This is a genomic window from Serratia sp. UGAL515B_01 (assembly GCF_033095805.1).
Lineage (GTDB): Bacteria > Pseudomonadota > Gammaproteobacteria > Enterobacterales > Enterobacteriaceae > Chania.
In genome coordinates this window covers 632,828-690,498 of record NZ_CP109901.1, presented here as the reverse complement: position 1 = coordinate 690,498, position 57,671 = coordinate 632,828, and the positions used below count along the sequence as shown (strand labels likewise).

At 46.7% G+C, this 57,671-nt stretch carries 39 protein-coding genes, 1 tRNA gene and 7 pseudogenes (2 of these 47 running past the window's edge); 24 read left to right on the top strand and 23 right to left on the bottom strand.

From position 1 onward, the window contains the following. Positions 1-4,939, bottom strand: partial view of a phosphodiester glycosidase family protein gene (locus OK023_RS03255; protein WP_317694762.1) — the 5' portion only. Its footprint begins 83 nt before the window's first position; 4,939 of the gene's 5,022 nt are visible here — the first part of the coding sequence; it begins with the start codon at positions 4,937-4,939; its stop codon lies beyond the left edge, outside the window. 641 nt (positions 4,940-5,580) lie between these two features. Here OK023_RS03255 and OK023_RS03250 point away from each other — a divergent pair. The 7 genes from OK023_RS03250 to OK023_RS03220 all read left to right on the top strand — a co-directional run bounded on the left by OK023_RS03250 (position 5,581) and on the right by OK023_RS03220 (position 14,795). Next, positions 5,581-7,737, top strand: a complete 2,157-nt coding sequence (locus OK023_RS03250; RefSeq protein WP_317694760.1) for an FAD-dependent oxidoreductase — start codon at positions 5,581-5,583, stop codon at positions 7,735-7,737. Further along, on the top strand, positions 7,737-8,822 hold the full coding sequence (locus tag OK023_RS03245) for an FAD-dependent oxidoreductase (protein ID WP_317694758.1): 1,086 nt from the start codon (positions 7,737-7,739) through the stop codon (positions 8,820-8,822). The genes OK023_RS03250 and OK023_RS03245 overlap by 1 nt, the downstream gene beginning before the upstream one ends. 28 nt (positions 8,823-8,850) lie before the next feature. Beyond that, positions 8,851-10,041 carry an ABC transporter substrate-binding protein gene (locus OK023_RS03240; protein WP_411569383.1) on the top strand — a complete coding sequence of 397 codons (1,191 nt, stop codon included), beginning with the start codon at positions 8,851-8,853 and terminating at the stop codon, positions 10,039-10,041. Further along, on the top strand, positions 10,014-11,654 hold the full coding sequence (locus tag OK023_RS03235) for an ABC transporter permease (protein ID WP_317694756.1): 1,641 nt from the start codon (positions 10,014-10,016) through the stop codon (positions 11,652-11,654). Before OK023_RS03240 ends, OK023_RS03235 begins: the two co-directional genes overlap by 28 nt. Before the next feature lies 1 nt (position 11,655). Next, positions 11,656-12,297, top strand: a complete 642-nt coding sequence (locus OK023_RS03230) for an ATP-binding cassette domain-containing protein (protein WP_317694754.1) — start codon at positions 11,656-11,658, stop codon at positions 12,295-12,297. Beyond that, positions 12,290-12,907 (top strand): CDP-alcohol phosphatidyltransferase family protein, encoded by a 618-nt coding sequence (locus OK023_RS03225; RefSeq protein WP_317694752.1) that lies wholly within the window; start codon positions 12,290-12,292, stop codon positions 12,905-12,907. The genes OK023_RS03230 and OK023_RS03225 overlap by 8 nt, the downstream gene beginning before the upstream one ends. 514 nt (positions 12,908-13,421) lie before the next feature. Then, positions 13,422-14,795 (top strand): DUF1343 domain-containing protein, encoded by a 1,374-nt coding sequence (locus OK023_RS03220; RefSeq protein WP_317694750.1) that lies wholly within the window; start codon positions 13,422-13,424, stop codon positions 14,793-14,795. 227 nt (positions 14,796-15,022) lie between these two features. Here OK023_RS03220 and OK023_RS03215 read toward each other — a convergent pair whose 3' ends face one another. From OK023_RS03215 to OK023_RS03200, 4 genes are all read right to left on the bottom strand, one after another. Further along, positions 15,023-17,743: an ImpA family metalloprotease gene (locus OK023_RS03215; protein WP_317694748.1), complete on the bottom strand. Its 2,721-nt coding sequence runs from the start codon at positions 17,741-17,743 to the stop codon at positions 15,023-15,025. Positions 17,744-18,216: 473 nt separating this feature from the next. Beyond that, a complete protein-coding gene (locus OK023_RS03210; RefSeq protein ID WP_317694746.1) occupies positions 18,217-18,912 on the bottom strand; it encodes an IS6 family transposase in 696 nt (231 codons plus the stop codon). 79 nt (positions 18,913-18,991) lie between these two features. After that, the gene (locus OK023_RS03205; protein ID WP_317694744.1) at positions 18,992-19,714 is read right to left on the bottom strand and encodes an SDR family oxidoreductase; all 723 of its coding nucleotides are present in this window, start codon (positions 19,712-19,714) and stop codon (positions 18,992-18,994) included. Further along, positions 19,711-20,718, bottom strand: a complete 1,008-nt coding sequence (locus OK023_RS03200) for an isopenicillin N synthase family dioxygenase (protein WP_317694742.1) — start codon at positions 20,716-20,718, stop codon at positions 19,711-19,713. Before OK023_RS03200 ends, OK023_RS03205 begins: the two co-directional genes overlap by 4 nt. A gap of 1,424 nt (positions 20,719-22,142) precedes the next feature. Between OK023_RS03200 and OK023_RS03190 the strand changes: the two genes are divergently transcribed. The 6 genes from OK023_RS03190 to OK023_RS03165 all read left to right on the top strand — a co-directional run bounded on the left by OK023_RS03190 (position 22,143) and on the right by OK023_RS03165 (position 29,998). Continuing rightward, a complete protein-coding gene (locus tag OK023_RS03190) occupies positions 22,143-23,036 on the top strand; it encodes a LysR family transcriptional regulator (RefSeq protein ID WP_317694741.1) in 894 nt (297 codons plus the stop codon). 730 nt (positions 23,037-23,766) lie between these two features. Continuing rightward, positions 23,767-24,471 (top strand): pirin family protein, encoded by a 705-nt coding sequence (locus OK023_RS03185; RefSeq protein ID WP_317694740.1) that lies wholly within the window; start codon positions 23,767-23,769, stop codon positions 24,469-24,471. 126 nt (positions 24,472-24,597) lie between these two features. Further along, positions 24,598-25,290 (top strand): hydrolase, encoded by a 693-nt coding sequence (locus OK023_RS03180; protein ID WP_317694739.1) that lies wholly within the window; start codon positions 24,598-24,600, stop codon positions 25,288-25,290. Positions 25,291-25,668: 378 nt separating this feature from the next. After that, on the top strand, positions 25,669-25,941 hold the full coding sequence (locus OK023_RS03175) for a XapX domain-containing protein (RefSeq protein ID WP_317694738.1): 273 nt from the start codon (positions 25,669-25,671) through the stop codon (positions 25,939-25,941). A 201-nt stretch (positions 25,942-26,142) separates the two neighbouring features. Beyond that, positions 26,143-28,038 (top strand): amidohydrolase, encoded by a 1,896-nt coding sequence (locus tag OK023_RS03170; protein ID WP_317697460.1) that lies wholly within the window; start codon positions 26,143-26,145, stop codon positions 28,036-28,038. Between the two features lie 340 nt (positions 28,039-28,378). Beyond that, positions 28,379-29,998 (top strand): MFS transporter, encoded by a 1,620-nt coding sequence (locus OK023_RS03165; protein WP_317694737.1) that lies wholly within the window; start codon positions 28,379-28,381, stop codon positions 29,996-29,998. Positions 29,999-30,142: 144 nt separating this feature from the next. On the opposite strand, the pseudogene OK023_RS03160 reads toward OK023_RS03165, so the two are convergent. Then, positions 30,143-30,832 (bottom strand): annotated as a pseudogene (locus tag OK023_RS03160) (IS6 family transposase). Between the two features lie 83 nt (positions 30,833-30,915). Between OK023_RS03160 and OK023_RS03155 the strand changes: the two are divergent. After that, a pseudogene (locus tag OK023_RS03155) lies at positions 30,916-31,089 on the top strand (transposase); the annotation flags it as partial. 351 nt (positions 31,090-31,440) lie between these two features. Here the strand turns inward: OK023_RS03155 and OK023_RS03150 are convergent. From OK023_RS03150 to OK023_RS03140, 3 genes and pseudogenes are all read right to left on the bottom strand, one after another. Further along, on the bottom strand, positions 31,441-33,345 hold the full coding sequence (locus OK023_RS03150; protein ID WP_317694736.1) for an exotoxin A binding domain-containing protein: 1,905 nt from the start codon (positions 33,343-33,345) through the stop codon (positions 31,441-31,443). Further along, on the bottom strand, positions 33,335-33,514 hold the full coding sequence (locus OK023_RS03145; protein ID WP_317694735.1) for a hypothetical protein: 180 nt from the start codon (positions 33,512-33,514) through the stop codon (positions 33,335-33,337). Before OK023_RS03145 ends, OK023_RS03150 begins: the two co-directional genes overlap by 11 nt. Before the next feature lie 837 nt (positions 33,515-34,351). Next, positions 34,352-35,041 (bottom strand): annotated as a pseudogene (locus tag OK023_RS03140) (IS6 family transposase). Between the two features lie 324 nt (positions 35,042-35,365). On the opposite strand from OK023_RS03140, the gene OK023_RS03135 reads away from it, so the two are divergent. The 4 genes from OK023_RS03135 to OK023_RS03120 all read left to right on the top strand — a co-directional run bounded on the left by OK023_RS03135 (position 35,366) and on the right by OK023_RS03120 (position 39,204). Continuing rightward, positions 35,366-36,202, top strand: a complete 837-nt coding sequence (locus tag OK023_RS03135; RefSeq protein ID WP_317694734.1) for an alpha/beta hydrolase — start codon at positions 35,366-35,368, stop codon at positions 36,200-36,202. Between the two features lie 234 nt (positions 36,203-36,436). Next, positions 36,437-37,222 (top strand): ABC transporter ATP-binding protein, encoded by a 786-nt coding sequence (locus tag OK023_RS03130; protein ID WP_317694733.1) that lies wholly within the window; start codon positions 36,437-36,439, stop codon positions 37,220-37,222. Positions 37,223-37,240: 18 nt separating this feature from the next. Continuing rightward, on the top strand, positions 37,241-38,197 hold the full coding sequence (locus OK023_RS03125) for an ABC transporter substrate-binding protein (protein WP_317694732.1): 957 nt from the start codon (positions 37,241-37,243) through the stop codon (positions 38,195-38,197). Beyond that, positions 38,194-39,204: an iron ABC transporter permease gene (locus tag OK023_RS03120; RefSeq protein WP_317694731.1), complete on the top strand. Its 1,011-nt coding sequence runs from the start codon at positions 38,194-38,196 to the stop codon at positions 39,202-39,204. Before OK023_RS03125 ends, OK023_RS03120 begins: the two co-directional genes overlap by 4 nt. A 362-nt stretch (positions 39,205-39,566) precedes the next feature. Here OK023_RS03120 and OK023_RS03115 read toward each other — a convergent pair whose 3' ends face one another. Next, a complete protein-coding gene (locus OK023_RS03115; RefSeq protein ID WP_317694730.1) occupies positions 39,567-41,612 on the bottom strand; it encodes a M60 family metallopeptidase in 2,046 nt (681 codons plus the stop codon). 245 nt (positions 41,613-41,857) lie between these two features. On the opposite strand from OK023_RS03115, the pseudogene OK023_RS03110 reads away from it, so the two are divergent. After that, positions 41,858-42,109 (top strand): annotated as a pseudogene (locus OK023_RS03110) (IS1 family transposase); the annotation flags it as partial. A gap of 1,082 nt (positions 42,110-43,191) precedes the next feature. Continuing rightward, positions 43,192-43,524 (top strand): annotated as a pseudogene (locus tag OK023_RS03105) (IS1 family transposase); the annotation flags it as partial. 321 nt (positions 43,525-43,845) lie between these two features. Here the strand turns inward: OK023_RS03105 and OK023_RS03100 are convergent. The 9 genes and pseudogenes from OK023_RS03100 to OK023_RS03060 all read right to left on the bottom strand — a co-directional run bounded on the left by OK023_RS03100 (position 43,846) and on the right by OK023_RS03060 (position 50,675). Continuing rightward, positions 43,846-44,265: a hypothetical protein gene (locus OK023_RS03100; protein ID WP_317694729.1), complete on the bottom strand. Its 420-nt coding sequence runs from the start codon at positions 44,263-44,265 to the stop codon at positions 43,846-43,848. 7 nt (positions 44,266-44,272) lie between these two features. After that, a pseudogene (locus tag OK023_RS03095) lies at positions 44,273-44,428 on the bottom strand (hypothetical protein); the annotation flags it as partial. Between the two features lie 102 nt (positions 44,429-44,530). Continuing rightward, a pseudogene (locus tag OK023_RS03090) lies at positions 44,531-44,713 on the bottom strand (Arm DNA-binding domain-containing protein); the annotation flags it as partial. A 143-nt stretch (positions 44,714-44,856) separates the two neighbouring features. After that, positions 44,857-44,927, bottom strand: a tRNA-Thr gene (locus OK023_RS03085). Positions 44,928-45,097: 170 nt separating this feature from the next. Beyond that, positions 45,098-46,351, bottom strand: a complete 1,254-nt coding sequence (proA, locus tag OK023_RS03080; protein ID WP_317694728.1) for a glutamate-5-semialdehyde dehydrogenase — start codon at positions 46,349-46,351, stop codon at positions 45,098-45,100. 14 nt (positions 46,352-46,365) lie between these two features. Further along, on the bottom strand, positions 46,366-47,469 hold the full coding sequence (gene proB / locus OK023_RS03075) for a glutamate 5-kinase (RefSeq protein ID WP_317694727.1): 1,104 nt from the start codon (positions 47,467-47,469) through the stop codon (positions 46,366-46,368). A gap of 114 nt (positions 47,470-47,583) precedes the next feature. Next, entirely contained in the window at positions 47,584-47,985 is a 402-nt protein-coding gene (gene crl / locus OK023_RS03070) for a sigma factor-binding protein Crl (protein WP_317694726.1), read from the bottom strand. A 99-nt stretch (positions 47,986-48,084) separates the two neighbouring features. Further along, positions 48,085-49,335 (bottom strand): esterase FrsA, encoded by a 1,251-nt coding sequence (gene frsA, locus OK023_RS03065; RefSeq protein WP_317694725.1) that lies wholly within the window; start codon positions 49,333-49,335, stop codon positions 48,085-48,087. Positions 49,336-49,631: 296 nt separating this feature from the next. Beyond that, positions 49,632-50,675 carry a GMP reductase gene (locus OK023_RS03060; RefSeq protein ID WP_317694724.1) on the bottom strand — a complete coding sequence of 348 codons (1,044 nt, stop codon included), beginning with the start codon at positions 50,673-50,675 and terminating at the stop codon, positions 49,632-49,634. Positions 50,676-51,132: 457 nt separating this feature from the next. Between OK023_RS03060 and coaE the strand changes: the two genes are divergently transcribed. The 3 genes from coaE to yacG all read left to right on the top strand — a co-directional run bounded on the left by coaE (position 51,133) and on the right by yacG (position 52,885). Beyond that, positions 51,133-51,747: a dephospho-CoA kinase gene (gene coaE, locus OK023_RS03055; RefSeq protein ID WP_317694723.1), complete on the top strand. Its 615-nt coding sequence runs from the start codon at positions 51,133-51,135 to the stop codon at positions 51,745-51,747. A 6-nt stretch (positions 51,748-51,753) separates the two neighbouring features. Beyond that, the gene (zapD, locus tag OK023_RS03050) at positions 51,754-52,506 is read left to right on the top strand and encodes a cell division protein ZapD (RefSeq protein ID WP_317694722.1); all 753 of its coding nucleotides are present in this window, start codon (positions 51,754-51,756) and stop codon (positions 52,504-52,506) included. A 187-nt stretch (positions 52,507-52,693) separates the two neighbouring features. Continuing rightward, positions 52,694-52,885: a DNA gyrase inhibitor YacG gene (gene yacG, locus OK023_RS03045; RefSeq protein WP_317694721.1), complete on the top strand. Its 192-nt coding sequence runs from the start codon at positions 52,694-52,696 to the stop codon at positions 52,883-52,885. A gap of 36 nt (positions 52,886-52,921) precedes the next feature. Here yacG and mutT read toward each other — a convergent pair whose 3' ends face one another. From mutT to secM, 3 genes are all read right to left on the bottom strand, one after another. Continuing rightward, a complete protein-coding gene (gene mutT / locus OK023_RS03040; protein ID WP_317694720.1) occupies positions 52,922-53,326 on the bottom strand; it encodes an 8-oxo-dGTP diphosphatase MutT in 405 nt (134 codons plus the stop codon). 76 nt (positions 53,327-53,402) lie between these two features. Continuing rightward, complete coding sequence (gene secA / locus OK023_RS03035) at positions 53,403-56,114, bottom strand: preprotein translocase subunit SecA (RefSeq protein WP_317694719.1); 2,712 nt, start codon at positions 56,112-56,114, stop codon at positions 53,403-53,405. An 83-nt stretch (positions 56,115-56,197) separates the two neighbouring features. Beyond that, positions 56,198-56,731 (bottom strand): secA translation cis-regulator SecM, encoded by a 534-nt coding sequence (gene secM / locus OK023_RS03030; protein WP_317694718.1) that lies wholly within the window; start codon positions 56,729-56,731, stop codon positions 56,198-56,200. Positions 56,732-56,757: 26 nt separating this feature from the next. Between secM and OK023_RS03025 the strand changes: the two genes are divergently transcribed. Then, a complete protein-coding gene (locus OK023_RS03025) occupies positions 56,758-57,273 on the top strand; it encodes a DUF721 domain-containing protein (RefSeq protein WP_317694717.1) in 516 nt (171 codons plus the stop codon). Between the two features lie 16 nt (positions 57,274-57,289). Here OK023_RS03025 and lpxC read toward each other — a convergent pair whose 3' ends face one another. Then, on the bottom strand, positions 57,290-57,671 hold the 3' portion of the coding sequence (lpxC, locus tag OK023_RS03020; RefSeq protein WP_317694716.1) for a UDP-3-O-acyl-N-acetylglucosamine deacetylase. It continues 536 nt past the right edge of the window; only the last 382 of its 918 coding nucleotides appear in the window; its start codon lies beyond the right edge, outside the window; it ends in the stop codon at positions 57,290-57,292.

The following is a 57,671-nucleotide window of genomic DNA, read 5'->3' as shown; positions in this document are numbered from 1 at the left end:
CTTTAATATGTAACGTAGTGAAAACTTGGATATTAGTATCAAACAGCACATCAGCAAAGGGAACAATCCCTGCCAAACCAGCATCGTAGAATTTTGCCGAATCCGATCCGGCAATAAGATAAGTCGCTCCAGCAGGATCAAGTTGCCCCTGTTTTAAAGGAACGCTACGACTATAGATATGATCATGCCCGGACAAGACCAGGTCGACTCCTGTTTCATCTACAACAGGAGGTAGATACTTTTTCACTAATCCGTTACCTGAAACAGGATTTGCCTCATAAGGGGGACGGTGTGATATTAAAATTTTCCACTGCTTGTTACTGGCTTTCATATCCTCACGTAACCAGGCCATCATCTCTTGCCACACCTTGTCAGTGCTTACCTCTGCGGTGATCACTGCAATGTGTGCATTGTTGTAATCAAAGGAGTACACCGCTTTTGAAACAGGAAACGGTAAACTGTGAGCATAGGGGTAGGAAAACATAGAAGCATATTTAGTCGCGCCATCATTGATCACTTCATGGTTGCCTTGGGCAATCACCAGTGGCACTGACGACGCTTTATCTTGTCCTTCTACTTGCTCAAGAAATCTACGTACCAATTGGTATAGGCTTATATCATCTGTAAAATCCCCCACATGCAGGATTAAATCCTGCTTCGGCAGTTGACTTTCCATTTTAGCCAGAAGCTCCCCCACTAACGGAGAACCATTGTTGATATTATCGCTATCTTGAGTTTGGGTATCGCCAAATAAATGGATACGGACTTCATCACTGTTGTCTGCTGTAGTGAATTGATAAATATCGCTTTTATCCGCTCCTTCACCAATTTGATAAAGATACTGGCTACCCGCAGCCAAACCATTAAGGGTAGCATGATGTACGCGTACCAAACCCGCCTCTGGGCCATACAGGAAGGGGATAACCTCACTGCTTCCCTGAGTTTTGTGCACCAGACTCCCTTCACCAAACATGACCGTTGAGTCTGAGTTCGCGGTGTTGGTGTACCAGGTCAGGTTTATGCTATCTGTGCGTTTACCCGGTGTCAGGTAGATGTAACGTGGCTGCGATTTCAGGTTTTCTGGTAGTGCTGAAATGCTAAGGATCAGTGAGCTTCCCTTACTGTCGAAAATACGGAACGTATGGGTGGTGGAACAGTCGCCTGGCTCAGCGTGGTGACAGTCCAAGGGGTATGATAACCGGCCATTGCTGTCGGTCACACCCAACATTTCAATACCAGAAACGGTGTCCGTTGCAGAGTTGTAGTCCACCTTTTCAATTTTTACGCCTGAAACAACCTGCCCATTTCTATCCACCACAATCAGTTCATTGGTGCCTTCTTTCTCAATCCAACGATTGAACAGGCGATACAAACTGGAGATCTCTTTTTTGATCACCGGATAATAGAACGGTTTGCCATCAAGGGTGCCAGAGACAGTCAGTGCGGCATCGCCGCGGCTGATGTAATCATGTAGCGTTATTTCGATAGTGGCGATCGTTTGCGTTTCTTGGGAAAAACCACTGAACTCAGCGGACCAGCTATTCGACGTGAGATTGAGGTTGGAACCTTTCAGGTGGTTATCGACAACCTTGAGCGAATATTTGGTGCTGTCAAAACCCAATGTCAAATTGAGCTTGGTGAAGGTATCGCCACCGATAACCCTGATGGGTAGGCGGAAGGTAGTACCGGGATAAAATGACTCAGCCTGACTGTCATCAACATAAATACGGGGAGCACTGGTCACAATATTAAACAGGTAATCCCCCGTAGTGACGTTACCGTAATTATCCCCAAGACTATAGTCCACTTTGTGCCAGCCGTCTTTTAAGTCGCGGGTCTGGTGGGTAAAGGTATCTATGCCATCAAACTGCGTTGCGGCGGAAACCTCCTTGCCATCCAGTTTTAGTCGCACAGTTTCAGGATTTATCCCCGAAGCGTCAGCGGCTTTCAATGCTAATGCGGGTGAATTTGTCGATAAGGTGTCGCCCTTGGCTGGTGTGATTTCAATATTTGGCCCATGCAGATCGGTACTTTCACTATAAACAGAAATAAAATCATCAAGATAAATGGATGAATCTATACGTTCAGCTGTGCTGGTGACTAAAAAACGGAAAGGCTGATCGAAAAAGAACGGGGGCTCAAAACCTTCAGGGATCTTGGCATCCACATAATGCCAACCGGCTGCCGGCAGTGGATCAGAAGACTGATTGTAATCAATGGTGACGCTTTTACCTTTATTGTCTCTTAGCAAACCACGCATCCACCAGTTCTTTTCCGCCAACTCCTCTGGAATATAGATAGTGACGCCCAAACGTTTAGGGTAGCCTTCTATTTTGGTTAATTTGACAGGGTCGGTTAAATAAGCCCCAAAAGTACCGGGCTGAGCAGGATCGGCTTGCCACTGCAATTTAGCGGATTTTTTACCAGAGTAAAAAGTATCTGTGCTTTCATCCAAAGAAAGCTTAAGAGCTCTTGCACCTTTTGCAGTGTAGTGTTTTATCCCCTCTTCGAAGTCTTCAATCAGCATTGGTGGTACACCCACTTTAATCAAAATCGATGCCGATTGGTCACCGTAGCTCATCGTAACTCTGGTTTCTCCCCCTTGCACCTTTGCTGCGCTAAAAATGCCAGTTTCGTAATCGATGGTGCCGTTTTCCAACGTATCGAGGTGATAGATAAGCTGGGAAGGATTATAAAAAACAGGTTCACCATTTTTACGTAAAATAGGCTGTATGCTTCGTGATTCACCTGCTTCAAGAACCAAAGTGTCAACAGCAAAGCTTAGGCTATCTATCTCTGTCACCACACTGAGCTTAGAACCGGATGTTTGTTCACCTGACTGTATCAAAAGATAACCGTTTGCGGCCTGCAGCCCCGCCGTGAAGGCGAGATCGCTTTTGTGTACCCGCCCAAGCTTGTCATCAGATGTGCCTAATATGAGAGCCTCAGAGAGAGAATCAAATTTGCCATCATAACCAATCGCCAGTAAATCTCGGTATTCTGACCCAGCCAATACGGTCAGTGATTTTGGGAATAGCTGAAGCTGATTAGCATAGTTACCGCTGCCGGTCAGCATTAATGCCCATTTTGTTGCCACTGGGCGCTCACTGCCATCCGATGGGCTATTTAGCAGACTGGCCTCTTGGCTACCTGGCATACGGTAGGCCATGGTTGTAGAACCGCCACCATCAAGCTCAATAGCGGTTTTAGCTCCATAAGCCAACATGATCTGGCCGAGTTTTTTCAACGTAATGCCATCAGAAGGTGACAGCATCGGTTTATCCACCGCAAGAAAGAAAGCGCTACCGTCTTCTCTGACTCCCAAAGCGGTTCTGGAACTGATGGCTGATTCATTCTGAGCCCCTAGGGATAGAGAACCATTTTCCACTAAGAGGCCATTCATAAATCCTCCCCCTAATGCATGCTTAACGTCACGCCAGGCGGGATCATCCGTTTCATAACGAATATCTAGGCTATCACCTATGTTTACGTTAGAAAGTACATTGTTGTCGGCCACAATCAGGGCGTGGCCAGAAGGGATCACCAGAGATCTTTGGGAAACAATTTTGACCACTTTGCTGCTAAATGGCGGGTATTGGACGCGATTGGAACCCTCTTTATTGGCAATAACGGTCACTTCATTTGCTTCCGGTCTTACTAATACGGCACTTTTATTGTCTAAATTAACGATGGAACGGTAGTTATCACCACTGTAAACGCTGATGGACTTATCGCTTTGATCGGCAGAGAATTTAAATTTATTCTCATTTTTCTCTTTATCAAAATGATAAATCGTCCTGGCTCCCCCCATAGCTTGTCCATTGTGATACCAATTCATGGTGAAAAGCGGCAGCCGTTCTTTCCCCCAAATCTCAATGGTGTCATCATTTTTTACAATAACTGCACTCTCAGTAAAGTCTCTGGAAGTATGTGAAGTATTGGCACCTGAATAGTTAACCCCGTTGAGGGTTGTAATACCCACGTTCCAGCCATTAAACATGTTATAAGGGTCCGCATTGATCGCGCCGATAATGTTAACCCCTTTAGCGAGGGCACTTTCCATGCTTTTAGTGGTTGATTCCATACTCCATTGACCCGTTGAACGTTCTAACGGATGTAAAGCAATCCCCGTTCCCGTTTTGAACTCCATCGAGAGAATTTTTTCATTTTTAGTGTGATTCAAGCGCCCCATGGTGATGGCAAAATCATCGTTAACTTGATAACGATTGAAAGCTGTAATTTCTGTCTCTTGTTTTTCATTCTGATGGCTAGTGCCCCCTATCACCTTAGGGGGTATCGCTACAGAGAAACGCGCATCAATATTGTCTGCCGGTTCAATAACCCGAGTTATCCAATCTTCTTGTTTTCGAAAGTTAGCTGTGAGAGACAGATTTTTATCCACATGGATCTGTAGCGGGTTTTTATCACTGGTAATATCCCCAACCCAACCGATGAATTCATAGCCTCCTTCTGCTATTTGTGCGGTTAATGTCACTAAGGAACCTGACGCATATTCGCTTTTCACTGGGCTGATGGTGACCTTTCCCCCCTCTTTTGGAGCTACATCTAGTGATACTTTATAATTAATAGGTACTGGGTTAACCGTTGCACTGAATTGTGCGGTGATATCCATATTATTCTGGACGCGAATAGTGATAGGATTTTCACTGCCGGTTAAGCTATTGTCCCAATGGGTAAAATGATAATTCTCACTGCTAGGTATCGCGGTTAAAGTTACTTCACTCCCTTGTGGATATTCACTTTTTTCCGGTGAAATAGTGATATGTCCCCCCTCTGATGGACTAGCATCCAAGGTTACTTTATAACGAGATACTGGTTCTATGCTTTCTCCTGCAGGGGGTGATGCATTATCACATGCCATCAAGGCCATCCCTGCCAAAATCAGACAAGCCTGCCGAATATACATATCTCTCATCATTAACATCCTATGTGCTTGATTTTAAATTTGATAATAACGAAAATTTGTTACAGATTTATTTGATTGTGGTTGATGAATATTAAACAATTCGAGTTCAGCTTAGGCCATCATCAGCACGGTCATTTCGGAATGGGTTACCTTGATTGATGGCTCATGCTCTTTGAAACCCTTGCCATTCAGTTGTTCACGACCGTCAAACCTCATCAGTATTGACTTGAAAACATTCCAGATATTCAGAAGGATGAAACGCTACGTGAAGGCTAAAGGCTATCCCTCAATTGCCCGAGGTGCCGTGGCAGACCCAAAGCCCATTTTCTGTGTTGTTGAGCTTGAACCAAGGGCCAATCTATCCTTCCTCCGCCTGATGACGCGCTTTTGGGGCGCGACCCTACGGGCTGGGGCCATTTGCGCGCATTGCTGCGTTGTTCGCCGCTTATTTGGCCCACCAAACCTCACGGCTCACGCCTTGCTCTGCGCGTAAATGATCGCCAGCGGCTCTCGCGTACAGTTAAGGGGCATAGCCTACTGGTAAATTGCCGGAGCAAAGTATTAAGCTTGAAAAGCTAACGCTACATAAGCAACGAAAGCGTACGAGACTGAGGTATTCAAAATCGCCAGAAATTATAGATAGGATGTTGAAAATGATAAAAGATAAGAAAAAAAGTATTTTACTGGCGATAGTTCTGCTGATAATCGTTATTTTCATCGTATTCCCACCAGCAGAGTATTTGAATCTGGCGGTACTGAAAAGCAATCTAGAGACACTGAATACTTGGAGAGCTGAGAAACCCTGGCTCGCTGGCAGCATTTTTTTCTTGTTGTATGCCTTGGTCACCGCTTTATCTGTGCCTGGAGCCATACTACTGACGTTGCTTTCCGGTGCCTTGTTTGGCTTGGCACTCGGTTCGGTATTGACTTCATTTGCCTCTACCTTAGGCGCCACATTAGCCATGTTGATCAGCCGCTTTTTGCTTTATGACTGGGTACAACAGCGTTTTCAGCAACAACTGGGAACCATTGATAGAGGAATTAAGCAGGATGGAGCCTTTTATCTATTCGCATTACGACTCATTCCGATATTTCCCTTCTTCCTGATCAACCTGGCAGTGGGGATAACTCGCTTGCCTGTGCGCACTTTCTGGTGGGTTAGCCAACTTGGCATGTTGCCTAGTACGCTGCTGTATGTAAACGCGGGTCGTGAACTGGCACAGATCACGTCTTTGGCTGGAATTTTCACACCAGGTCTGATAGGGGCATTTGCACTACTCGGCCTGTTACCCCTCATCTCCCATAAAGCATTGAGTACTTTTAAACGCCGTAAGTTGTTGGAAGGTTGGCATAAACCGACACACTTTGATCGGAATCTGGTGGTTATCGGTGCTGGTTCTGGCGGCCTGGTCTCTGCTTATGTTGCTGCAGCCGCTAAGGCAAAAGTGACACTGATTGAAAAAGGCGATATGGGCGGTGACTGCTTGAATACTGGGTGTGTCCCTTCAAAAGCATTGATCCGTGCAGCACGTTTGGCAAATGACCTGAAACATGCTGAGCAATTGGGTTTCCGTCATGTCTGCGGACAGGTCGATTTTTCCGCAGTGATGGAAAGGGTCCAGCAGGTTATCCAGCGTATTGAGCCTCATGATTCTGTTGAACGTTATTCTCAGCTTGGCGTAGAGGTGATCCAGGGAAAAGCGACGGTGACATCCCCCTGGAGTGTTGAGGTCAACGGACAGCATCTGAGCACTCGTTCGATGATTATTGCAACCGGTTCAAGACCTGTCATCCCGGATATTCCTGGTCTGGAACAGGTTGATGCATTGACGACAGACACGATTTGGACACTGCGTGAACAACCCCAACGGTTACTGATCCTGGGAGGAGGCCCTATCGGATGCGAACTGGCCCAGGCGTTCCAGCGCCTGGGGTGCGCAGTCACTCTGGTTGAGCGAGGAGCTCAGGTTCTGAAGCGCGAGGACCGCGAGGCCAGCGAAACGGTCATGCATGCACTAAGAGCAGATGGAGTGGATGTGCGTCTACAGCACCGAGCGATTCGTTTTGATACGGACGCAGGTAAACATCAACTCATCTGCCATCACCAGTCTGATAACCAGGAAGTCTCTCTGCCCTTTGATCGCGTTCTGCTGGCATTGGGTCGCGTGGCCAATGTGAGCGGTTTTGGCCTAGAGATGCTCTCTCTAGCCGTCAGGGAGAATGGAACCTTAGAAACCGATGAGTATTTGGCTACCCGATTTCCGCACATTTTTGCCGTAGGGGATGTCACAGGACCCTATCAATTTACACATGCTTCAGCGCATCAGGCCTGGTATGCCGCCATCAATGGCCTGTTTGGACAGATCAAACGTTTTAAAGTGGATTATCGAGTCATGCCGTGGGCGACCTTTACCGATCCCGAAGTCGCTCGGGTTGGATTAAATGAACAGGAGGCCGGACAACAAGGTATCGCTTATGAGATTAGCCGGTTTGAGCTGGGTGAGCTTGATCGAGCGATCACTGAAAACGCTGCACATGGCTATATACAGGTTTTAACCGAGCCCGGCCGTGATCGCATTCTGGGGGTGACTGTGGTGGGAGAACAGGCCAGTGAAGTGATCACGGAATATGTCACCGCCATCAAGCAGGGTTACGGGTTAAACAAGATCTTGGGGACGATCCATATTTACCCTACTTTAAGTGAGGCCAATAAATACGTTGCTGGCGTCTGGAGAAAAGCGCACACGCCGCAGTGGTTAATGCGAGGATTAGCACGTTTCCATCACTGGCGTTTGGGGGGCAAAGCCTGATGACATCAAAGTTCGACATCCTGTTGGTCGGTGCGGGCCATGCACATGTCGTTGTCTTGCGAAAGTGGGCAACGCGTACTATCAAAATGAGGCGTATAGCCTTACTTTCCCCTTCTCCCTATGCGTGGTACTCCGGTATGTTGCCGGGGTTGTTAGCCGGGCACTACCGGCCAGAACAATGCCGTATCCATTTGCCCCCTATCTGCCAAGCCGCAGGCGTTGAATTTATCCAGGGAACACTGGATATGCTGGATGCAGACAGAAAAAAGGTCCGACTGACAGACGATACTTGGCTACAAGGAGAGTGGTTATCACTGAATACCGGTTCGGTTCCCAGATTACCGGAACGTCAGCAATCGTCCATCGACATTTGTCCGGTAAAACCCTTTGCCGACTTTTTGGCGAAAGTGGAACGTTGGCAGCAAGATCCCAAACCCGTAGCAATCGTAGGGGGTGGGGCTGCTGGCTTAGAGTTGGCACTGGCACTGCCTCATCAGGTCCCTTCTCTAGCTCTTTTTTGTGGCGGTAAGCTGCTTCGTGGCCATCCTCCCGCTCTACGAACAAGGGCGTTGCGTCATCTACGCCAAAAGCGCATCCAGGTAGATGAGCACTGTGCTATTGATACTATTGCCGGAGATAGGTTGATGGCGGGGCAACGGGTCGTATGGCAGGGAAATAGAGTGATCATGGCAACCGGGCCGGCACCATTGGACTGGTGGCAGAATTCGGGGCTGCGGTGTGACCAGCTAGGGTTTATTCAGAGTTCTGAAACCTTGCAAAGCCCTTCTCATCCCCATGTTTTTGTCACAGGAGATTGCGCCGCTATCACCAATACACCTAAAAGCGGTGTGTATGCAGTACGCCAAGGGGAAGTCTTAGCCAATAACCTGACACATCTGTTCACTCAACAACCCCTTGGCCATTTTAAACCTGTAGCCTCAGCGCTGGCGCTACTGGCAGACGGACAAGGCGGCGCGCTGATGAGTTGGGGGCGGCTGACCGCCGAAGGGCGTTGGGCTGGGCGGTGGAAAGACTTTCTCGACAGGCGTTTTATCAAGCGTCACAGCTTCGACGAATTGACATGAGGAGACAGCGTAAAATGAGGTTTATAAAATGAGGTTTTTCAGACGACTGCAGAGCGCAATCGTGATGTTGATGTTGTGTCTGACCTATCAGGCCATGGCTGACATCTCCCACTGGGAACGGCTTAAACAGCAGGCACAGGGACAAACGGTCTATTTTAATGCCTGGGGCGGTGATGCTGCTGCCAACGCTTATTTACGCTGGGTAGCGACAGAAATGCAACGGCAGTACGCCATCACCGTCAAGCTGGTTTCTTTATCTGATACCGCGGATGCAGTGCGACGCATACAGGCAGAGGCTGCTGCTGGTCGGCGCGAAAAAGGTTCTGTCGACCTGCTCTGGCTGAATGGCGAGAATTTCAAGACGTTAAAAATGGAGGGATTATTGTCTACCGGCTGGGCGGAGCAATTGCCTAACTGGCAGTATGTCGATACCACTCAACCCGTACGAGAAGATTTTTCCATCCCCACAGAGGGGGCCGAGTCGCCCTGGGGGCGAGCACAACTGATGTTGATTGCCGATCGTGAGCGTGTGCCTAATCCCCCTAGCGATCCTGCAAGTCTGCTGGCTTTTATACAACGGCATCCCGGGCAACTGACGTACCCTCGCCCACCGGATTTTATCGGGACGGCGTTTCTAAAACAGTTGTTGCTGTCTCTGACATCAACACCCGAAGCATTCAGTATACCTCCCCAGCCAGAACAATTTGCTACACTCACTGCCCCTTTGTGGCAGTATCTTGACCAGCTTCATCCGTTACTGTGGCGTCAAGGCAGAGACTTCCCGGCATCCGCTGCGCGTATTGATCGCCTGTTGGGAGATGGTGTAGTCATGTTCTCTCTGACCTTTAATCCAGCACACGTTGCCAACCTGATTGCAGGTGGACAACTTCCCGCTAGCGCTTATGCCTTTGGTTTTCAGCAAGGGATGCTAGGCAACGTCCATTTTGTGGCAATACCTTTTAATTCTGATGCTAAAGCTGGCGCTCAGGTTGTGGCCAACTTTCTTCTCTCCCCACAGGCACAACTCCGCAAAGCCGATCCTAAGGTTTGGGGCGACCCGACGATACTTGATCGCCATAAACTTCCCCAGTACTGGCAAGCCGAACTAGAAAGAAACATTCCCGGCACTCAAGCACCGCTTCCCGTTTTGGCTGAACCCAATTCAGCCTGGATCCCGGCTTTGGAGGCTGAATGGTTGAAACGGTACGGTGTACGTTGAGTATTGGACGTACATTGAGCGGAAAAGTATTGGCCTGGGGTGGGGTAGGATTAGTGTTTTTTCCTGTCTTGCCAGGGCTAGGATTTATGCTGCAGCCCATCCTCAGTGGACAAAATTGGGCATTTTTCTGGCATGATGACCAGTGGTTGCCAGCCATGCTGGCAACTCTGGTCTCTTCTGTTATTGGAAGCCTGGGAGCCCTTCTACTTTGCCTGTTGGTTGTGTTGGGGTTATATCCAGGAACTAAATGGCGGCGATATCAGCGAAAATTGCCAGCGTTACTGGCGCTGCCGCATGTGGCATTCGCTGCGGGAAGCTTGCTGCTTTTCACTTCTACCGGATGGCTAGTTCGACTGATGACAGCAACCGGTTTATTTACGATGGCAAGAGGAGTCGAAGGCACGCACGATCCTTATGGCGTAGGTCTTGGGCTGACTCTGGCTCTTAAGGAGAGCTGGTTTTTGCTGTGGGTGGCCGGTGCTCAGTTGAAACGGACTGACTTACAGCCTCAATTACTGGTTATGCGCAGTCTCGGATATGGCCGCTTGCAAAGTAGTTGGCTAGTGTTGATCCCACAATTATTGCCCTCCTTGGGCTGGGCGATAGTGGCTGTGCTGGCCTACAACATTTCTGTGGTGGATGTGGCAATTATCTTAGGGCCAGGTAATCCCCCAACATTAGCCGTGCTAAGCTGGCAATGGCTCACTGGATCTACGCCGCAGATCCAGGCAAAAGGCATGATTGCTGCATTTCTGCTGATTGTCTTGCTTGCTGTTCTGGCGCTGGCGGGGTATCTCATGTGGCAGGGGTTGTCTCGCTGCCTGTTTCCTCATTCTGGTCGGCGTTATCTTGCTGCTTGCACTAGGCCGCTTTCCTGGCTAGCAGGAATAATGACCGTGATTGGCCTGATGGTATTGTTAATGCTGTTAGTATGGTCACTGGCCGGCATCTGGTTCTACCCTGCGCTGTTGCCACAAGGCTGGTCATTGACTGCCTGGCAGACAGCAGATCTGGCTCCGCTCTCAACAACACTGTTACTGGCGCTTGCAGCCAGTCTCTGTGGAATAGCGATCGTGGTTGTCTGGCTCGAGTGGGGCCCCCCACGCGGCGCTCTCTTTCTGTGGTTACCTCTCTTGCTGCCAGCATTACCTCTGGTAATAGGCCAATACGGTTTGTTATTACGAGCGGGCGTGGATGGTACGTTCAGTGCCGTGGTGTGGAGCCATTTACTCTGGGTGATCCCCTACATGTTATTGATCCTTGCCCCCGCATATCGGCAGGTCGATGGCCGTCTGATATTGTCTGCGCGTTCACTGGGGCTGGCTCGCTGGCAGGTTTTGCTGTATGTAAAATGGCCATCACTATTACGCCCAATTCTGTCTGCATGGGCTATCGGTTTCTCCGTCAGCATTGCTCAATATTTATCCACGCTATACGCTGGCGCGGGTCGTTTTGCCACAGTGACGACCGAATCCGTCGCTTTAAGCAGTGGTGGTGATCCACAAATCCTGGCTGTTCAAGCCTTACTGCAATTCTTCTTACCCGGAATGGTTTTTCTGATTGTTGTCTTATCCGGCTTGTTAGTCGGTCACTATCGACAAGGATTACGCTAATATGCTTTCTGTTCGCGGCGTTACGCTCACCCGCTCAACACATCTTTTGTTGCAAAAGATAACTTTCGATGTTCCCGCTGGTAGTATTGTGATCCTGATGGGGCCTTCTGGAACAGGAAAGTCAACGTTGCTTAACTGGATGATTGGCGAACTCGACCCAACTTTCAAGGGGCAAGGCGAGTTATGGTTGAATGGCGTACGGCGGGATTTGTCCCCTACCGAACAACGTCGTATCGGCATTCTCTTTCAGGACGACTTATTGTTTCCGCATTTAAGTGTTGGGCAAAACCTGGCCCTGGCGCTGCCCGCGACTATGACAGGCAAAGTTCAACGCAGGCAACATATTGAACGTCAACTGGATGAGGCTGAGTTGACAGGATTTTATACCCGAGACCCAGCAACGCTATCTGGCGGGCAACGTGCTCGTGTTAGCCTGTTACGTGCTTTGTTGGCTGAACCGGAGGCATTGTTGCTGGATGAACCGTTCAGCCGCTTGGATATACACCTGCGGGCTCGATTTCGTCAGTTTGTTTTTGATCATATTGCACATAGAGGCATCCCCGCGGTTTTAGTGACCCATGATGCGCAAGATATCCCTCCAGATGGGCGGATCATTATGTTGGGAGAGGATCATCATGCTTGATCGTTACCTGCTGGAAAAGAGTAAAAAGGTACGCGAAGTTGTCGCTGGCAAATTCCAACAGATGGGACTCAAGGCAGACCAGGTCACCTGGTTGGGATTTATGCTTGGCATGTGTGCCCTTCTGTTGATTGTTTCACACGCTTATTATTGGGCGCTGCTCTTTATCATACTGAATCGCCTTGCCGATACGCTTGATGGCGCACTGGCGAGATTAAATGGTCCAACCGATCGTGGCGCATTTCTGGATATTACCCTGGATTTTTTATTTTATTCATCCGTTCCACTGGGTTTTGCCATTGCCGACCCGGTTAATAATGCACTCCCGGCCACCGTGTTGATCTACAGTTTTATTGGCACCGGTTGCAGTTTTCTTGCGTTTGCTGTGATTGCTGAAAAACGCGGTATCGCTAGCAGTACTTATCCCAGTAAAGGGTTTTATTATCTGGGAGGATTGACTGAAAGCAGTGAGACTGTGCTGTTATTCTTACTGATGTGCCTGTTCCCGGAGCAATTTTTCTGGCTAGCCTATGGTTTTGCAGCCTTGTGTGTTATCACCACGATGACGAGGATATCAGCAGGTATCACCCTGTTTTCATCCCAGAGTAAGTAGGGATAAATCAGGTGCCTTAAACGCACACGAGCGCCGCTGGCGTTAATAGCGCAGGGATGCGCGATACCAGCCCTAGAGAGGGTTCACGGCGTGTCGGCGTTCCTCATCATTCCCACCTGCCAGAAGCGTGATGTGTCGCGGTATTAAGAACACCTATACTCAAAATAATTCGAGTTGCTTGTAGGCGGCAACTGAGCGAAGCCCCAAGAGCTTACTCAGGTAAGTGACTGGGGTGAACGAAGGCAGTCAACACCCAAGCAACTTGAAGTATGACGAGTATATTTAGAAAGGGTTCACGAAACGCTTGATATCACTAAGTCCTAAAACCTCCTCAAAAACTGGGCCGGTTCTATATTCCCCCTTTCCGAATTAACGCTAGCGATTAGAGGCTGAAAAACTGCATTTTTAGGTGTCTTGTATCTATATTCAGTAAGACGTAATCTCTTCTGTCCTAACGTCATTTTCAACGCTGCTACATAAGCGTAATAAAAATAGGGTTATTGGTTTATATTTTATGAAAAAGATATTATTTTTTTTATTTATGTCGTTTTTCTTACTAAACGGATGTAATGATTCACAGGTACTGACCACTCCGCAGGAAAGCAAGACGCTCGTCTTGGGTATTGATCAACCCGAGGTTTATGGCCCATTGTTATCGGGTAAACGGATAGGATTGATGGTGAATCAAAGTTCTATTGATTCATCAGGGCAGCATGCGATTGAGAAATTAATCGCGCTACAGGATAAATATAATTTTACCGTCACCACACTTTTCTCGGTGGAACATGGGTTACGAGGTAATGAAGAGGCTGGATTTGGCGATAAAGATTATATCGACCCTTCGACGGGGTTGCAGGTCTGGTCGCTGTATGGCAGCGATACTAATGGTAAACGCTTAGCACACCCTTCCGAAGAAAAATTAGCTAACGTCGATGTGGTTATTTTTGATCTGCAGGATGTTGGGGTACGCTTTTTTACCTACACCATCTCAATGCAATGGATGATGGAAAGTGTCCAAGCTTATGGCAAAGAGTTTATGGTGTTTGATCGCCCAAACCCTAATGGAGATACTATTTATGGCCCATTGCTGGAACAGGATAATGTCTCTGGCATCGGTATCGCACCGGTTCCTATGGCTCATGGGTTAACCTCCGGTGAATTCGCTCGGATGATTGTCGGTGAGGGCTGGCTGAATGGCGTTAACAATGCCGACAACCGTTGGGATTTGTTTGGGCTACCAGAATATCGTCTTCCTGCCGACCAGTTACACGTGATTGCCATGAAGAATTATACCCATGCCACGCCCTACTCGTTGCCTAAACCTCCATCACCTAATTTAAGAACCGACATGGCTATCCGCATGTATCCTTCATTAGCGCTGTTTGAATCCACCAGCGTAAACATGGGACGTGGTTCTGACTATCCGCATGAGCAAACTGGGTATCCCGATAACCAATTTTATATCAATGCCGAGTATCAGATTGATCCAGGGCTGACAGCATTTGGCTGGCCGCAGGGTGGACAATATGCTTGGGGGCAGAGTTATCGCCAAGAAACAACAGGGATTTCTCCTCAACAGAGAAAGCCCTCAATCCAGCCTTTTGTGCAATGGTGGTTCAACATGGAGAAATATGGCTACAAAACCTATGTGAGCTATGAACAAGAGAGCCAATATCTGCAAAATGCGGATCGTTACTATGTAATACGTCCAGCATGGTTAGCAAAATTGGTGGGGAGCAAATCATTCCTAGAGGCGTTAAAAGCCGCCAGTGAGAATAACCTTTCGGAAGAAGAGACTATCCAGCAAATAGAAGCTGGCTGGCAACCCGCTTTACTGACATACAAGGCAATGCGTCAGAAATATACTCTATATCAAGATGAAATTTAATTTTTGATCATTGGCCTGCTGTTTAATGTGCCCACCACTGTTATAGGGGCGGCTTTAGCCCCTTTTCAGTAGCGCAGTTACCCGCCCCTAGTCAATACGGCCTTCGTTGGACGCTTACGATGCATACTTGGCTTAAGGTGGAATGATATTACTTCAGACAATTGTAGGAGGTGCTGGGTTTCCCCAGCTATGCCCCCGTTATTCAGATAATCGCGTCGTTCACGTTCTTAAGGAAATGGCCATGCTGGAGTTCCATTGCTCATATCTAAGCGTTGAACCTTGTTGTAATCGTTGGTGCGGTCGATAGCATAAAAGAATGCGGGTTGTATGGCGAAACCATAGGCGACAACTTGCTCCTTAGCTGCTGCCGATATACGTATACCCCAGAGGTCGAACGTCGGCCGCTGGTCACGCTGAGTCAGCCAAGACAGGGCGATAAGAAGATTATCGTTACCATCGGTGCTATTGGCATCACCACTGGATCCAGGGCGCACAGCGTAGGTGCTGTAACCAAGACGGTCTTTATATGTTGCCCAATCTGATGCATTAACCTGACGTTGGTGCAGATAGAGTAGGGTCCAGATATCCCATCCACGCATAGGGTCGGATTTCAGGTCTGCCCAATAATGAACCCATTGGGTATAAAACGTCATCCGTTCACCGTTTTGTGAGTATGTACCGGAGGCTTCCCATATACGCTTATAGACACCTTCAATAGGATCGACTGCGTTGTGCCCAGCAGCAATGAGATTGTAAGCGTTTCGATAGCTGGCCCAAGAGTTGAAGTCTTGCTTGTGACCATATTCACGAAACAACCGCCATCCTTTATGCAATGGAAAGATTTGGTTAGACACTTCGGAAGAACGCACACCATACACTTTGAGCCGATTAACCTGCAGATTGTGCCCTAATTCGTGGCTCTCCCCCCATCCTCGAGGATTAAGCCCCCAGTTCTGGTCATAAGGATTGCCACTGCAACCCGCTCCACACTGAGCGTAAGCATCCACATTAATATGTTGAGTATCTGGGTTTTTGTGAAGCGTTTTGTCTTCGCAGTCCCAACTGCGAGCCTGACATTCTTTATAAATGGCTTGATGAAGTGGCTGACCGGGAACGTCAAAACCGGCCAGAGTATAAGCATCACCAATGAATAAGTTATCCAGCTCACGGATATAACGCTCAACATCACCGCCGTATATATTTCTGATAATGCTGCTAATTTTATCAGCCTGAGCATGAACTTCGACATTATTGATCCTCATCTCTAGCCAGTCAGCAGTATTATCCTCAAGTGCACTCATGAAGTTTGTAATGGTCAGGCTATTGGCTGTGTCTTCACCAATATCAAGAAAGGGGTGTTTGGCTGCCCCTATCACCTTCACCGTTACCGTCTGCTTAGGTGTAGCTCCGCTATATATGAGTTGCAGGAGGCCGCCATAAGGAGAGACCAAGGTAACCTGCTGGCCAGGTGTCAACGCGATGTCAGGGCTTTTAAGAAAACGCGGTCGATCGTACTGTTGTGGATTCCACAGGCGCGTAGAGCCCTTGTGCTGTGTATTAAACCCCACCGCAATGGTAGCCCCTGCAGAATTATGAACACTGATCGTCACGCGTTTACCAGGAACAGCCATACGTCCTATCGCCGTACTCCCTTTAATTGCAGGCAGAGTTAATGTGATCGTTTCCTCCTCACTTTCTGATACCGGCATCGATAGGTGACGCTCCCCAGCATAGCTGCCTAGATCCCTCTGAGCTGCACGGCTTGTATTTACGTAACCAACAATGGAATCCGCAACGAAGGCCTCCTGGAACCTTGCAGGATCAGCAACTTTATCCATGGGGTAATAAATTGTCTGACGCACAGCATCTGCCCAGAGTAGCCACATGCGTAACGTAGTGGTGTCTGGTATCGCAAATACGTTCAAGCCTTTCTGGTCATATGAGTCTATGATCTTCTTGATTGTATCAACTTCTTGGATAAAACTACTCAGTTCAGGGACCTTGTCACATGTCACGCTCCCGACATATTCGGTACATTTCGACCAGTCGTAATCGGTGCGCCAACTACCATCAGCTATCTGATCCACCAGCTTCCGATGCAAATTTTTTTCGACAACCAGTTCCATCGAATACTCCGGGGTACGATTGGCGGGTACTGAATCATTTTCCCAGTAGTTACCTCCGTAAGGCCCTAACTGTAAGCCAAGTCCATTCAGTATCTGTTCTGAAATGACATTTTTGGTCCAGCTGTTGCTATGTACAAAGATAACCGGCATGCCAGCCCGCATAGATGCCCGTACTTTCTCAGTAAGCTTGTCGCTATCGCTGAAGTTATTTCCTAACGCCAGAAGCTGAGTAGCGCTAGCGCAACTGCTGTCAGTCAGGGCGTTGCATTTCGCGTCAACCGGATTCAGACCAGCACTCTTAATGCTGTTCAGAACGGTCGTGACATTCACTCCTACAATACTGACCCTGAAGTTATTCGGCACAGTACCCTGTGGGTCACCGCTAATCAGCCATTGCACCACTCGCTTGAACAAGGGGGCATGTGCGGTATTTTTTTTGTTCAACTGTTCAAAAATATCCGCCCCATAAGCCACTCCCCGACCACCGTTTTCAAAGCTCAGACTAGCCAATATACGATTCTTATCGCCAATCAGGAAAGGCAGCGTAGAATCAGGATTTACCATTAACGGTAAAACCCACTGGCTGGCTGTACCAGGCGTATACGCCTGACTAACATTGTAGTAAAAACTACTGAGAAGTGACGTACGTGCCTGGCTTACCTTATTAACCTGTCGTTGCAAATTCAGCGCAGCTTCATGGCTGTCGGCTAACTGTGGAGTGGCGTTGTAGTCTATCTGTGGGGCTGCCTGGGCAGTGAGGAAAACCGAAAGACCGAAACCGAGAATGAATACACGATAGGATGAAACTGACGAAAGATTCATGTGGTATCCTTAAACTATCTTTGCAAGGCTTAAAATTAACTTGCAACGGCAGGATCCTGAATTGAGTCTTTCCTTCGACAGCTTGCTCCGAGCCCCCTTCTGAGAATGTCCGAAATAAAGTCATGCTGTCTGGCATTTGCACAATGCCGCATGAATTAAATACCTCAGAGGGTTGTGTAAGCCGTTTTCATCGATTTGAAGCGTTGATTACCCTTTTTCAGTGTAGCGTAATTGCATCATACGCTAAATAATTCGAGTTGCAGGAAGGCGGCAACGCAGTGACAAATCGGTCAAAGACCGATTTGAACAGCGCCTGCGCTGGCCCGTAGGGTGAGTCTCATTAATGAGACTCATAATCCCAAGGAGCTTACTCAAGTAAGTGACTGGGGTGAGTGACAAATCTGCCTGGAGCAGATTTGAAGGTTCTGTCGCATTAGCGTAGTGAAGTTATCAACCGTTGCGCTGCCGGTTATTTAGGCAGCCAACAGATAAAATTGTTCAGCGGGTGACAATCCCTCACTTTGCAGGTGTTGATATTGCCCTTTTCGTATCATGTGGATCAGTTCGATACCGGCCAGGAGCGTCTGTGCCCGTCGAAACGATTTGAATCCCAGTATGGGCCGTATCCGTCGTTTGATATTGCGGTGATCCTGCTCAACCAGGTTGTTCAGATATTTGCTTTGTCTGAGGGGGATCGTTTCCTCCTCACGTTTGTCGGCGTTGAGCGTAGCCAAAGCAGCGGTGTTGGCGCCACTTTTATCGATAGTAACCATCCCGGGTTTGTCGTGATGACGAATAGCCTTGCGGAAAAAACGCAGTGCTGCCGCTGCATCCCGTTTAGCCGTCAGCAAAAAATCAATGGTCTGGCCCGCTGTATCGACTGCCCGGTACAAATATTTCCACTGGCCTTTGATTTTTATGTAGGTTTCATCCATTCGCCATTGATGTCCTACAGAACGTTTATGCCTACGAAAGGCCTTATCCAGTAGCGGCACCAGGCGAATAACCCAACGGTGAAGCGTGGAATGGTCAGCGATAATGCCGCGCTCTGCCATTATTTCTTCGAGATTGCGCAGGCTGAGGGCATAAGCCAGATACCAGCGAACACATTGCGCGATAATGTCGACAGGATAATGTAAACGTTTAAAGGCTTTTCGGATCAGAGGCATCAGCAGGTAACATCGAAAAAAAAGTAGTACGTTACCTGACGCCGCTTTAATGCGACAGAACCCTATTATGCGCAGCTATTTAGTTTTGCTGTTTAGTTGGCGCGATTTTAAGATCTCGAACACATACAGACTGAGGTAGTTCATAAGCGAATATAATACTATCAGCGACATCTTTCGCAGAAATAACACCACCAATACTATTTTTCCAATCAATATAATCGTTTCTTACTAAATCATTACTAATATGGCTGATCAATTCAGTTTCTGCTGCACCTGGGGAAATAGTTATAACTCTAACGTTATCTGGGGCAACTTCCCAACGGACACTATCTGACAAACCATGAACTGCAAATTTTGTTGCACAATATGCAGCATGATATTGATAAGTCTTTTGACCAGCTAAAGATGATATATTAATTATAGTTCCCGTTTTCCTTTTCCTCATCGAGGGCAGTACAGCCTGCATTCCATTTATAACGCCTTTAATATTTGTATCAATCATCCTGTCCCATTCATCAGGATTTTGGCAATCTAACTCCCCCAGCAACATAATACCTGCATTATTGATAATGCAATCCACATCACCAAATTTTTCCTCAGCTTGGCGTATAGCATTAAATACTTGCTCACGGCAAGTTACATCAACTTCAAAAACGAGGGCATTATCAAGATTCATTGCAGTGAGCTTATCTATTCGGCGAGCTAACAGAGCAACGTAATACCCCTTATTACTCAATATTTTCGCTACTTCAGCACCAAATCCGGAACTCGCCCCAGTGATAACAACTAATTTTTTTTTCATACAAGATTGCTCCATTTCCCATAGAACTTTTTGGCAACGTCCGGATGAGAGCGAAGCCTGCCTTTCATATAATTAAGCCCTACCTCTCTAAGCAAGGGGTTATTTGGATCTGTTTTTATAAATGAATTACTTAAAGTTAACTCTGTAGACAAGTCAAAAACAGGCACAACAGAATCAAGGCTTGCACCTAAAAAATAGGCAATAGAAAGCCTATCATTTGGCCCTTCTGGAGGTACAACTCTATGAACAGTTGCCCTGAGATAACCATTAGTTGCCAACTCTAATAATTCACCAAGATTAACGACAAACGAACCATCAACTGGGGCAACATCTACCCATTGGTTATCGCTAACTTCAACCTGTAAGCCTTTATTCTCATCCTGCAAAATTAACGTCAATAGCCCAGAGTCCTTGTGAGCACCAACACCTTGGCTTTCTGCTGTTAAATTACCACAAGGATATTTAATTAATTTAATATGCTCATTTGGCATATCGCCGTATATATTATCAAATGAGTTTTCTGGCAGTTTTAGACCTAAAGCTAAAGCTCTTAATAACTTTAATGAAATATTAGTAAGCACTTCATTATAAGTGAGCATAACATTTTTCAGCTCTGGCAATGATGTAGGCCATTGATTATAACCATGCAATCCTAGCCAAATAGGATCGTTATCCGTTAATTTTCGAGGCTCACGTTCAGCACCTATATCGAATTGCTCTCTCCAATCCGCCTTTCCATTCGTTCTTTCATTACCAGCTTTGTTGTACCCCCTGAAGTGAGGAGAGTTAATCATAGCAATGGCTAGTTTTTCTTTTTCTGGCAAAAGAAAAAAACTCTTCGTTAACTCGTATACTTTTGATAAAAAAGATGGGGATACACCATGGTCAGTGAGATAAAAAAAGCCAACATCGTGTGCTGCTGCTTTTAATAAAGATATAAACTGCTCTTTCTCATCCCCCTCTGCATCTAACATGGATAACTTTAATACAGGTATAGTAGCCATTCCCCCTCCAGCAAACAGTGGGTTTTTATCATATTATTGTTGCCTTTTTTAACGATTGAGGCGTTTGGGAAACCAACCCTCGTAGATACGCTAAAATGTGACGCATAACTAAGACGGATAGAATTCTTATGACCCATAAAGCTACATTGTATCAGCGATTATAACAACATAATCCCTTAACAAATTTCGCGACAAACATCACACAATTTATTAAGCTCATGCTTGCAACCCTTTAAAGAAAATAGAAAAATTTAATTCATTCAATAAGTTAATATCACATCAATCGTAATACTTGCGTTCGATGAAAGTGCCGGTGATCCTGCAGTGCATTTCGGGAGATGTGAATACCCCGGCGTTTTACGATTGAGGCGTTTCAGTCAGTTACGCAACGTCAGATTTTCATGCTCAATACGCTGTGTATGCAGCTTGCCAACAAGATGGCTCCTGGGCATCAATAGCGGCAGCGCTCTGCGGTACAACAGATAAGAGCATATTTGCTGACACTAGCGCGGCGGGCGGCAGTAGTTGTTATTCATCCCTGTAACCTTTAATAATTTTTAACAATCCATATCAATTCTTGAACCCTATTCGAAAAAATGCACATTAGGGTGGCAACGATAAAACAAACCGCCAATAAACTGTAACGATCTGTTATTTTCAATAAAAAACCAACACTCTGGAGTTATGGGCTGAAAATGTGCGAATAATACCCAAAAAATGGGTGGTGACAAATATTTACAAGTGTAATTATTTAATTAATTTAAACTATTTATACTGAGTCACCTGAATACGATTCAGGTAAATTCGTAGATAACAATAAAGTTTGATAATCCGCGAACCGCTTTTCGGGTACTGGCAGTGCTTAGCGGTGTCCCTTAACTGTACGCGAGCGCCGCTGGCGGTCATTTGCGCGCAGAGCAAGGCGTGAGCCGCGAGGTTGGGTGGACCCAATAAGCGGCGAACAACGCAGCAATGCACGCCAATGGCGTCAGCCCGTAGGGTCACTCCCCAAAAGCCCATTCTCTGTGTTGTCGGGCTTGAACAGAGCGCCACTCTGCCCTTCCCCCTCCGCCTTGATAATGGGCTTTTGGGGCTGCGACGGCACCACGGACAGTTAAGGGACACAGCCTAGGTTGGCGATAACTGACCTGACTGAAACTTACGGGAAACTCTGTTCCGTGTTCTTTAATTGCCGAGGTACTGTTATAGCCCATCAAGTTTTGGCAACGAAGGTTAGAGACTGTGATTTACGGGATTTATTTTTATTGCTGCTGTGTCATAAGCCTTCTCTATAGAAGAGTTTATGTACTTTAACACCCTGTACCCGTGCAGGATAAAGTCAGAACGGCATTAGCGAACGTTTGTCGATAATATTTTTTCAGACTACTGTGGGTAGTATTTGCTGAATTTATGGGATGTCACTTATGAAGAAACTACCAGACTTGGAGGCTTGGGCAATCTTTGCCAAAGTTGCAAAAACAGGGTCGTTTGCCAAAACTGCCGCCGAACTCTCACTATCCCAAGCCTCAGTATCCAAAGCGATCACACGTTTGGAAAAGCGCATGAATACAATGTTGTTTCATCGTACATCTCGTCGAATGTCCCTAACTGAAACTGGATACATTGCTTTAGAACGCGCTTCACTCATACTTGAAGAAAGTGAAGCGCTAGAGGAGGAAGTCACCGAGCAGTCTAGCAAACCCTGTGGTCTTATACGACTCACCGCTCCAATGTCATTTGGTATCAAGCACATGGCACCATTGCTCCCTAAATTTATGCTGGATAATCCAGAAGTAAGCTTGGATATCGAATTTAGTGATGACCTAATTGACGTTGTGGCGAACAGATTCGATATTGCGCTACGTATCTCTAATCTTGTCGACTCCAGCTTGTTAGCCAGGAGGCTTTGTACGGTACGCCTCCTGTTGGTCGGGGCACCAGATTATTTCAAACGCTATGGGCGACCATACCATCCTCGTGATTTGGTTGAACATCGTATGCTGCAATATGCCTATCCCCCACGTCATATGTGGCGTTTTCGCCATGAAGAGCACGGCGAAGTTACTCAATCGATAGAATCAATGTTTAAGGTCAATAATGCAGAGGCACTGAATTTTCCTTTGCATGCAGGGTTGGGGTTGGCGTTACAGCCAGAATTTTTGGTTCAGCAAGAGATTGAAACAGGCGTATTAGAAACAGTGATGAACGATTGGTCCGTTGATCCGATAACCCTGTATATCGTTACACCTCCAGGGCGTCGACGCCCTAAGCGCGTGCAGGTCCTGATTGACTATTTTGTCGAATGCTTTGCAAATTAGGCGGTGTCTTCTAATTGAACAGGAACACAGCAGATCTTAAATGGTCCCAGCCCAGAAAGCCGCGCCCCAAAAGCTGTCTGCCTAACAAAGAGCTAAATGGGTGTTCTTAATACCGCGATACATCACGCTTCTGGCATGTGGGAATGATGAAGAACGCCGACACACCGTGCCCCCCTCCCTGGAGGCTCGTATCGCGCATCCCTGCGCTCAACGGTCGGCTAACCTGCACGACTCATGGCTTGCTCTGCGTGAAAATTATCGCCACCGGGCTTATGTGTCATTGCGGGGCGCAGCCCAGGCTGCTTGGGGGCGGCTCCTGCCCTACAGGCAATGAAAAGACGCAATCAAATTAATAAATTGATATATACCCAAAATAACTCGTGTTGTTTGTAGGAGGCAACTGAGCGAAGCCCCAGTCACTTACTCGAGTAAATGACTGGGGTGAACGAAGGCAGTCAACACCCAAACAACTTGAAGTATGACGAATATATATAAAGCAAAAGACATCTCAGTAATTAATAATAATTATCACAGAGTCATCTCATTCAATAATAATCACCCAACTACCGCCAATACGATATAATCATATTTTCCTTTCGTATTTGATAAAAAATACTTTTTATTATTACATCAGAAATGGAAACGATGACATTCCATTTGGCCTGTTTTCTTGAGCCAGAGCCAAGCTTAAACTGAGTTCAAGTAATAACGCTTTCCCAAGGATAGTACCATGATAGAACATCGCCCTTTCACCAAACTAGGTGGAGCAAACCACGGCTGGTTAGATGCTAAACATCATTTTTCTTTCGCTGAATACTATGATCCAGAACGCATTAATTGGGCCGCCCTTCGGGTATGGAACGATGACACTATTCAGCCCAATACAGGTTTCCCTCCCCACCCTCATGCGGATATGGAGATTATCACTTATGTCCGTGATGGAGCCATCACCCACCAGGACAGCCTAGGAAATAAGGGCCGTACCGTTGCTGGAGATGTCCAAGTAATGAGTGCGGGAACGGGTATACATCACTCTGAATACAATCTGGAGTCTGAGATTACTCGCATTTTCCAGATATGGATCATCCCTAACCAGCATGGACACCCACCTTCATGGGACACTAAATCGTTTCCCAAAGAAGAACGTTCAGGAAAATTCGTTCTGTTGGCCAGCGGCATTGAAGGTGACAAAGATGCCCTACCACTCCACGCTGATGCACGTGTTTTAGGGGCGACACTTAAAACGGGTGAAACGACCGAATATCAGATTGGTAACGGATATTACGCATATTTAGTATTGGCAAAAGGCAAAGTCGAAGTCAACGGGGTTGTATTAAATACCCGCGATGGGGCCGCTATCCACGATGAGGATACTATTCAAATTACAGCTATCGAAGAAGCTGAACTTGTTTTAGTGGAGACTTTCCCCGTTTAACAGAGGGATGAGTACAAGCATGGGAAATAGATCCTGAGTTATTTCGCATGGTTCGGGCCGTTAGTATAACTGCCCATATATTACCGCACTGTATTATTAACGTGATTCATATAAGGAATAACCCGTATGTCTAATAAATATCTTGAACTACTGACCCCCCAAAATAGCCAGGTCATCTTTATCGACCAACAACCCCAAATGGCTTTCGGTGTACAGTCTATCGATCGTCAAACCCTTAAAAACAATGTTGTAGCCCTGGCAAAGGCGGCAAAAATATTCAACATTCCTACGACCATTACCGCTGTAGAAACAGAGAGTTTTTCTGGTCATAGCTACCCAGAGTTGCTGGCGGTATACCCTAATAACAAGCTGTTGGAACGCAGCTCGATGAACTCTTGGGATGACCAGAATGTGCGCGATGCACTGGCTGTCAATGCTGCACAAGGGAGAAAAAAGATCGTCGTTTCTGGCCTGTGGACTGAAGTGTGTAACCTGACTTTCGCCCTGTCGTGCCTGCAGGACACAGACTATGAGATCTATATGGTAGCTGATGCCTCTGGCGGTACTTCGGTAGATGCTCACAAGTACGCAATGGACCGTATGATCCAGGCTGGCGTCATTCCGGTAACTTGGCAACAGGTTATGCTGGAATGGCAGCGAGACTGGGCCAATAAGGCAACCTATGATGATGTAATTTCTCTGGTTCAGGAGCACTCTGGTGCCTATGGTATGGGCGTAGATTACGCTTACACCATGGTTCACAAAGCACCAGAGCGAGTGCAACACGGTCCAAGTATCGGCCCAAACCCTGCTAAGTAAGCTCAGTTGGGTGCCTACAGGGGGAAATTTTCTCCCCCTGTAAGTCTTATATGCATCCATTAAGAGCTGTTCTCAAGAGCATGGATAGTTGACGGCGGTTTGAACTCAGTAAGCCTTATAATATATGGGGATTAAGTAAGCTGCCCTAGGCTGTGTTCTTCAATTACACGCGAGCGCCGCTGGCGGTAATTGTGCGCGGAAGCAAGGCTTGAGCCGCGAGGTTTGGTGGGCCAAATAAGCGGCGAACAACGCAGCAATGCTCGCCAATGGCCCCAATCCAAAGGGGCAGGCCGAGTAACGCTGTCAGCAACTAAGCAACTTGAAGTATCACGTGTATGAATGTGACTTGTCTTTGTTCCACCCATAATGAGGTAAGCCATGAAGCTCTATATTCTTTCTTTGGGGGCTGGGTTACTGGTTGGCATCATCTACAGCTTGTTAAGTGTACGGTCACCTGCCCCCCCTTTGATTGCACTGGTTGGCCTACTTGGCATTCTGCTCGGTGAACAAGTTATCCCCGTCGGCAAACAATTGTTTAATGGCGCTACTTTCAGCACCGCATGCGACAAGGCACAAGCTACCCACCATGTGCTTGGTCAACTACCTGGACGCAATACCGATGATAAAGCATCCAAAGAAAAGCAAACGTGAACGGTTGTTATAAAAACGATAACCCCTCCTCAGAGAGTTCTTAACCTCAAGCTGTCTGCTGAGGGACTATATCTAAAATGAAAGAAGAACCTTATGACATCCCGTAGGAAGTTCCTGAGTGCAGCAACAACGCTAGCATCAACCATGGCGCTTAATGCCATTTTGGGACGTAACGCCTCCGCTGCTAATGGAGTATCTGCAATGACACATTCTGTTCCCGACATTATTTTCCATAATGGTCGTATCACCACGTTAAATAAAAGTAACCCAGAGGCGCGCGCGGTCGCAATCAAAGATGGCGCCTTCATAGCGGTCGGTTCTGATGCTGAAGTATTGACCTTGGCGGGTTTAGGCACACGCGTTGTCAATCTTAATAACCGTAGAGTCCTTCCCGGCTTGTTTGATAACCACACGCATGTGATCCGCGGCGGTCTCAACTACAATCTTGAACTACGCTGGGATGGTGTACGCTCACTCGCTGATGCCTTGGACATGCTAAAACGCCAAGTTGCTATTACTCCAGCGCCACAATGGGTACGCGTCGTCGGTGGTTTTAGCGAACATCAATTCATTGAAAAGCGTTTGCCGACGCTTGCTGAGATCAATGCCATCGCACCGGATACACCCGTATTTTTGCTGCATCTCTATGATCGAGCACTGCTTAATGCAGCAGCATTACGTGTCGTAGGGTACACCAAAGATACCCCCGAACCTGCCGGGGGCCAGATCATCCGCGACAGTAATGGCAATCCTACAGGCCTTTTGTTGGCAAAACCCAATGCTACGATCCTCTACGCGACATTGGCAAAAGGGCCAAAGTTGCCGTTCGAATATCAAGTCAACTCTACCCGACACTTCATGCGGGAGCTAAACCGTCTAGGTGTGACCGGAGTGATTGATGCAGGTGGCGGTTTTCAGAATTATCCTGACGACTACGCAGTGATCCAGAAACTGTCTGATGACAACCAGATCACTGTGCGTATCGCCTACAACCTGTTCACCCAAAAACCTAAGGAAGAAAAAGAAGACTTCTTGAAGTGGACCTCATCAGTCAAATACAAACAAGGTGATGATTACTTCCGTCATAACGGAGCCGGTGAAATGCTGGTTTATTCGGCTGCCGACTTTGAGGACTTCCGCGTCGAACGCCCGGAAATGCCACCTAATATGGAAGGTGAGCTGGAAGAAGTTGTCCGCATCCTAGCTGAAAATAAGTGGCCATGGCGTCTGCATGCAACGTATGACGAAACCATCAGCCGTGCACTCGACGTCTTCGAAAAGGTCAATGAGGATATACCGCTTCAAGGTATCAATTGGTTCTTTGACCATGCGGAAACTATCTCCGAGAAATCCATCGATCGTATTGCTGCGTTAGGCGGTGGTATTGCCGTGCAGCACCGTATGGCCTATCAAGGCGAATTCTTCGTTGAACGCTATGGTGCCCGTGCTGCAGAAGCTACGCCGCCCATCAAGCGTATAATGGAAAAAGGTGTCAAAGTTTCCGCAGGTACTGATGCTACGCGCGTAGCATCCTACAATCCCTGGGTATCATTATCATGGATGATCACTGGCAAAACCGTTGGTGGGCTAGGGCTGTACCCGCGCCACAATCTGCTCGACCGAGAAACAGCGCTGCGGATGTGGACTGAGAATGTTGCCTGGTTCTCTAATGAGGAAGGTAAACGAGGCCGCATTGAAGTTGGCCAGTTCGCCGATCTGATCGTGCCAAGCAAGGACTTCTTCAGTATCCCCGAAGATGAAATCTCCTTCCTGACCTCTGATCTGACTGTCGTCGGAGGCAAGATAGTTTATGGGGCTGGCGAATTCACATCTTTGGACGACAACCCATTACCTCCCGCCATGCCTGATTGGTCGCCAACGCGAACCTTTAAGGGCTACAGCGCTTGGGGAGAACCCGAAGGTGCCGGCAAAAACTCGCTAGCCCCGATGCGAGCGCAAGCGGTGGCTTCGTGCGGTTGTGCCAGTTCTTGTGGGTTGCATGGTCATGACCATGCACGTGCGTGGGCTTCAAATACGCCGGTGTCTGACCTGAAGGGCTTCTTTGGTGCCTTAGGTTGCTCCTGCTGGGCGGTGTAAACAAAGTGGCAAAGACCGCCGCTTGTAAAACAACGGTGGTGAACCAGCCTGTTTCACATGGCAGATAAGGGCAACCTTCGTTGCCCTTTGCCGTTTCTGCCTGGCTGCGTAAAAACAGTGGAGTACTGCTATCCAAATTCACATTTTGTTCGAACGTAAACTGTTCCAGTACAGCTAGTTAGGGATAAAAAACTCTGCGTTTCATAGCAGCAATGTTCGTAGTGGCAACTATTGCATTTCAACTTATAACTAGCGTCACAAGCAGAATAGAGAAATTGCATTGGTTCAATACGGTGAGTTCAACTGTCTGTAAACTAGGTTTAAATGTAAGAGCGGTATTATGAGTCAGCACACATCCAAATCCGTTTCCGCATCTGTCAGTATGTTCGAGTCCTTACGGCAACGCCTTTTTGCTGTCCTGTGGATAGCCACTGTTGTGGGCAACACAGGAAGCTTTATCCGCGATGTTGCCAGCGCTTGGTTGATGACCGATCTGTCATCTTCACCAACAGCAATCGCAATGGTGCAGGCTGCAGCGACTCTGCCAGTGTTTCTATTGTCCATCCCAGCTGGTGTTTTGGCCGATATCCTTGACCGCCGGAGGTTGCTGATCGGCATTCAGTGCTTACTGGGCATAACCGGTTTAGGGTTAATGCTGTTGTCTATGTTAAGCCAGCAGTCGGTAACTTCACTGGTGGCGATGACTTTCCTCGGTGGTATTGGCGCAGCACTAATGGGACCAACCTGGCAAGCCATCGTACCCGAATTAGTCGAGAAGAAAGCCCTCAAGAATGCTATCGCACTGAATTCACTCGGCATCAATATTTCGCGAGCCATCGGACCTGCGTTAGGTGGGATACTCTTAGCCAGCTTTGGTGCGGCATTCAGCTACGGTATAAATGTCATCAGCTGCCTCTTTGTCGTCGCCGCACTATTATGGTGGCGGAGACAGAGAACGGAGCAAGATGTATTAACCGAGCAATTCTCTGGGGCATTCCGCGCCGGTTTACGCTATGTTCGCGTCAACCGCGAACTCCACATAGTATTGCTACGTGCCTTTCTGTTCTTCTCGCTAGCCAGTGCAGTTTGGGCGCTACTGCCGCTGGTTGCCCGACAAATGCTGGATGGTAACGCTAGCTTTTATGGCATTATGCTCGGCGCAGTCGGTCTGGGTGCGATCGGTGGAGCTCTCATTATGCCCCGATTGCGCCAGCATCTGAGTACAGACGGTTTACTGTTGATCGTCTCATTGACGATTGCAGCGGTTATGTCTTTCTTGTCCTTGACGCCGCCACGTTGGCTTGCCGTGGCAGCACTGCTCATTCTTGGGGCTGGCTGGATAACCGCTTTGACCACGTTGAACGGTGTTGCCCAAGCGATCCTACCTAACTGGGTACGAGGCCGCTCGCTGGCAGTCTATCTGACCGTGTTTAACGGTGCCATGACCGTTGGCAGCCTGGGTTGGGGTGCACTTGCCGAAGTGGTCGGCATTCCTCTATCATTGCTGGCGGGGGCTGGCGGACTGGTTGTAGTTGGCCTGATTGCACATTTGCTCAAATTACCCAGTGGTGAAGCAGATTTGGAACCATCCCATCATTGGCCGGAACCCTTGACCACATCCCCTATCGAACACGATCGAGGGCCAGTGCTGCTCCAGGTCGAGTATCGTATCGACATCAAGGATCGTCCAGAGTTTCTGAAAGCGCTAGCTCGATTATCAGCCGAACGGCGCCGAGATGGGGCCTATATGTGGGGGGTAGCGGAAGATTCTGCAAACCCAGAATTGATCCTCGAATGGTTCCATGTCGAATCTTGGGCCGAGCATATGCGTCAACATAGGCGAGTATCCAAAGCTGGGGCTGATGTTCAAGCTGAAGTACTGCGATTCAATCAAAGCGAGCAGCCGCCTATTGTGCGCCATTTCCTCGCTTTCAATCATCCGCACAAAGGCAGTGTATAAGTGACTCTATGTTAGCCATACACCAGCATCGTGTTTCAGCCGAAGCTGTCATGAAGCGAGTTCGAACAATACAGTAAAGCGCTGTCTATTAGGTTCTGTCGAAAATAATCGCTAAAGTCGAGAGGAGACTAATTCATGATGTAATTAGGCTGCTAATGAATAAAACTGTTTCCACGCCGCCGTATTGCCGGCATTTTCCCTCTGTCCTTTTTTCAGCATCCTGTGCAACTCAATTCCGGCAATAGTGGCCTCTGCGGTTGCAAATGATTTAAATCCCAGCGTGGGTTTTGTGATGCGTTTAATCCCCCGATGGTCCTGCTCCACACGATTGTTCAGGTACTTTATCCGCCTGACCTCAATCAACAAGGGCCACAGACCGCAGAGAAATAGCAAGGTATTGATACGCTCCAGTGCTGCTGTATTGGCACCCGATTTATCTATGTTGACCTTCTCGGGAAATCCCCAGGAGCCAATCGCTTTTTTGAAGGATCTCAGTACTGCTGCACGGTCACGGGTTTCTGACAACATAAAATCAATCGTAGCACCGTCATTATCTACGGCCCGATAAAGATAAACCCATTTGCCGTTCACCCTGATATAGGTTTCATCAATCTTTCAGCTGAGCCCTGTGGGCTTCTTCCTTTTTCTGAAAGGTTGCTCAAGTTTCGGCGCATAATGGATGACCCATTTTTGCACGGTTGAACGATCTACATCAGCCCCAGGCTCTTCCTGCAGTTCTTCAATATGGCGATAGCTGAGTGGATAGGCCACCTTCCATCTGACGGCCATTAAAATGAGATCTTTGGGAAAGTGACGACCTTTGAAACTGAGCATAATTCAACCTAAACAGTGCATTACTGGCCGAGAATATCATATAAACTGCATTTTTTTCGAAATAGATAGCCAACATAGATTAATATTACAGAATTTTACCCCGCACAGCCAAAGCAGATCACCGCAGTCAGCGGCTGATGGATTTGAAGGGAGTTGGCCCAACAACGGCCTGTGCGCTGGTCGTCAGTATCGGTAATGCACATGATTTTAAGAATGGGCATCAACTGGCAGCCTGTCTGGGGCTTACGCCATCGCAGTAGGGGGCAGTTTGGATATAGGAAATTATTGTACGGCAAGCCTGTTTTTTGAATAGGCTTGCCGGGGTTCGCTTTGAATTCGGAAATTATCCTACGTTTAGCGTTTTTAGCTCTAACGGTGGATTTCGCTCCGTTGAGAACAACCCCTGATTGTAAGGGTACATGGAATGTTTAGGCTGAGCGTTAATTGCTTTGCTTACTTTAGTACACACGATCAGTGTGGTGTATGTAATTGGTCAGTTTCGGATGCAGAAACGCTACTGCGTCGGCAGTTCAAGTCGTTACCGATACCGTGTTGGATAAGAAATAGCCTTGGCGTAGGATATTATCCTTTATCCAAGCGGACCCCTTTTAGTTGGTATTCGTCGGTGACGTTGAGTAGTTTGGCAAAACGCTAATCGTCTTCTCTGCTTCAGGGATAGAGGATGAGTCTAAATCTCCCCCAGGGTTACGAGGGTCAGTAGAGATAGTCGATGGGATTACTACCAGTTGCTCTGCCAATGGCCAGCCGATGATTGTTTCCAACCGTCCTTCCTCGTCCTCCTGACCTGTAATAGAGTCAAGCTGAAGCGGTAAAGTATGCCCTATCAAACTAGATACAGCATTTACCGCCTCCGGTGAAGATAGTGCGACGTTAGTCTGGTAAAAGTTAGGCAGTGATTCTTGTCTCACGTAGACACGGAGCATAACTCCATTGCGAATACGGCCAGTATTGGGGTCAGGATCTTGATCAAGGGCATAACCATAAGACACTGCAGGATCGCCGGCAATATAGAAGCCGTGCCAAGCGTTATCCAGACTTTGTGATCTAGCTCTAACTCCTTCGAATACGATGCTATGGGCGGCTTCTAAAAAAGTTCCATGGTATCCAACAAAGACATACCCCTGTGAAGTCAGTTGCTGATGGGCTGCAATAAGTCTATCAGTTGTCCAATGCTGCGTGCCCCTGGTAGTAAAACTGATATCATCTCCGTCCCCCAAGAATACAGCCCCCGTTGGGTAGATTCTTTCTTGATGCGCCTCGTTGCCATCTGCGGGTGCCACACAATTCAAACCCGACAGTGGGCAGGTTAGCGTGAGTATATCTGCATTCGCAGCTGAAGCTTCGGTGTTGTTTGAGCTTTGACTGACGAATTCTGCACTAGTTTGAGCTGCCGTAGTCAAAGCTAGTCGCGATTGTTGCGGATTCTTTCGAATAGCACGGTCTAGATCGCTATCGCTTTCTGGGTTATCGAGAGCGTTCTGAATTACTTGATCCACTTGGCTCCAGGAATGGCGAGCCGCTATATAAAAGTCAATGAGATTATTAACTGGATAACCACATCGCTCTAAATCTTCCCATCCTCTGGGCTGCCGATGTCGCATGAAAGTCTCGAGCGGGATTGCACATACTCTCTGGGCAGTAAGCGCGGCCAATGATCCCCCTTCCGAGAAATGAGTCCTGGTGCTGATTGGCGAAGCAGGCATTTCTATATCATGCGCAGCGGGAGAGCCATAAAGTGTGAGATAAACTTTACCTTCCCAAGTGTCATCTAATTGGCATGTATTCCGTGATAAGTAGTTATATATAGCGTTTAGCGGGTCAATGAAGCAAAGAGTTTTTCCACTGTCCCAGTTTGTCCAGCGTCTGTTTCGTGTAGGTCCACTTTGGGTGCTCGCAATGCTTACGCCGGCATTCTTTACTATAAGCTCATACGATAGGCTGTTGCTGTTAGTCCCTAGAATGTCTAGAGTCGAGTTTTTTTCAAGTCTACTGAGTACTTCATTTGAGACGGGGATTGTATATATGGGGGACATTGAGGTGATTTGGTTAGCTGAGTTAACCTCATGAATGAAAACTTTTATCTCTGAGGGAGTATCTCCTCCTATGGGTACTAGCCAGTTTACTGAGATATTGCCCTTGTTTTGTCTGGTGTAGTTAAACTTTACAGGTTTATTTGTATGAGAGACACCTTTGAACTGAATGCTGTTTTCGTTTATCAGAAGAGAAAATGCATTGTCTATTCCTATCTTCACAGAGTCATTGTTCCCACCAAGCACCATGGAGAAATGAAGTACACCTTGTTCGGACGTCTGGCCAAATGATGATAAGTCCATCGGGCTTGACCAGATTTTTTGGTTACTTAGATCAAGTAAGCAAGAATCTGTACACTGGGTCCACAAATCAAACTTGTCGTTGGCAAAAGCAGGGAGGGATAAGTCTGATGCGAGAATAATCGCTATCGCAGCAGTCCTTAATTTGGCTTTATTTAACATAATAACCTCCTGTTACTGTCATTAACTTTCTCAACTCAAGAGAGTCAGCATTTAAATCGTTTATAAGAGATGATTCAGGCTTTATAACAGATACATCTAAATTTAAAACATCTGACAAAACTCTACGAACTAATTCATTTAAGTCTATAAGAGCATATGGAGTTTTCATAAATTACTCTCCTCTTTAATAAAAAGGTTCATGTGAACTTACTGTATTGGCTCTAACTTTATGAAAAACATTGGCTTAATACTTTTTTAAAATAAAAAAATAAGTTTAGCCTACTCATTACATTCACCAATAATATTTCAAATCGCATAAACATTGGCTACGTCCGTTCGCATCAATTACATAGTTAACTATGCTCCTGATAGCTCTCAGACTTGCTGCCTCATGCAACTCGAATTACTTAGGGTGTAAAAATGGTCCTTTGCAGATACATTAAAAGAGAAAAATAAAGCTTTGCATTCCTATGGCAATGTTATCAAAACTGCAGATTATTATTAAAATAACATAGATTTGTGAGGTTAACTTTATAGCAATATACGAAAGAGACCGGAAAGATTTTATACATCAAATCAAGTTTTAGAATTTATCAGCAAACAAAGGTGTTTCACTTTTTTAAAACATAAAATTTTCTACACTGCCTCTGAATAGATCATTTTTTGAGCGTAGAGTAAAACATAAGTGAAAGTCAACACATTTAAAACTCATGATATTAAAAAACAAATATAATACTTATTAAATAATAAAAACACGCTTATTGTATATAAAAAATATTATTTAAGTATAAAACACCAAAATGGTCAAAATAAATAGATATATATCTTTTACGGTTGTGTTACACTAAGAATTTTCCAGATAACATGCTGTTTTTATTAATTAAATTTTCTTATCATGTTTCTGGGGTGGCGTGGCTCTGTCGCATTAGCGTAGAAAAGTTAGCAAAAGTGGCGGTTCTGTCGAAAATAATCGCTAAAGTCGAGAGGAGACTAATTCATGATGTAATTAGGCTGCTAATGAATAAAACTGTTTCCACGCCGCAGTATTACCGGCATTTTCCCTCTGTCCTTTTTTCAGCATCCTGTGCAACTCAATTCCGGCAATAGTGGCCTCTGCGGTTGCAAATGATTTAAATCCCAGTGTGGGTTTTGTGATGCGTTTAATCCCCCGATGGCCCTGCTCTACCCGATTGTTCAGGTACTTTATCCGCCTGACCTCAATCAACAAGGGCCACAGACCGCAGAGAAATAGCAGGGTATTGATACGCTCCAGTGCTGCTGTATTGGCACCCGATTTATCTATGTTGACCTTCTCGGGAAATCCCCAGGAGCCAATCGCTTTTTTGAAGGATCTCAGTACTGCTGCACGGTCACGGGTTTCTGACAACATAAAATCAATCGTAGCACCATCATTATCTACGGCCCGATAAAGATAAACCCATTTGCCGTTCACCCTGATATAGGTTTCATCCATCTTTCAGCTGAGCCCTGTGGGCTTCTTCCTTTTTCTGAAAGATTGCTCAAGTTTCGGCGCATAATGGATGACCCATTTTTGCACGGTTGAACGATCTACATCAGCCCCAGGCTCTTCCAGCAGTTCTTCAATATGGCGATAGCTGAGTGGATAGGCCACCTTCCATCTGACGGCCATTAACATGAGATCTTTGGGAAAATGACGACCTTTGAAACTGAGCATAATTCAACCTAAACAGTGCATTATTGGCCGAGAATATCATCTCACCTGCATTTTTTCGACAGAACCGAAACGCTGAACTTCGGTTTTTGTTTTTAACATTGGTATAATCCAGTTTTTCCTATGTACCCAAATTATACCAAAAGTCTGTTGGAATTGTTAGAGTTCTAATGAGACGAATTGATGTGGTATATATCTATTTTTTATGTTGATTTTATTGGTATTTGAGACGTCTTGATGTTTCATGAGATAACACCAAATAACTTGAAATAAATAATTCCTCGTATATATAAAGAGGGAGTAACTCTTACCAACAAGCATAGGAATATGATGAAGAAGAAACTAGGTGCATTTTTTATCTTGATTATTATGACAATCTGCCATGTAGAGGCTGCCGTGGATAAAAACAAGATCGCGTATGGTGAAGACCCTAATCAATATGGCGAGCTGTATTTGCCAAAAGAGCAAGCAAAAGGCTTGGTTGTGATGATCCATGGTGGATATTATCAACCGCAATACACTTTAAGCTACTTAGAGCCTGCAACCCTAGATTTAGTCGCCCGTGGCTATGCCGTATGGTCCATTGAGTATCGCCGTATGACTCAGGGTGGAGGATGGAAAACAACGTCACAAGATATTTTAGCGGCTATTAATCACATTGATGATATTTCCGCACAATATCGTCTGCCGAAGAATATTGTCTTGGTCGGTCACTCTGTTGGTGGGCAATTCGCGCTGTGGGCGGCTTCCCGTGCCAAGCAGCCATCAGATACCTTCGGTATGTTAAAACCGAAAATTTCGGGTGTTGTCAGTATAGCGGGAGTCAGTGACCTGCTGTTGTTAGACAAAGGGCATCGCAGCGCACAAAGAGATACGCCGATTACCCAGTTTATCGGGGCTGACCCAACTGAGGCTTCTGACATCCTGAAGAAAATCTCCCCCATTGAGTTACTGCCTTTAGGTATAAAGCAGATCCTGATACACGGAGATATGGATATCAGCGTGCCGGTTGGCGTCAGTTATCTTTATCGAGACAAAGCTGTCGCAGCAGGAGATGATGTGACACTGGTCGTATTGCCACTGGCAGATCACTTTACTCTGCTCGATCCTGCACTGCCATTTTGGCAAGAAACCGTCTCTGCCATTGATACTCTGGCTAAATGAGTATGCGTTTTTTCGCGGCCAATTACCGAGGAAATCGGCCGCGTTAAAGTGTATTCCTCTTCCTTATTGAATCAAGCTCCGACAGAGCTTGATTCTCGAACTAAAAACTTTCCAAGAACCCCTGGTAAATTCATGACGTAGGATGCCCCCTTTTCCAAAGGAACAGCTATATGCTCATCGCTGATGTTATGTTATGATATAACATAACAGTAATAATTTTTCGGTGATGCCAGGATGAAAAATGCTGATCATATTCTCTGTCTCGACAGTGTTTCTCTGCTTTCTCAACGTAACGAATTGATACTTGAAAATATCAGTTTCAAAGTAAACTCGGGTGAAAGGCTCGCTATCATTGGCCCCAACGGTTGTGGGAAATCTAGCCTGTTACGTACAATTATCCGCGAGAAAGTGCATAGTAAAGGTGAAATCAGTCTGAATGGACAGCCGCTTGAGTTCATTCCTGTTCGAGAACGTGCTCAGCAGATTGCCTTTCTTTCACAGACAGATATACCTGACTTACGTTTGACGCTTGAGGAGTATGTAACGCTAGGACGTTTACCTCATGCGGGAGCCTTTCCGCATGCTAAAGAGCAAAAAATTGTTAGCGAGGCACTAAGCAATACTGGCTTGCAAACACTTAAGCACCGTCCCCTAGGTCAACTTTCCGGTGGTCAACGACAACGGGCTGCATTCGCCCGCACATTAGTACAAAATCCCTCGCTTTTATTGCTGGATGAACCCACTAACCATCTCGACCCACTTGGACGTTCGGAACTATTGTCACTGGTGAAAGAACTAGGCATTGCCGTTGTCGTTGTATTGCACGATCTGCAGCTAACAGCGGCCTTTGCAGACAAGGTGCTTGTGCTATGCAAAGGTAAACAGGTTATCTGTGATACACCGGACATTGCATTACAAAGTAGGATAACGCTCCCTGTTTTTGGTATGAAAAGCCTCAACGTTTCCCATCCAGAGAGCGGCGAGCCGCTAAAAATATTTGAAGTTCCACTTTGTGCATAATTCAAGGCTGATATCTTAATGAACAAGCTATTTCTGTTGTTGTTCCTCACCTTGGGCTGCTTCACTGCGAATTCTGCTGGCTTTCCAGTCACCATTAACAGTTGTGGTAAACCAGTGACCTTTGAGCGCCCACCTCAGCGTGCCATTATTCACGATATCAATATGGCTGAAATGGCTTTTGCCTTAAAACTTCAAAATCGGATTATCGGTCTCACTGGCATTACAGGCTGGTATAAAATGACTCCGGAATTTACCCAAGAAATGGATAACATCCCAGAGCTGGCCCCAAAATATCCGTCACTGGAAACCATTCTCTCTGCAAATCCAGACTTTTTCTTTGCAGGCTGGAATTATGGCATGCAAGTAGGTGGCGATGTCACACCTGAAAAACTTGAACAATATGGTATTCCTACCTTTGTTCTGAGCGAAAGCTGCCTGTTTGCAAGTACACAGCCCGGCAAAGCCAGCATGGATTTACTCTATAACGACCAAATAACGTTGGGAAAAATCTTTGGTAAAGAAAAGGAAGCAAAGAGACTTGTTGAGGAATGGAAATACAAGCTCCTGACCTTACCCAAACCACCGGAAGGTTCACGTCCGGCAAAGGTATTTGTCTATGACTCAGGTAAAGACAAGCCGTTTACCAGTGGTAAATACGCGATGCCAACCGCCATTATAGAAGCAGCAGGTGGAAAGAATATTATGGACTCACTGGAGGCAAGTTGGACCAGCAGTACCTGGGAGACGGTTTCAGTGGCAGAACCCGATTTTATTATTTTATTAGATTATCAAACAGGGTCTGGGGCCGAAAGTTTACAGCATTTCCTTGAATCACATCCTCTTATGAAATTAACCCCCGCAGTTAAACAAGGTAAATACCTTAAACTGCAATACGCTGAATTGACGCCAGGCCCCGCGAACATAAAAGCGATTGAAAAGCTGGCTAATGCTTTGTACGCAGGAGAGAAATCATGAGCCTCTCAAAGGGTAACTACATCCTGTTGATAGGTTGTATTACAATCCTGCTTGCCGCGTTTATGTTTTGGAGCCTGATACTGGGTACTGTTCCAATAACATCGGCACAGGTCTTATCAGCGCTGAAGATTACCGACACTGCTGTGTCTGAGCAAGTGGATACCATCATCACACAATTGCGTTTACCCAGAGTATTGCTCACCATGCTAACGGGCGCAGGGCTGGCAATAGTAGGAACACTGCTCCAAACTACCACCCGAAACGAGTTGGCTGATCCTTTTCTTTTTGGACTCTCCTCTGGTGCCTCTGCGGGAGTGGTCTTTGTGATCACTCGCTTTGGCGAGCAGTTTGGTGAATTAACACTTCCGCTGTCTGCTTTTGTCGGTGGTAGTGTATCGGCATTTGCTGTTCTGATACTTTTTCATATCAGTGACTCCCGGCGTCCTGAACACCTTATTGTCTGTGGCCTTTCCATCTCTTTTCTTTTTAGTGCACTTACCAGCTACCTTGTTTTTTCAGGCGACCAACGGGCCGCCAGTTCAGTCATATTTTGGTCGCTGGGCGGGCTAGGCCTCGCCCGTTGGGACAACTTATTTCTCCCTTTGATGAGCCTTATCCTATTGAGCTGCTTTGTCGCCTGGCGATGGAAATGGCTCGATGGATTATTGTCAGGAGAACAAACGGCAATATCGCTAGGTGTTAATGTCGCAAGACTGAGAACTGAAGCTTTTATTTGCAGTGCATTAGCAACATCTTTCCTGGTTTCACTCACCGGGGTTATCGGCTTTGTGGGCCTCATGGTGCCACATGTGGCAAGACGTATTGCAGGCGTCAAACATCTCTTAATGATCCCTCTGGCGGCACTATTAGGCGCAGTACTTCTCTGTAGCGGCGATATGATCAGCCGAACCCTTATTGAGGATCAGGAGTTACCTATTGGAATTATCACTGCTGGGCTCGGTGGCTTTTTTATCATTATTCTGCAAGTTAGACGATCTTCGTGTTAGAAAATGGTTTCTTTGCATTGTTCTCAAATAAAAGGGGAACAGCTCAGTCGCGTTAATGTTGGGCGGTTGTTGGCAAGAGGCCAATACGGCCAGATCGTTGTTTTTCATGCAACCAGAAGATAAAAGGGTTCTGCAGGGGACACGCTAAGCAATAATATCAACAGAGTAATGGAGTCGAACGAAGATTTTTCGGTTCCGAGTCATAGTCAGATAACATCATAATAAAAACAGCACGTTACCTGACTAAGACTTAATACGACAGAACCCATCAGCGGAGTAATGCAAGCGCTTTAAGGCTTTTCTGCTCAGAGAAGTAGTCAGGCGGCAGCATATTACCTCACCACTCCTTAATGCGACACGGCCTAACTGGATGCGTCAACCGTTATTTCAAGAGAGCGTGACTGTGATATAGTACGTGCTCCTTTATCACTGCTGGCCACTACTTTAAGTGTATATAACCCCGTTCCCAAGCCAGAATTAATTACGCCATCCTCACTGACGCCACCGTTGACAACTTCATTGCCTTTTAATAGCGTCCATTGATAACGAGCTTGGTCAAAATTTGCCTGCGCTTCAAACTGAACAGTTTCTTGAGATATTATGCTAGAGGGCCCCGTTACTTTCACTACAGGAGACAAGACCTGAACTTCAAGTATTTTCCTGTCTACTCCCATTTTACTTTCAGCTGTCACTTCAAAACGCGCACTAACACCTTCTACATTTTTTGGAATAATGACGTCTACTGAGGCTCCTTCCTGATTTTTAATGTATATACGGCGATCGCCAGCAATATGTTTCCACTGGTAGTTTACATTTTCCTGATTGCTGCTCGCCGTTACATTATACGCAAAACCGTAGTTATAGGTCGCAACAGCCTCTATTTTATCCCGACTCAAGTTTACCCGCAGAGCTTGCTCCTCTCCTGGCTGAGGCAATTTCATATCAGCCACTTTTTGCCCAGCGATTGTACTGAAATGCAATCCCCATTTCGTAAAGTATTCGCGCAGGTCATACCCCGCTACCTGACTGTAAGCCACCACGAGAAAATCGATTACCTGTTGTTTCGATCCCAATACATAATTAGTCTTATCTGCTCGGCTTTTACCTGGTGCAGCCTGAATGGCTTTCAAACGCAACTGGTTAACTTTAGGGAAAAAATTCTCCCCATAAGAAAAACGCAGGCGAGAGAAAAAACTCAACTTCTTGAATCCATCATTTATCGTGCTGAAATCTTGGTACTGGGTGCCTGATGCCACAAAACTTTCAACTGCCTGCTTATCCCAATTTCCGTCTTCGGCACTAATTCTTGGATGACACTGGTTAAGTGATACTTCATGCCCTTTAAACAGCTGACAAGCCTCTATCGAATAACGGTTCACCTGTATCTCAGGGAAGAGATTTAGATACTCTCTCATTGGCTCATACTGATGCCCTAGTTCGTGCCAAATACCCCAGTCATCATGCATCGAGTAAGGATGAAATCCTATACCCACATAACCATTTCTATAACCTGCATAGCAGCACTCATTATAGTTTGCGAACATTGAACCCATAGAAGAAATAAAGAGGGGGTCAGACCCATCCATACCATTTACTTTCTCATACAAGGCAATGGTACGAAGGTTAACTCCCAGTTGTTCACCAATAACTTCATTGGTACGTTGGACTATCTTATTAGGCACGACAGTATTGATACGTCCATCATAAAGAAAAGCGAAACCAGTACGGCTGGCTGTCGTCTTAGCTGCCTGCCAGTCATCTTGGGTACTTTGACCTAAGATAAAGAGATTACTTTTCTCTGCGCCACTGACTTCAAACGGAACAAATTTTCCGTTCTGTTGCTTATCGGGATCGCCGCAACCCAATAGTAAAATACCTGATTGCTTAAAGGAATAGTAGTTGTCACTATTAGCCGTGAGAGGTTGTTGATCCAAGTACATTTTGTCTGTGTTGGTAAAATCGCGCCCAGTTGCTGCATAACAGTTTGCACCATTTGGGATATTACCAACATTGATGGAAATTGTTTGTCCAACCTCACCATAGGTTCGGGTAAAAAAGAATATACCCCGCCCCATCGTTGCGTAAAGCCCGTTTACCCAGTCTTTGGTCTCATGGTGTGCTACAGGCATATTGTAGTTATCGGGCGACGCAGGAGGATACATTTCCATCGTACGTTTTAGCCAGAATAAAGGGGTGCGGCTATCCGCTGATTCTTGCAATCCCTTATTAGTATCTTGACGTAATTCTTCTAAGCTATAGCCGATATGTGGCAAGGCTTCGACAAAACCAGGATTAGCGCTAAATTCCTCCCACCATGGTGAGCTATTTGCACTTGCCACACCTGTGAATAATATGGATAAAAATACAAGTATTATTTTCACTCTTGAAATTAGTTGATTTACTTTCATAACATTCCTTTAAAATAATTGATTATTAATCTGAATATCGTTATTGAGCGATTATTCTAGTCAGGGATACTGATTTCCATCCAAGATGGAATAATAATATGGTTCTCTCACGTTATTATCTTTAATGATAATTAATGTATATAAACTGTAGAGCATCTAAAACATATTTCCTTTTTCTCATTGATTGAATCTGATGTGTAATGCGGGCTTTTAAGGTTCTCTCATGGCCAGAGTTATCATTCATGTATGCCTACAATACCAAAACAGGCGGTATACTGGCCCACACTTTAGGTCCACGAACCGATGAAACCTTCCGGGAGGTGCCGAAAGACAGGCATCTGACCGGTAAAATCTTTACTCAGCGCATTGGGTGTAACAACCTGTCGCTGAGAACCAGAATCAAAAGACTGGTCCGTAAAACCCTCTGCTTTTCACGCTCTATAGAACATCATGAAAAGGTTATCGGTGCCTTTATCAAAAAATACCTATTCTACTAATTGGATGCATTATCCTTTTTCACGTATCATTATTTTAATGATGTTTGGGATGAGCTTCTTTGCAATTATGGTGACCCATTGGGATATCCCCATTTCTGGCTGAATTATGCCAGACTTTGAATCTTGAGTGCCATTCAGTGAAAAATCACTCTTTTTATTTCTCAAATGTTTATCCAGTTTTTGTTAGCTATTGCTCTTTTTCCATAAAAAGTAAAATCAGTTTCATTTCCTATTGATATACCCAAAATAATTCGAGTTGCTTCTAGGCGGCAAGACCGCGAGTCGCTAAGAGCACAGCCTACTATGTGACTGGTGCGAACAGACGTAGCCAACACCCAAGCAACTTGAAGAATGAGGGGTATAGATTTATTTTTGATACTCCCCCTCTTTTCTTGTCTATATGCTTGGCAAGAGAATCGTACAAAAGGCGATAAATATGCCGTTTTTACGAGTTCATCCTTCATGGAAACCTCTTACTTTTTAAGTTGACTATTACTTCTGTGACATTAACCAATAGAAAACGAAAATATATAAGACACCTACTTTTAATAAGACCAATAGATAAACTTATTCCGAGGAAGACTCCATCAGGATGTGAATATTGATATTACCCTTTGCGTATACCCTATATCAATCAGATTCTAGTTAGGACTGTGTATCAGCCGAAACGATTGGAGTCTCTGCACTGAGTATATCTGCCGCCCAATATTCCGGTAATATTTCTCAACCAAACTATTCAGACAGTTACTATTCCTGATGATAGTTATCTCTTCAAAACTATAAGTTCGTGGTAAGCCTAATATATACTCCCCATAAATCCACTTTATTGGTACGTTAAAGTAAATATGTGTGATCTGGATGGCACTGTTTTAAAGATCGTAGCGCTGATAAACTTTACGCCTGTATTAGAGAGTACCCAAAATTAATGGTCGAGTATTCAATCCGGAGATTATCAGATAAACTCAGCATTTTTATCGAAGGGATGCTGATGGCTAAATAGGTGTTCTTAATACCGCTACACATCATGCTTCTGGCAGGTGGCAATGATGAGGAACGCCGACACGCCGTTAGTTCCTCCTTTTCAGCTCAATTGGGAAGTTGATGAAATGTGGTCATTTGTCGACAATAAAAAGAAGCAACGCTGGCTGTAGTACGCATTGAAGCCTCGTCTCAAACGTATTATTGCCCATGCTTTTGGTCGCAGGAGCAAGAAAACGCTTTGTAAATTACTGGGGTTGCTGTCAGGTTTTAATGTGGACTTCTGGTGCACAGATAATTTCAGTGCTTATGACGTGTTACCGAATGAAAAACACATTACGGGTAAGCTTTACACGCAACGTATTGAACATGAAAACCTGACCCTTCGCAACAGATTGAAACGACTGAACCACAAGACACTGGGATACTCAATTTAGTGGTGATCGGTGTTGTCTCCGCCACCCATACCTGGAATTCTGCGACCTTAGCAACTCATCGCGGTAAAATCTGTTTGTCTCCGACCATCCAGTTTCTTCGTGGCAGTAGCTTGGGTTAACAGCAAAGGCGGCTTGCTAGGAATGGGGGGTTGCGGAACCTTTAAGACAGCAGCGCACCAGCGTGGGCGGGCTTCGGCGAATGAGCGCCGTTGTTCTATTCTGTTTAATGTGGGTCGCCTTCCATGCCTTACAGGCATCAGAAGATATATAGTGAGCCCTTATATTTTCGCAGTTGTTAAGATATATTTTTGCTTATGAAAACTATTCATTTACAGCATAAAAATTTAAATCAATACGGGGCATCATAGGGGTTGAGTCGTTGTAAAAAAAGGCTGAATTTGAGAACGAATAAACCTTTCCCGTTAGTTTGACCATTACATGCTGACCTATAGCAGATACAGTTGCTTCACTAGTGTCTGCCGTCAAAAACGGTGCTGTTTCTTGCAGAGCCGCTAACGGACTATCCAATTTTTTGTTCAGGTAGTATCTGTAAACGTCTGTATCAGTAGCACTAGGATTATTGTGCTTGGTAATATATAACCAAAGGCCATTCGATAGTTCTTTTTTACTGTATAGGCTGTCGTTATACGGCGCCGTATCAGAGCGCCATATCAAACATCCAATAATGACAATAATTAATAGAAAAACCGTTAGGATGCGGTGAACCCACTTAATGGCCATTTTTCTCCTAATAATCAATACCTTGATGTGTCAAAAACTGGTCTCTTGGATCATCTCCGTAAGGGAATTTCTCATACCAACGCCCCCATTTTGGGTTTGATGTTCCATCCCTTGACTGTGCGAAACCTGCACCCATGAGTAGAATTTCTGAAAGGATCCCAGCAGCAGTACCTACCTCTACTCATCCCATCTGATCGGCTAAGAATTGCTGATCTGCTACTACAGCCCCACAAGATGGAACAATGTGTTCCGCAAAAAATGAATAAAGACCGACGTCTGGACATACCCACAGCGCCAGCAGCTTTTCTTTGCCTGCAACACGATACTTTAGCCGCCAGTATCTTGAGCCATTGGGGTTAACCAAAAGGTATAACCCACCACCGTCAGCGAGTTTATAGGGTTTATCCTTTGGCTTAGCAGTATCAACCTGGCGAGCGTTGAGCTTCATTGGGGTGCCACAATTAAACACAACAGAACATACCCCCACTTACCTGTAGATTTTGGGGTATATCAGTAGACGTAGGGATAGTATGCGTTGCGCTAAGACAGGCAGTATAAGGGGTTTTGGTAGACTTTAGTAGACGTTGGTGAATGAGATAATAGGAATCGAACCTACGACCTTCGCGTTACGAGTGCGCTGCTCTACCTACTGAGCTATATCGGCAATTAACATTGATGTGGATAAAGATACGGTACGCTGCACAAATTAGGCAAAAGTAAATTGTGAGTCAATAGGTAGCGTGCCACCTGCTGAATCTTTCATCATCTTTATACAATACGAATGGTTCCCTCGAAGATAGAGCGCCCTACTCTATCTTCGGTAACCAGGGTTTTAGCTGCGGACCAGATCGTCGCCGTAACCAATCCATTTATAGGTGGTCAAGGCATCTAAGCCCATCGGGCCACGCGCATGAAGTTTCTGGGTACTAACAGCAACTTCGGCACCCAGACCAAACTGCCCACCGTCGGTAAAGCGAGTGCTCGCGTTGACATACACCGCTGCAGAATCCACCGCGCGGACAAAATACTCAGCTTGGCTCAAGGAGCGCGTTAGAATCGCATCAGAATGGCTGGTGCCATGTTCACGAATATGTTCAATAGCCTGATCGATGCCATCCACCAGCGTGACGTTCAGATCCCTTGAAAGCCACTCGTCTTCATAATCCTCTGCTTCAACTGCGACTACTTTTGCAGGCCCTTGCTGCAACAACGGCATCGCGTTATCACTAGCGTGTAATGTAACACCTGCATCAGCCATACGCACACTCAGCACAGGCAGGAAGCTATTGGCGATTGCGCGGTTGACCAACAGAGTCTCTACTGAGTTACAGGCACTTGGGCGCTGGATCTTGGCGTTCTCGATAATGGCCAATGCTTTGTCGTAATCCGCACTTTCATCCACATAGATATGACAAACGCCGATCCCACCAGTGATAACCGGAATAGTCGATTGTTCCCGGCACAGCTTATGCAAACCAGCACCACCACGAGGGATAAGCATGTCAACGTAGCGATCCATACGTAATAATTCATTCACCAAAGCACGATCCGGGCTTTCAATCGCCTGTACCGCAGCAGCAGGTAAGCCACATTGTTCCAACGCTTGCTGGATCACTTTTACCGTGGCCTGGTTGGTATGGTGCGTCTCTTTTCCCCCACGCAAGATCACCGCATTACCGGTTTTCAGGCACAAGCTCGCGACGTCGATAGTCACATTGGGGCGGGCTTCATAGATCACTCCGATCACGCCGAGCGGCACACGACGGCGCTCTAACTTAAGACCACTATCCAGGAAATCACCGTCCAATACACGGCCTACCGGGTCACTCAAACTACACACCTGGCGCACGTCGTTAGCAATCGCGGCCAAGCGTGCGGGGGTTAACAGCAGACGATCCAGCAAGGCTTCACTCATCCCCAGTGCACGTGCCTGCACCATATCCTGCTCATTCGCCAGCAGAATCTCTTCACTGTTGGCCTCCAGTTTGTCGGCTATCATTGCCAACACTTGGTTTTTTTTCGCTGTGTTCAGTACCGCCAATTGCCAAGAGGCGTGTTTGGCTGCCTTCCCCATCTGCTCAAGCATGTTCAGTTCACTCCTTAACTGACGATCATATCGTCACGGTGCACGGCTACCGGGCCGTATTCATAACCCAGAATTTCGCTGATTTCCTGCGAGTGGTGGCCGGCAATCATACGCATTGCATCACTATTGTAGCGGCTAACACCATGTGCTAAATCACGGCCCGCCAGGTTGCAGATGCGAATAACTTCGCCGCGAGAGAAATCACCTCTGACCTCATGTATCCCCTTCGGCAGTAGTGAGCTGCCACGGGACATCATTGCTTCCACTGCGCCATCATCAATGGTGACTTCTCCTGCAGGTGGGGCTCCAAAAATCCAGCGCTTGCGGTTCTCCAGCGGGGTTTCCTCCGCGTGAAAACGGGTCCCCACCGGATTACCTTTAATGACTTCAGCAACTACACCAGGCTGGTTGCCAGCAGCGATAATCACGTCAATCCCTGCGCGGCGGGCTACGTCCGCTGCCTGCAATTTGGTGCCCATACCACCGGTGCCAAGGCCAGATACGCTATCGCCTGCAATCGCACGCAATGCATCGTCAATACTGTGAACTTCACGGATCAATTCTGCTGCAGGATTACTTCGTGGATCGGCGGTGTATAGCCCTTGCTGATCGGTCAACAACAGCAGTTTATCTGCTCCCGCCAGAATAGCAGCCAGTGCCGATAGATTATCGTTATCGCCAACCTTGATTTCTGCCGTAGCTACGGCGTCGTTTTCATTGATCACCGGTACTATGCGGTTATCAAGTAATGCACTCATCGTGTCACGCGCATTGAGAAATCTTTCACGATCCTCCAAATCTGCGCGAGTGAGCAGCATCTGCCCAATATGGATGCCGTAGATAGAAAAAAACTGCTCCCAGAGTTGGATCAGACGGCTCTGCCCAACAGCCGCCAGCAACTGCTTAGAGGCTATTGTGGCAGGTAATTCTGGATAACCCAAATGTTCGCGCCCAGCGGCAATCGCCCCAGAAGTCACAATAACAATGCGGTGACCCGCAGCATGTTGCTGTGCACATTGGCGTACTAATTCAACTATATGGGCACGGTTCAGACGCAGCGATCCACCGGTCAACACACTCGTGCCCAATTTCACAACCAATGTCTGGCTGCCTTTCATATCTGTCTCTTCCATTGGAATAAGAAATAATTGCAAAGAACTTTGTAACAGGAGAGTCGCGTTATGCCAACAGGCACAACGCGATTTAAACGGAATTTCTGAAGTGAAAATGATTTAAGCGAAGAGTTTTATCGGTTGATCATCAAAATCGTCCGCTGGATCCAATTGCAACTCCATAGTAGCCAGCAGTTCGCCCAAACGGCGATGGAAATCACGTAGCGTAGTTTCCAGTTTTTCCTTTACTTCTTCACTTTTGATCTTTTCCGATTTCCAACGCCCTTCCTTATCGAAAATGCCAAAATGATAAGAATAAATAAAGCGAGAACCATCAGCTTGTAATTCGAGCCACCATCCCCAGAATTCACGTTTTTCCGGCGTTGGTTTTACATTGACGCAAACCGCTAAACAATCAAAGAAAAAGCGGTCATTCTCACATTGTCCTTCTCGCAGATAAGGCCCTAGGCTAGCAAAACACTTCATTAGACGGCTTTTTGGGTGGCCACTCGGTAACGCCATTCTTCAACCTCCTGATTGTATACCTGCCTCCCTTCAAGCTGCGGGAGACATCAGGTATAATTTATTCTTTTTAGCAAACTACTGAAAATTAGCAACTGATTACCGCATTTTATCTCTAAGCCAATCACAGATTTGCAGTAAGGATTGGTGAAAACTCTGATAAACAGGTGTACGCGGGATAGAAATCAACTTACCGTTTGATGAAGAATAAACGATCAACTGCGACTCTTCCTTCGGACTCAACGGATCCCCTTCCCAGTACGCTGATAACATTGGAGTTGAACAGCGGCGACCCAATAACCCCTGATTTTTTAGAGAGTAGCTGTTCAACTCAGTTTTCAAAACGTTATCAGAGGCATTGGCCATGCCCATGCGGCTAGCCAACACATCCATATACATATCGGGAACAAGGCGGCCTTGACGTTTAGTATCACACAACAAGCTGTGTATCACGGGGCCAACACAAGCGACCCCACGCAGGCGATTCGGCTCCAAATAAGCTAACCTGACGGCAACATTGGCACCAAAACGGAAACCAAATGCGCAGACTCGCGTATGGTCAATCCAGGGTACAGAAGGGAGTTGTGCCAGCACCTGTTGGTGCAGGAAACTGGTGTCTTGCGTCAATTTCCATTTGGAAGATGAACCAATAGAGGGCATATCCATTGTCAGCATCGCTATGCCATGCGGGGCAAGATAATCCCGGAATAGGCGGTGATAATCAGTCTGTAGTGTATCAAGGCTGCCGCACATCAATACCGTTGGATAGGGTGCCTGAGTGCTATAGGGCATGTGCAGGAAACCGGCGATCGGGCTACCACCTTCGATCGGAAATTCCAGCTCTTTTAGCTGATATGGCAACAAAAGCGCCGCTTCTTCATAGGCACGATTGGAGAGCATTTCAGCCTGTTCGGCCAGTTCGTCCCCTCTCAGGTGAGGATAACCGGCAATGCTATATAAATTGGCAGCATTCAGCCAATACTGCCCCCCCAATAGAGGATCTTCCTGCCCTTGAGCTCGTTGCTGCCACTCCACTCCCTGCCGCACCCATTCGTAAATCCAGTTGCCATTGCGGTAACCCACCACGGTGTCCAACAAATGATCATCACTGTGTTCAGCATTAGAGGCTGCGATACGTGCCAACACCTCGCTTATTTCCAGTGGATCAACACCCCGCCATGTCCACAACAAATGGTTGAGCATGCGGTACCAATGACTATCGCTGGTCCCCTCCAACGCAGAATGCATGTCTGAACCAACCGCGTGGTGTACACGCGACACCAGCGTTGAAGTTTCAACATGCTTGAATGAGGGCTTAAATAGTGTTTCGGAAAGGTTGGCTTGTGCCATGGTAACAACAGCCTCCAAGGATCTTGCAGAAAGGCCTGAAACAGCCTGAAGATAGTGTAACCCAACTCAGGTACAAGACACCAAAATTACCCTCGAAGAATGCGGACAATTTACAGAATATGACGAAATCAGGTTCATTTTTGCAGCCCATCAGCATCTTGACGTAACGTGGGGATAACCTCATTTATCAAGAAGCGATTCTGCATGAGGTCTGAGAGTGCTTATGACAAAACGCCCACTGCCATCAAGGCAGGGGCGGTTAAAACACGACATTAACAGGCCATGATTAGCATCTGTTATTTACTGCCAAAAACACGATTTTCCTGCTCTGCCACTCGGATGAACGTAGTCCGCTTAGTTAACTCTTTCAGACGCTCTGCACCCACATAGGTACAGGCAGAACGCAGGCCACCAAGAATATCACGCACGGTAAATTCAACTTCACCACGCAGTGGCAGCTTAACGGTTTTACCTTCTGCTGCACGATAACCTGCAACGCCGCCTACGTGACGCTTCATAGCAGATTCTGAACTCATGCCGTAGAACAGCATAAACTTCTCGCCGTTCTCTTCAACTATCGTGCCTTCACATTCATCGTGTCCTGCCAGCATCCCTCCCAACATGACAAAATCCGCACCGCCACCGAATGCTTTGGCAACATCCCCCGGTACTGAGCAGCCACCATCGCTGACAATCTGCCCACCGAGGCCATGTGCGGCATCAGCGCATTCGATTACCGCAGAAAGCTGCGGGTAACCCACCCCGGTTTTTACTCGCGTAGTGCACACCGAACCAGGACCGATACCCACTTTGACAATATCTGCACCCGACAGTACCAATTCTTCGACCATTTCACCGGTCACCACGTTACCCGCGCAAATCACGTGATGTGGGCAAGCTTCTCGGGCTTTTTTCAGGAAGGCGACAAAGTGTTCTGAGTAACCGTTCGCAACGTCAATGCAGATGAATTTCAGTGACGTGGAAAGTGCCAGGATTTGCTGCATCTTGACAAAGTCCACATCAGAAGTACCCGTAGAAACCATCACGTTACGCAAGGTGGATTCGGGCGCACGCTGGACAAACTCAGCCCACTGCTCAACGGTATAGTGTTTGTGGACAGCAGTGAGAACATCGAAAGAGGCCAGTGCCTCAGCCATGCGGAAGGTGCCCACAGTGTCCATGTTAGCAGCAATAACAGGCACTCCGGACCAGTTCCATCCAGAGTGTTTAAAGGTAAACTGGCGGGCCAATTCAACTTCTGAACGGCTTTTCAACGTGGAGCGTTTCGGGCGGATCAACACATCTTTAAAGCCCAACTTCAAATCTTCTTCAATACGCATGACTCATGATTTCCTGGTTTTTGGCGACGGATCGCAGGGGAGTAATTCGAACCTATACACCTTCTATTGCTCAAGCTACAGCCAAACAGTCACCCATCTTCTAGCGTTTTCCCCGTTAACGCGCTGAGGAAACAATCTATCGAAAACTGATTTGAAAACGGCTTGTGATAGTCCCAAGGAGGAGGCCCGATAGCCTATACTTCAGCTCGAAGGCAATGGGTAGATAGATGCCAGTTCCAGTGACGTTATCATACGCACTAATAATTACTCGGCAAGACTGCGATTTCGCGATTATTTAGGCTACAATCCCACAAATTTACTTACGTTAATAAAGTGTGATTTCTGCCTCATTTTCTTTGTACCCTCATTCAGAGAAGCCTAGGCCGTATCTCTTGACTACACTTGCATGCAAGCGCTTTGTGACTTGGTTATTTTGTGATATCAGGACCCATACACCATGGCCTATATTGTTGCATTAACAGGCGGTATCGGCAGCGGCAAGTCAACGGTGGCGGATGCCTTTTCTCGCTTAGGTACGACCATCGTGGATGCCGATGTGATCGCTCGCCAGGTCGTAGAACCAGGTACCTCGGCGTTATTGGCCATTGTGCAACATTTTGGGAATGGCGTGTTGCTGCCAGAGGGTTCACTCAACCGTTCAGCCTTGCGTCAACGGATCTTCAGTCATCCCGACGAAAAAACATGGCTAAACCGATTGTTGCATCCATTGATTCAACAGGAAACACAGAATCAACTGGCCAAAGCCAAGAGTCCTTACGTGCTATGGGTTATCCCATTATTAGTAGAAAATGGACTACAGGATCGTGCAGACCGTGTTTTAGTGATCGACGTCGACTGCGAAACGCAATTGACCAGAACAATAGCCCGCGACAATATCAGTCGTCAGCAGGCACTGAATATTTTGTCTGCGCAGGTCTCACGTGAACAACGCTTGGCCATTGCAGACGACGTAATTGACAATAGCGGCACAGCACAAGAGATTGGACCTTCTGTTGCCGCGTTGCATCAACGTTACCTTGAGCTGGCAAAATCAGCAACCCGACAGGATTAATACCGAATGAGTGACGCTTCACCAACTGTTCTCTTTGAACATCCTTTGAATGAGAAAATGCGCACCTGGCTGCGAATTGAGTTTTTACTTCAACAGCTTCATGGCCAAAGGGCACTGAACGAAACAGCTATCGCACTCACCTTTTTTCGTACCGTTGCAGACCTGTTGGATGTACTTGAGCGTGGCGAAGTCCGCACAGAATTATTAAAAGAGCTAGAGCGCCAACAACAGAAATTATTGCAATGGGCGGAAATGCCTGGTGTTGATATGGCGTTGATCGAACAACTGCGCAGCCAGTTGAAAGCGTGTACAACCTCTCTGATGTCTGCACCACGCATGGGACAGGCACTGCGCGAGGATCGTTTGATCGGTCTGGTACGCCAGCGCCTGAGTATTCCGGGTGGTTGCTGCAGCTTTGACTTGCCCACTCTGCATATGTGGATGCACGTTTCACAGCATGAACGCGATACCGACGTTGCAGCATGGCTGAAAACGCTCGAGCCGTTGAATCAAGCACTCACCATGGTACTCGCCTTGGTAAGACAGGCTGGACAGTTCCGTAATCAGATCAGCCTAAACGGATTTTTTCAGGATAATGCTGAAGGTGCAGATTTACTTCGTTTGAATATTAATCTTGATTATCAGGTTTACCCGCAAATTTCAGGCCATAAAACGCGTTATGCGATCCGTTTTATGCCAATAGACAGTGAAAATAGCAAGGTGCCAGAACGTTTAACATTTGAGCTAGCCTGCTGTTAATACAACAAACCCCTTTATCTATACTCTAAATAATTCGAGTGGTATGAAAAGATGCAATGCGTTTTTGAACAGTTACTCACCTGCCCCAGAAGAATGAGATACAGACTTGGGCCGAGTAACTGAACACAGCCAACACACAGGCAACTTGACGTATGACGAGTATATTGGGGAGAAGAAGGAATCCAACATGATTACCGTAGTAAAGTGCCCAACCTGTAGCAAAGACGTAGTTTGGGGAGAAATAAGCCCTTACCGACCCTTTTGCTGCAAACGCTGCCAGTTGATCGACCTTGGCGAGTGGGCCGATGAAGAGAAACGTATTCCAAGCAATAACGATCTTTCAGAATCAGAGGACTGGAGTGAGGAAGACGATCGTTGATCTCTGAGTAATAGCCTGGTATTTCCAGGCCTAAAGTTATTGCGCAACGCCAGCCTGCGCGACCAGCAACTCAATTATTCTGGCATTAGCTTCAGGAAACTCCTCAGCACGCAGATCAATCTGTTTAACCCAACGTATTGGTTGGCCTTCACGACCGTAAGGTTCTCCATCCCAATCTTCTGCAAGATAGAAATGCAACGTCACGACGCGATCGCTAAATCGGTGCTCAAGTATTTCAAGCAACTGCACATGGTGAGCAACGATCCCTGTCTCTTCTGTTAATTCACGACGTAATGCCTGTTCTGGTGTTTCACCTAGTTCAATCTTGCCGCCGGGAAACTCCCAAAAACCGGCCATGTGAGAATCTACAGCTCGGCGAGTAATAAAAATTTCCTGTTGAGAATTACGGATAATACCAACAGCGATGTTTAAATGTTTCATCGCATTCTCCAGACTTTTACGTTAAAAAGGCTCAGCAAGCTGAGCCTTTATATTTAATGAGTCACTGTAATCCAACTTAGTCTTGTAAACGACCGTGGCACTGCTTGTATTTTTTGCCAGAACCGCATGGGCAAGGGTCATTACGACCGACTTTACGTTCGGCTACTATTGGTACGTTTGGATCCGTGATTGCCAATGCGTTTTCTTCCTCATGGGTCAGTTGTTGATAGCGAGCCAAACGTTCAGCTTCTTCACGGCGCTGTTGCTCCAAAGCCTCAACTTCTTCAGGCATCCGCACCTGCACCTTACTGAGCACGCTGATCACTTCATATTTCAATGATTCCAACATGTTGGCAAACATGTTAAAGGACTCACGCTTGTACTCTTGTTTCGGATCTTTCTGCGCGTAGCCGCGTAGATGGATACCTTGACGCAGGTAATCCATCGCCGCTAAGTGCTCTTTCCACAAGGAATCCAGTGTTTGCAGCATCACGCCTTTCTCGAAGTTGCGCATCATATCTGCACCGACAACTTCTTCCTTACGCAGGTATTCTGTATTCGCTGTTTCCAAAATACGCTCACGCAGCGTTTCTTCATGAAGCTCAGGTTCTTTATCTAGCCATTGGGCGATCGGCATATCCAAATCAAAATCATTCTTCAGACGTTCTTCCAGCCCTTGGACATCCCACATCTCTTCAAGCGACTGTGGCGGAATATAGCTATCAATAGTGGATTTGAACACGTCTTCACGAATGCTGGCTATCGTTTCGCTCACGTCAGAAACATCAAGCAGTTCATTACGCTGGCTATAGATCGCACGACGCTGGTCATTGGCGACGTCATCATATTCCAGCAGTTGCTTACGAATATCGAAGTTACGGCTCTCGACCTTACGCTGCGCATTGGCGATAGCCTTGGTCACCCACGGGTGTTCGATGGCTTCCCCTTCTTTCATGCCCAGCTTACGCATCATGCCAGATACACGATCCGAAGCGAAAATACGCATCAACGCATCTTCCATAGACAGATAGAATCGTGAGGAACCCGCATCCCCCTGACGGCCCGAACGGCCACGCAACTGGTTATCGATACGGCGTGACTCATGGCGCTCAGTACCGATAATGTGCAAACCACCCGCAGCTAATACGGCATCATGACGGATTTGCCAAGCCTCCTTAATCGCCGCAATCTGCTCTTCTGTTGGATTTTCCAGATTGGCAATTTCAGCCTGCCAACTGCCACCCAACATGATATCAGTACCGCGGCCAGCCATGTTCGTCGCAATAGTTACCGCACCTGTCTGACCGGCTTGCGCTACGATATCTGCTTCCATAGCGTGGAATTTAGCATTCAGAACCTTGTGCTCGATGCCGGCTTTCTTAAGCTCACGGGAAACCACTTCTGATTTCTCGATTGAGATCGTCCCTACCAGTACCGGCTGACCATTAGCCGTCCGCTCGCGGATATCTTCTATGATCGCGGCAATCTTCTCTCTTTCAGTCATATAGACCAGATCCGGCATATCTTTACGGATCATAGGGCGGTTGGTCGGTACAACAATGGTATCCAGCTTATAAATCGAGCTGAATTCGAATGCTTCCGTATCCGCTGTTCCGGTCATACCAGCCAGTTTCTCGTACAAACGGAAATAGTTCTGGAAGGTTATCGAAGCTAGAGTCTGGTTCTCATTTTGGATCTTAACGCCTTCTTTCGCTTCTACGGCCTGGTGCAAACCATCAGACCAACGACGCCCCTGCATTGTACGCCCTGTGTGTTCATCCACAATGATGACTTCGCCATCTTTTACAATGTAGTCAACGTCACGGGTAAACAGAACATGGGCACGCAGCGCAGCAGTAACATGGTGCATCAGCATGATGTTGCTCGGTGAATAGAGAGATTCCTCTTCATTCATAATACCGGCTTCCATCAGCATCTCCTCAATCAGGACAAGACCACGCTCAGTCAAATGAACCTGACGCGCTTTTTCATCAACCGAGAAGTGCCCCTCTCCTTGGAAGGTTTCCGAGTCTTCCTTTTCCTGACGGATCAAATTAGGGATCAGCTTGTTAACACGAATATACATCTCTGAACTGTCTTCAGCAGGGCCAGAGATAATCAGTGGTGTACGCGCCTCGTCGATCAGAATAGAGTCAACTTCGTCCACCAACGCATAATGCAGTTTGCGCTGTACCCGATCTTCAGGGCTGAACGCCATATTGTCTCGTAAGTAGTCAAAACCGTATTCGTTGTTAGTACCGTAAGTAATATCGGCAGCATAAGCTGCACGCTTAGCAGGTGCGGGCATGCCAGGAAGGTTAATGCCAACCGTCAGACCAAGAAACTCGAACAAGGGGCGGTTATTTTCAGCGTCACGCTGCGCCAGATAATCGTTGACGGTAACAACATGCACACCACGGCCACTCAAAGCATTCAGATAAGCAGGCAAGGTTGCTGTCAGCGTTTTACCTTCACCGGTACGCATTTCCGCGATGCAACGGTTATTCAACACCATACCACCCAGCAGTTGCACGTCGAAATGACGCATGCCAAATACTCGCTTGCTGGCCTCACGTACCACTGCAAACGCTTCTGGGATAAGTTTTTCCAATGCTTCACCGTTTTTCAGGCGTTCGCGGAATTCGTTGGTTTTGGCCTGCAATTCGGTATCAGACAGTTTTACCATGTCTGATTCCATACTGTTAATCTGTTCAACCACTTTGCGCATGCGACGCAGGGTACGATCGTTACTGCTACCAAAAACTTTGGTCAATAATTTAGTTAACATGATTCTCAATATCTCTTACGCTGCAGCAGAATATCTGCCATCAACAGACTGTTATTTTAAGGTTTTTTCCCCAAGGGCGAATATCAGTTGAGAAGGCCTGGTCCAGCACGAATTCCCTGCACTTGAGCGAGCCAAAGCCCTGCATGATGCTGCGCCAAAGAAGGAACTATAGAACGATGCGTACTACGAATTATAGCTGGCGGTTTTGACTCATGAGTTAATAATGCGTTGAGTGTAGAAAGCAGTGCCAGTTGAACCACCTGCAACGGAGATTCAACCGTGTCATTATCTGCTTCTTGTACACGTGCATAAACAGCCTGCGGTGCAAGAGCAAAAGAGAGGTGACGAATAACAGTTCTAAGTGCATGCTGTTGCCAGTAATCAACGCTAATCGTTGTTCGACGATGCACTTCTTGCAGCAAAGCCAGGCTGCTAAAAGCATGGCTAGGCGAATTTTGTCGGTTAAGGCTGGATGACGAGCTTGGTAATGCAGTTTGATCAGCTGTGCCAGCAAGATTTTGCGGTACGCCAAGCGTAGCCGCAACCATTCCTAACAGGAGATGGGGCCAGAAATAACGTCTGCCAAATTGTCGCCAACGATTTAGAATACCGATCACAAGTTTATTATCCGCCGGAGCCTGTTATGCGCGATAGCCGTCCACAATTATTAGATGTCCTTTTCGACGACGCGTCTGCAGCAGATAAAGGACCGCTGCATAACGTTCAGCAACGCGCCGTTGCGCTCCTGAAGCTCAATCGTGCAGTGAAAGGTTTATTACCTGCTCAGCTGCATCCCTGGTGCCGTGTCGCCAATTTCCGACAGGGTATTTTAGTGCTGGAAACCGCAAATGCCAGTTGGATGATGCGCTTACGCTATGAACAACCTAGCCTGTTATCCGCACTACGCGCACAAATTCTACCATCATTGTCGTCAATCGACATCAGGATTAATCCAGCCTTAATGGCAAAAGGAAACAGCCAGGTGCAAAGTACTACAAAAATGGCAGAAAATGAGCAAAAAAGTGTACCTTTGAGCCAGCAAAGTGCGGATTCACTAAGGGGATTGGCTGCACGCAGCCCAGAGAAATTACGTATGATATTAGAACGACTGGCAGCGTTGGCAGGAGAGAGAGCCAACGCTACCAGTCATGATAAATAATAATAGCGGTGTCGGTTTACGCCAACACGGTCGATGGAGCCTTGAATGCCAGAGGCATTTCTGCTTCATCCTGGAATGTCACATATTCCCAAGCTTCCTGTTTCGCAAGAACAGCTTGCAGCAATTTGTTATTCAATGCATGACCAGATTTGTACGCAGTAAACGCGCCAATAATGTTATGACCACACATGAACAAATCACCGATAGCATCCAACATTTTATGGCGAACGAACTCGTCCTCGAAGCGCAGGCCGTCTTCATTTAGGACACGATAATCGTCAACCACAATGGCGCAATCGAAACTGCCCCCCAGGGCAAGACCACGAGATTGCAGATATTCAATATCACGCATGAAACCAAAAGTGCGCGCGCGACTGATTTGACTCACAAATGAATCT

Coding starts and splice junctions, on each gene's coding strand:
- OK023_RS03165 (WP_317694737.1), top strand. CDS start 28,379: ATGAGTCAGCACACATCCAAATCCGTTTCCGCATCTGTCAGTATGTTC.
- coaE (WP_317694723.1), top strand. CDS start 51,133: ATGGCCTATATTGTTGCATTAACAGGCGGTATCGGCAGCGGCAAGTCA.
- OK023_RS03190 (WP_317694741.1), top strand. CDS start 22,143: ATGAAGAAACTACCAGACTTGGAGGCTTGGGCAATCTTTGCCAAAGTT.
- OK023_RS03200 (WP_317694742.1), bottom strand. CDS start 20,718: ATGGCTACTATACCTGTATTAAAGTTATCCATGTTAGATGCAGAGGGG.
- OK023_RS03250 (WP_317694760.1), top strand. CDS start 5,581: ATGATAAAAGATAAGAAAAAAAGTATTTTACTGGCGATAGTTCTGCTG.
- secA (WP_317694719.1), bottom strand. CDS start 56,114: ATGTTAACTAAATTATTGACCAAAGTTTTTGGTAGCAGTAACGATCGT.
- mutT (WP_317694720.1), bottom strand. CDS start 53,326: ATGAAACATTTAAACATCGCTGTTGGTATTATCCGTAATTCTCAACAG.
- OK023_RS03205 (WP_317694744.1), bottom strand. CDS start 19,714: ATGAAAAAAAAATTAGTTGTTATCACTGGGGCGAGTTCCGGATTTGGT.
- OK023_RS03100 (WP_317694729.1), bottom strand. CDS start 44,265: ATGGCCATTAAGTGGGTTCACCGCATCCTAACGGTTTTTCTATTAATT.
- OK023_RS03150 (WP_317694736.1), bottom strand. CDS start 33,345: ATGTTAAATAAAGCCAAATTAAGGACTGCTGCGATAGCGATTATTCTC.
- OK023_RS03215 (WP_317694748.1), bottom strand. CDS start 17,743: ATGAATCTTTCGTCAGTTTCATCCTATCGTGTATTCATTCTCGGTTTC.
- OK023_RS03135 (WP_317694734.1), top strand. CDS start 35,366: ATGATGAAGAAGAAACTAGGTGCATTTTTTATCTTGATTATTATGACA.
- crl (WP_317694726.1), bottom strand. CDS start 47,985: ATGGCGTTACCGAGTGGCCACCCAAAAAGCCGTCTAATGAAGTGTTTT.
- OK023_RS03125 (WP_317694732.1), top strand. CDS start 37,241: ATGAACAAGCTATTTCTGTTGTTGTTCCTCACCTTGGGCTGCTTCACT.
- OK023_RS03120 (WP_317694731.1), top strand. CDS start 38,194: ATGAGCCTCTCAAAGGGTAACTACATCCTGTTGATAGGTTGTATTACA.
- OK023_RS03240 (WP_411569383.1), top strand. CDS start 8,851: ATGAGGTTTTTCAGACGACTGCAGAGCGCAATCGTGATGTTGATGTTG.
- OK023_RS03115 (WP_317694730.1), bottom strand. CDS start 41,612: ATGAAAGTAAATCAACTAATTTCAAGAGTGAAAATAATACTTGTATTT.
- OK023_RS03170 (WP_317697460.1), top strand. CDS start 26,143: ATGACACATTCTGTTCCCGACATTATTTTCCATAATGGTCGTATCACC.
- proA (WP_317694728.1), bottom strand. CDS start 46,351: ATGCTTGAGCAGATGGGGAAGGCAGCCAAACACGCCTCTTGGCAATTG.
- OK023_RS03145 (WP_317694735.1), bottom strand. CDS start 33,514: ATGAAAACTCCATATGCTCTTATAGACTTAAATGAATTAGTTCGTAGA.
- frsA (WP_317694725.1), bottom strand. CDS start 49,335: ATGGCACAAGCCAACCTTTCCGAAACACTATTTAAGCCCTCATTCAAG.
- OK023_RS03220 (WP_317694750.1), top strand. CDS start 13,422: ATGAAAAAGATATTATTTTTTTTATTTATGTCGTTTTTCTTACTAAAC.
- OK023_RS03230 (WP_317694754.1), top strand. CDS start 11,656: ATGCTTTCTGTTCGCGGCGTTACGCTCACCCGCTCAACACATCTTTTG.
- OK023_RS03130 (WP_317694733.1), top strand. CDS start 36,437: ATGAAAAATGCTGATCATATTCTCTGTCTCGACAGTGTTTCTCTGCTT.
- OK023_RS03025 (WP_317694717.1), top strand. CDS start 56,758: ATGCGCGATAGCCGTCCACAATTATTAGATGTCCTTTTCGACGACGCG.
- OK023_RS03235 (WP_317694756.1), top strand. CDS start 10,014: ATGGTTGAAACGGTACGGTGTACGTTGAGTATTGGACGTACATTGAGC.
- OK023_RS03060 (WP_317694724.1), bottom strand. CDS start 50,675: ATGCGTATTGAAGAAGATTTGAAGTTGGGCTTTAAAGATGTGTTGATC.
- OK023_RS03185 (WP_317694740.1), top strand. CDS start 23,767: ATGATAGAACATCGCCCTTTCACCAAACTAGGTGGAGCAAACCACGGC.
- zapD (WP_317694722.1), top strand. CDS start 51,754: ATGAGTGACGCTTCACCAACTGTTCTCTTTGAACATCCTTTGAATGAG.
- proB (WP_317694727.1), bottom strand. CDS start 47,469: ATGAAAGGCAGCCAGACATTGGTTGTGAAATTGGGCACGAGTGTGTTG.
- OK023_RS03175 (WP_317694738.1), top strand. CDS start 25,669: ATGAAGCTCTATATTCTTTCTTTGGGGGCTGGGTTACTGGTTGGCATC.
- OK023_RS03225 (WP_317694752.1), top strand. CDS start 12,290: ATGCTTGATCGTTACCTGCTGGAAAAGAGTAAAAAGGTACGCGAAGTT.
- OK023_RS03180 (WP_317694739.1), top strand. CDS start 24,598: ATGTCTAATAAATATCTTGAACTACTGACCCCCCAAAATAGCCAGGTC.
- OK023_RS03245 (WP_317694758.1), top strand. CDS start 7,737: ATGACATCAAAGTTCGACATCCTGTTGGTCGGTGCGGGCCATGCACAT.
- yacG (WP_317694721.1), top strand. CDS start 52,694: ATGATTACCGTAGTAAAGTGCCCAACCTGTAGCAAAGACGTAGTTTGG.
- OK023_RS03210 (WP_317694746.1), bottom strand. CDS start 18,912: ATGCCTCTGATCCGAAAAGCCTTTAAACGTTTACATTATCCTGTCGAC.